The 56,834-nt window shown below is 71.4% G+C and carries 52 protein-coding genes and 6 pseudogenes (1 of these 58 only partly in view); 29 read left to right on the top strand and 29 right to left on the bottom strand.

Going from position 1 to position 56,834, the window contains the following annotated elements; all coding sequences use genetic code 11:
- Together ACQ614_RS00990 and ACQ614_RS00985 are read left to right on the top strand one after the other, a co-directional pair.
- Positions 1–848: the 3' portion of an MBL fold metallo-hydrolase gene (locus tag ACQ614_RS00990; protein WP_431676146.1), read on the top strand. It extends 4 nt beyond the left edge of the window; the window shows 848 of its 852 coding nt (coding positions 5–852); the start codon falls outside the window, past its left edge; the stop codon is at positions 846–848.
- A 124-nt stretch (positions 849–972) separates the two neighbouring features.
- Positions 973–2,064: an IS630 family transposase gene (locus ACQ614_RS00985; protein ID WP_431683799.1), complete on the top strand. Its 1,092-nt coding sequence runs from the start codon at positions 973–975 to the stop codon at positions 2,062–2,064.
- Between the two features lie 177 nt (positions 2,065–2,241).
- Here ACQ614_RS00985 and ACQ614_RS00980 read toward each other — a convergent pair whose 3' ends face one another.
- Positions 2,242–2,970 (bottom strand): TetR/AcrR family transcriptional regulator, encoded by a 729-nt coding sequence (locus ACQ614_RS00980; RefSeq protein ID WP_431676145.1) that lies wholly within the window; start codon positions 2,968–2,970, stop codon positions 2,242–2,244.
- An 89-nt stretch (positions 2,971–3,059) separates the two neighbouring features.
- Here ACQ614_RS00980 and ACQ614_RS00975 point away from each other — a divergent pair, with 89 nt between their 5' ends.
- The 5 genes and pseudogenes from ACQ614_RS00975 (at position 3,060) to ACQ614_RS00955 (ending at position 7,019) form a co-directional block, all read left to right on the top strand.
- A complete protein-coding gene (locus ACQ614_RS00975; RefSeq protein ID WP_431676143.1) occupies positions 3,060–3,920 on the top strand; it encodes an SDR family oxidoreductase in 861 nt (286 codons plus the stop codon).
- A gap of 150 nt (positions 3,921–4,070) precedes the next feature.
- Positions 4,071–4,328, top strand: a pseudogene (locus ACQ614_RS00970) (leucine zipper domain-containing protein); the annotation flags it as partial.
- A 148-nt stretch (positions 4,329–4,476) separates the two neighbouring features.
- A pseudogene (locus tag ACQ614_RS00965) lies at positions 4,477–4,767 on the top strand (hypothetical protein); the annotation flags it as partial.
- 1,236 nt (positions 4,768–6,003) lie between these two features.
- Entirely contained in the window at positions 6,004–6,729 is a 726-nt protein-coding gene (locus ACQ614_RS00960; RefSeq protein WP_431676142.1) for a hypothetical protein, read from the top strand.
- A gap of 53 nt (positions 6,730–6,782) precedes the next feature.
- The gene (locus ACQ614_RS00955; protein ID WP_431676140.1) at positions 6,783–7,019 is read left to right on the top strand and encodes a hypothetical protein; all 237 of its coding nucleotides are present in this window, start codon (positions 6,783–6,785) and stop codon (positions 7,017–7,019) included.
- A 579-nt stretch (positions 7,020–7,598) separates the two neighbouring features.
- Here ACQ614_RS00955 and ACQ614_RS00950 read toward each other — a convergent pair.
- Positions 7,599–8,162, bottom strand: coding sequence for a dihydrofolate reductase family protein (locus ACQ614_RS00950; protein WP_266608888.1), 564 nt, complete (start codon positions 8,160–8,162; stop codon positions 7,599–7,601).
- A 267-nt stretch (positions 8,163–8,429) separates the two neighbouring features.
- Between ACQ614_RS00950 and tpg the strand changes: the two genes are divergently transcribed.
- The 5 genes from tpg (at position 8,430) to ACQ614_RS00925 (ending at position 12,872) form a co-directional block, all read left to right on the top strand.
- Positions 8,430–9,053 carry a telomere-protecting terminal protein Tpg gene (gene tpg / locus ACQ614_RS00945; protein ID WP_431676138.1) on the top strand — a complete coding sequence of 208 codons (624 nt, stop codon included), beginning with the start codon at positions 8,430–8,432 and terminating at the stop codon, positions 9,051–9,053.
- 173 nt (positions 9,054–9,226) lie between these two features.
- Positions 9,227–9,445, top strand: a complete 219-nt coding sequence (locus ACQ614_RS00940) for a hypothetical protein (RefSeq protein WP_431676137.1) — start codon at positions 9,227–9,229, stop codon at positions 9,443–9,445.
- 318 nt (positions 9,446–9,763) lie between these two features.
- Positions 9,764–10,549 carry a DUF6042 family protein gene (locus ACQ614_RS00935; RefSeq protein WP_431676135.1) on the top strand — a complete coding sequence of 262 codons (786 nt, stop codon included), beginning with the start codon at positions 9,764–9,766 and terminating at the stop codon, positions 10,547–10,549.
- Between the two features lie 308 nt (positions 10,550–10,857).
- Positions 10,858–11,454, top strand: coding sequence for a hypothetical protein (locus ACQ614_RS00930; protein WP_431676134.1), 597 nt, complete (start codon positions 10,858–10,860; stop codon positions 11,452–11,454).
- A 995-nt stretch (positions 11,455–12,449) separates the two neighbouring features.
- Positions 12,450–12,872, top strand: a complete 423-nt coding sequence (locus ACQ614_RS00925; protein WP_431676133.1) for an STAS domain-containing protein — start codon at positions 12,450–12,452, stop codon at positions 12,870–12,872.
- A gap of 292 nt (positions 12,873–13,164) precedes the next feature.
- Here the strand turns inward: ACQ614_RS00925 and ACQ614_RS00920 are convergent, their stop codons facing one another.
- Positions 13,165–14,541, bottom strand: coding sequence for a tetratricopeptide repeat protein (locus ACQ614_RS00920; RefSeq protein WP_431676132.1), 1,377 nt, complete (start codon positions 14,539–14,541; stop codon positions 13,165–13,167).
- Positions 14,542–14,551: 10 nt separating this feature from the next.
- On the opposite strand from ACQ614_RS00920, the pseudogene ACQ614_RS00915 reads away from it, so the two are divergent.
- The 8 genes and pseudogenes from ACQ614_RS00915 to ACQ614_RS00880 form a co-directional block, all read left to right on the top strand.
- Positions 14,552–15,751, top strand: a pseudogene (locus tag ACQ614_RS00915) (Mu transposase domain-containing protein); the annotation flags it as partial.
- A pseudogene (gene istB, locus ACQ614_RS00910) lies at positions 15,751–16,489 on the top strand (IS21-like element helper ATPase IstB); the annotation flags it as partial. The pseudogenes ACQ614_RS00915 and istB, both read left to right, overlap by 1 nt.
- A gap of 417 nt (positions 16,490–16,906) precedes the next feature.
- Positions 16,907–17,686 carry a hypothetical protein gene (locus tag ACQ614_RS00905; RefSeq protein ID WP_431676130.1) on the top strand — a complete coding sequence of 260 codons (780 nt, stop codon included), beginning with the start codon at positions 16,907–16,909 and terminating at the stop codon, positions 17,684–17,686.
- Positions 17,687–17,770: 84 nt separating this feature from the next.
- Positions 17,771–18,310, top strand: a complete 540-nt coding sequence (locus tag ACQ614_RS00900; RefSeq protein ID WP_431676129.1) for an RCC1 domain-containing protein — start codon at positions 17,771–17,773, stop codon at positions 18,308–18,310.
- 110 nt (positions 18,311–18,420) lie between these two features.
- The gene (locus tag ACQ614_RS00895; RefSeq protein ID WP_431676127.1) at positions 18,421–18,942 is read left to right on the top strand and encodes a lytic polysaccharide monooxygenase; all 522 of its coding nucleotides are present in this window, start codon (positions 18,421–18,423) and stop codon (positions 18,940–18,942) included.
- Complete coding sequence (locus ACQ614_RS00890; protein ID WP_431684126.1) at positions 18,833–19,096, top strand: hypothetical protein; 264 nt, start codon at positions 18,833–18,835, stop codon at positions 19,094–19,096. The genes ACQ614_RS00895 and ACQ614_RS00890 overlap by 110 nt, the downstream gene beginning before the upstream one ends.
- The gene (locus ACQ614_RS00885; RefSeq protein WP_431676126.1) at positions 19,096–19,512 is read left to right on the top strand and encodes a GFA family protein; all 417 of its coding nucleotides are present in this window, start codon (positions 19,096–19,098) and stop codon (positions 19,510–19,512) included. Before ACQ614_RS00890 ends, ACQ614_RS00885 begins: the two co-directional genes overlap by 1 nt.
- Before the next feature lie 216 nt (positions 19,513–19,728).
- Entirely contained in the window at positions 19,729–20,292 is a 564-nt protein-coding gene (locus ACQ614_RS00880) for a GNAT family N-acetyltransferase (RefSeq protein WP_431676124.1), read from the top strand.
- Positions 20,293–20,719: 427 nt separating this feature from the next.
- Here ACQ614_RS00880 and yjfF read toward each other — a convergent pair whose 3' ends face one another.
- From yjfF to ACQ614_RS00850, 6 genes are all read right to left on the bottom strand, one after another.
- The gene (yjfF, locus tag ACQ614_RS00875; protein WP_431683798.1) at positions 20,720–21,670 is read right to left on the bottom strand and encodes a galactofuranose ABC transporter, permease protein YjfF; all 951 of its coding nucleotides are present in this window, start codon (positions 21,668–21,670) and stop codon (positions 20,720–20,722) included.
- On the bottom strand, positions 21,556–22,734 hold the full coding sequence (locus tag ACQ614_RS00870; protein ID WP_431676122.1) for an ABC transporter permease: 1,179 nt from the start codon (positions 22,732–22,734) through the stop codon (positions 21,556–21,558). The genes yjfF and ACQ614_RS00870 overlap by 115 nt, the downstream gene beginning before the upstream one ends.
- A complete protein-coding gene (locus tag ACQ614_RS00865) occupies positions 22,731–24,251 on the bottom strand; it encodes a sugar ABC transporter ATP-binding protein (protein WP_431676120.1) in 1,521 nt (506 codons plus the stop codon). The genes ACQ614_RS00870 and ACQ614_RS00865 overlap by 4 nt, the downstream gene beginning before the upstream one ends.
- 86 nt (positions 24,252–24,337) lie before the next feature.
- Positions 24,338–25,318 (bottom strand): ABC transporter substrate-binding protein, encoded by a 981-nt coding sequence (locus ACQ614_RS00860; RefSeq protein WP_431676119.1) that lies wholly within the window; start codon positions 25,316–25,318, stop codon positions 24,338–24,340.
- An 864-nt stretch (positions 25,319–26,182) separates the two neighbouring features.
- Positions 26,183–27,256 (bottom strand): LacI family DNA-binding transcriptional regulator, encoded by a 1,074-nt coding sequence (locus ACQ614_RS00855; RefSeq protein ID WP_431676118.1) that lies wholly within the window; start codon positions 27,254–27,256, stop codon positions 26,183–26,185.
- Positions 27,257–27,649: 393 nt separating this feature from the next.
- On the bottom strand, positions 27,650–27,817 hold the full coding sequence (locus tag ACQ614_RS00850; RefSeq protein ID WP_431676116.1) for a hypothetical protein: 168 nt from the start codon (positions 27,815–27,817) through the stop codon (positions 27,650–27,652).
- A gap of 422 nt (positions 27,818–28,239) precedes the next feature.
- On the opposite strand from ACQ614_RS00850, the gene ACQ614_RS00845 reads away from it, so the two are divergent.
- Positions 28,240–28,650 carry a hypothetical protein gene (locus ACQ614_RS00845; RefSeq protein ID WP_431676114.1) on the top strand — a complete coding sequence of 137 codons (411 nt, stop codon included), beginning with the start codon at positions 28,240–28,242 and terminating at the stop codon, positions 28,648–28,650.
- A gap of 19 nt (positions 28,651–28,669) precedes the next feature.
- Here the strand turns inward: ACQ614_RS00845 and ACQ614_RS00840 are convergent, their stop codons facing one another.
- On the bottom strand, positions 28,670–30,088 hold the full coding sequence (locus tag ACQ614_RS00840) for a non-reducing end alpha-L-arabinofuranosidase family hydrolase (protein WP_431676112.1): 1,419 nt from the start codon (positions 30,086–30,088) through the stop codon (positions 28,670–28,672).
- 108 nt (positions 30,089–30,196) lie between these two features.
- On the opposite strand from ACQ614_RS00840, the gene ACQ614_RS00835 reads away from it, so the two are divergent.
- On the top strand, positions 30,197–30,382 hold the full coding sequence (locus ACQ614_RS00835) for a hypothetical protein (RefSeq protein WP_431676110.1): 186 nt from the start codon (positions 30,197–30,199) through the stop codon (positions 30,380–30,382).
- Between the two features lie 312 nt (positions 30,383–30,694).
- On the opposite strand, the gene ACQ614_RS00830 is transcribed toward ACQ614_RS00835, so the two are convergent.
- The 6 genes from ACQ614_RS00830 to ACQ614_RS00805 form a co-directional block, all read right to left on the bottom strand.
- Complete coding sequence (locus ACQ614_RS00830) at positions 30,695–31,678, bottom strand: glycoside hydrolase family 11 protein (protein WP_431676109.1); 984 nt, start codon at positions 31,676–31,678, stop codon at positions 30,695–30,697.
- 510 nt (positions 31,679–32,188) lie between these two features.
- The gene (locus ACQ614_RS00825; RefSeq protein ID WP_431676108.1) at positions 32,189–33,616 is read right to left on the bottom strand and encodes a GH1 family beta-glucosidase; all 1,428 of its coding nucleotides are present in this window, start codon (positions 33,614–33,616) and stop codon (positions 32,189–32,191) included.
- Positions 33,617–33,671: 55 nt separating this feature from the next.
- Positions 33,672–34,586, bottom strand: coding sequence for a carbohydrate ABC transporter permease (locus tag ACQ614_RS00820; protein ID WP_431676107.1), 915 nt, complete (start codon positions 34,584–34,586; stop codon positions 33,672–33,674).
- Positions 34,587–34,602: 16 nt separating this feature from the next.
- Positions 34,603–35,604, bottom strand: a complete 1,002-nt coding sequence (locus tag ACQ614_RS00815; protein ID WP_431676106.1) for a carbohydrate ABC transporter permease — start codon at positions 35,602–35,604, stop codon at positions 34,603–34,605.
- Between the two features lie 153 nt (positions 35,605–35,757).
- Complete coding sequence (locus ACQ614_RS00810) at positions 35,758–37,059, bottom strand: extracellular solute-binding protein (protein ID WP_431676105.1); 1,302 nt, start codon at positions 37,057–37,059, stop codon at positions 35,758–35,760.
- A gap of 256 nt (positions 37,060–37,315) precedes the next feature.
- Positions 37,316–38,329 carry a LacI family DNA-binding transcriptional regulator gene (locus tag ACQ614_RS00805; protein WP_431676104.1) on the bottom strand — a complete coding sequence of 338 codons (1,014 nt, stop codon included), beginning with the start codon at positions 38,327–38,329 and terminating at the stop codon, positions 37,316–37,318.
- Positions 38,330–38,541: 212 nt separating this feature from the next.
- Between ACQ614_RS00805 and ACQ614_RS00800 the strand changes: the two genes are divergently transcribed.
- Both ACQ614_RS00800 and ACQ614_RS00795 read left to right on the top strand, forming a co-directional pair.
- On the top strand, positions 38,542–39,519 hold the full coding sequence (locus ACQ614_RS00800) for a glycoside hydrolase family 6 protein (protein WP_431676102.1): 978 nt from the start codon (positions 38,542–38,544) through the stop codon (positions 39,517–39,519).
- Positions 39,520–39,593: 74 nt separating this feature from the next.
- A complete protein-coding gene (locus ACQ614_RS00795; protein ID WP_431676101.1) occupies positions 39,594–40,895 on the top strand; it encodes a glycoside hydrolase family 6 protein in 1,302 nt (433 codons plus the stop codon).
- A gap of 641 nt (positions 40,896–41,536) precedes the next feature.
- Here ACQ614_RS00795 and ACQ614_RS00790 read toward each other — a convergent pair.
- The 3 genes and pseudogenes from ACQ614_RS00790 to ACQ614_RS00780 form a co-directional block, all read right to left on the bottom strand.
- Positions 41,537–41,749: pseudogene (locus ACQ614_RS00790) on the bottom strand (DUF6296 family protein); the annotation flags it as partial.
- Positions 41,750–41,833: 84 nt separating this feature from the next.
- On the bottom strand, positions 41,834–41,989 hold the full coding sequence (locus tag ACQ614_RS00785) for a hypothetical protein (RefSeq protein WP_431676100.1): 156 nt from the start codon (positions 41,987–41,989) through the stop codon (positions 41,834–41,836).
- A 229-nt stretch (positions 41,990–42,218) separates the two neighbouring features.
- Complete coding sequence (locus tag ACQ614_RS00780; protein WP_431676098.1) at positions 42,219–42,716, bottom strand: hypothetical protein; 498 nt, start codon at positions 42,714–42,716, stop codon at positions 42,219–42,221.
- 294 nt (positions 42,717–43,010) lie between these two features.
- Here ACQ614_RS00780 and ACQ614_RS00775 point away from each other — a divergent pair, with 294 nt between their 5' ends.
- Positions 43,011–43,166 (top strand): hypothetical protein, encoded by a 156-nt coding sequence (locus ACQ614_RS00775; RefSeq protein ID WP_431676097.1) that lies wholly within the window; start codon positions 43,011–43,013, stop codon positions 43,164–43,166.
- 380 nt (positions 43,167–43,546) lie between these two features.
- On the top strand, positions 43,547–43,954 hold the full coding sequence (locus ACQ614_RS00770; RefSeq protein WP_431676096.1) for a hypothetical protein: 408 nt from the start codon (positions 43,547–43,549) through the stop codon (positions 43,952–43,954).
- 98 nt (positions 43,955–44,052) lie between these two features.
- Here the strand turns inward: ACQ614_RS00770 and ACQ614_RS00765 are convergent, their stop codons facing one another.
- From ACQ614_RS00765 to ACQ614_RS00750, 4 genes and pseudogenes are all read right to left on the bottom strand, one after another.
- Positions 44,053–44,526 carry an Imm1 family immunity protein gene (locus ACQ614_RS00765; RefSeq protein WP_431676094.1) on the bottom strand — a complete coding sequence of 158 codons (474 nt, stop codon included), beginning with the start codon at positions 44,524–44,526 and terminating at the stop codon, positions 44,053–44,055.
- A 614-nt stretch (positions 44,527–45,140) separates the two neighbouring features.
- Entirely contained in the window at positions 45,141–45,677 is a 537-nt protein-coding gene (locus tag ACQ614_RS00760) for an Imm21 family immunity protein (RefSeq protein WP_431676093.1), read from the bottom strand.
- 357 nt (positions 45,678–46,034) lie between these two features.
- Positions 46,035–46,313 (bottom strand): annotated as a pseudogene (locus ACQ614_RS00755) (transposase); the annotation flags it as partial.
- Positions 46,314–46,645: 332 nt separating this feature from the next.
- The gene (locus ACQ614_RS00750) at positions 46,646–47,494 is read right to left on the bottom strand and encodes a helix-turn-helix transcriptional regulator (RefSeq protein ID WP_431676091.1); all 849 of its coding nucleotides are present in this window, start codon (positions 47,492–47,494) and stop codon (positions 46,646–46,648) included.
- A 140-nt stretch (positions 47,495–47,634) separates the two neighbouring features.
- Between ACQ614_RS00750 and ACQ614_RS00745 the strand changes: the two genes are divergently transcribed.
- A complete protein-coding gene (locus tag ACQ614_RS00745) occupies positions 47,635–48,414 on the top strand; it encodes an NAD(P)H-dependent oxidoreductase (protein WP_431676090.1) in 780 nt (259 codons plus the stop codon).
- A gap of 545 nt (positions 48,415–48,959) precedes the next feature.
- Here the strand turns inward: ACQ614_RS00745 and ACQ614_RS00740 are convergent.
- The 3 genes from ACQ614_RS00740 to ACQ614_RS00730 all read right to left on the bottom strand — a co-directional run bounded on the left by ACQ614_RS00740 (position 48,960) and on the right by ACQ614_RS00730 (position 50,565).
- A complete protein-coding gene (locus ACQ614_RS00740; protein WP_431676089.1) occupies positions 48,960–49,241 on the bottom strand; it encodes a hypothetical protein in 282 nt (93 codons plus the stop codon).
- The gene (locus ACQ614_RS00735) at positions 49,238–49,729 is read right to left on the bottom strand and encodes a hypothetical protein (protein WP_431676088.1); all 492 of its coding nucleotides are present in this window, start codon (positions 49,727–49,729) and stop codon (positions 49,238–49,240) included. The genes ACQ614_RS00740 and ACQ614_RS00735 overlap by 4 nt, the downstream gene beginning before the upstream one ends.
- A gap of 443 nt (positions 49,730–50,172) precedes the next feature.
- The gene (locus ACQ614_RS00730; protein WP_431676087.1) at positions 50,173–50,565 is read right to left on the bottom strand and encodes an excalibur calcium-binding domain-containing protein; all 393 of its coding nucleotides are present in this window, start codon (positions 50,563–50,565) and stop codon (positions 50,173–50,175) included.
- Between the two features lie 890 nt (positions 50,566–51,455).
- Here ACQ614_RS00730 and ACQ614_RS00725 point away from each other — a divergent pair.
- Positions 51,456–51,902, top strand: a complete 447-nt coding sequence (locus ACQ614_RS00725) for a hypothetical protein (protein ID WP_431676086.1) — start codon at positions 51,456–51,458, stop codon at positions 51,900–51,902.
- A gap of 91 nt (positions 51,903–51,993) precedes the next feature.
- On the opposite strand, the gene ACQ614_RS00720 is transcribed toward ACQ614_RS00725, so the two are convergent.
- Entirely contained in the window at positions 51,994–52,662 is a 669-nt protein-coding gene (locus ACQ614_RS00720) for a transglycosylase family protein (protein ID WP_431676085.1), read from the bottom strand.
- Between the two features lie 518 nt (positions 52,663–53,180).
- A complete protein-coding gene (locus ACQ614_RS00715) occupies positions 53,181–53,918 on the bottom strand; it encodes a peptidase inhibitor family I36 protein (protein ID WP_431676084.1) in 738 nt (245 codons plus the stop codon).
- A 466-nt stretch (positions 53,919–54,384) separates the two neighbouring features.
- Between ACQ614_RS00715 and ACQ614_RS00710 the strand changes: the two genes are divergently transcribed.
- A complete protein-coding gene (locus ACQ614_RS00710; protein ID WP_431676083.1) occupies positions 54,385–55,407 on the top strand; it encodes a hypothetical protein in 1,023 nt (340 codons plus the stop codon).
- Positions 55,408–56,137: 730 nt separating this feature from the next.
- Here ACQ614_RS00710 and ACQ614_RS00705 read toward each other — a convergent pair.
- On the bottom strand, positions 56,138–56,308 hold the full coding sequence (locus ACQ614_RS00705; protein ID WP_431676082.1) for a hypothetical protein: 171 nt from the start codon (positions 56,306–56,308) through the stop codon (positions 56,138–56,140).
- Positions 56,309–56,834: the final 526 nt, after the last annotated feature.

The raw sequence follows: 56,834 nt of genomic DNA, 5'->3' as shown, positions 1-56,834 counted from the left end.
CAACCATGGACACGTTCAACCTTCTGCAGCCGCACAAGATCGCCGAGGAGACGTTCGTCATCCCGTGGGCCCTTGACGCCCCGCCGGTCGGCCACTTCCCGATGAACTCGATGGTGATCCGGGGAGCCGAACCGGTCCTCGTGGACACCGGGGCGCCCGCGGTCCGCGCCCAGTGGCTGGAGGCCGCCTGGTCCGTCGTGGATCCCCTGGACGTACGGTGGATCTTCCTCACCCACGACGATCGCGACCACGCTGGCAACCTCCTGGCGGTCCTCGCGGAATGCCCTAACGCGACCCTGCTGACGACATGGTTCTCCATCGGCCGCATGGCCGAGGAGTGGGAGACTCCCATCAACCGGTGCCGCTTCATGACCGACGGCGACACGATCGACGCGGGCGATCGCACCCTGGTCGCCAAGCGACCGCCGTTGTACGACAACCCCACAACCCGCGCCCTCTTCGACCCGAAGACCAACGTCCTGTGGTCCGTCGACACCTTCGCCACGAACGTGCCGACCCCCATGCCCGAAACAGCAGCGCTGTCGCCAGACGAATTCCGCGACGGCCAGTTCTTCGGCGGACGTCTGATCTCCCCCTGGGCCACCCTGCTGGACACTCAAAAGTTCGGCACGGTCGTCACCGACTTCCAACACCTGAACGCCGAGGTCATCGCCGGCTGCCACTGCCCGGTCCTTCGCGGCCCCCAGATCCCCGAGGCCTACGACCTCCTCCGCCAGCTCCCCGAAATCCCACCGTGGACAGAGTTCACCCAGGCCGACCTGGACCAGTGGATGGCCGTTGCCGAGAGCTCGGTTCCGCCGGAGCAGCCGCGGCCGTCGGGGACGTGAGCGGCGCTGACCCACGGTGTTGGGATCTGCCGCATTTCGGCGCGCGTACGACCAGAAACCTGCCGTTCGGCTAGTGTCCTGAGTCTCTGATTCGATGAAGAAGTATGCTGCGTCCGTGGCGCGTATGGGACGACCGACGGTTGATGTGATTCTCACGGACGGCGAGCGCGAGACGTTGCAGCGTTGGGCGAGACGCCGGACCTCGTCCCAGGCCCTGGCGTTGCGCTGCCGGATCGTGCTTGCATGCGGGACCGGAGCTTCAAATACGCAGGTGGGGGCGGATCTTGGGGTCCACCCGGTGACGGTGGCCAAGTGGCGCAGGCGCTTTGCGGCCGCCCGCCTGGAGGGGCTGGTCGACGAGACGCGCCCGGGGGCGCTGCGGACCGTGACGGACGAGCGGGTCGAGGAGGTGATCGTCCGGACCCTGGAGTCCGCACCGCCGGGCGCCACGCACTGGTCGACCCGGTCGATGGCCGAGTCGGCCGGCCTGTCGCAGTCGACCGTTTCCCGCATCTGGCGCACGTTCGGTCTCAAGCCGCACCTCGTCGACACCTTCAAGCTGTCCACCGACCCGCAGTTCATCGACAAGGTCCGTGACATCGTCGGCCTCTACCTCGCCCCGCCCGAACACGCCCTGGTGCTGTGCGTGGACGAGAAATCCCAGATCCAGGCCCTCGACCGGTCGGCACCGGTACTGCCGATGATGCCCGGCATGCCCGAGCGCCGCACACACGACTACCTGCGCAACGGCACCACCACGCTGTTCGCCGCCCTGAACGTCTCCACCGGGGAAGTGATCGGGCAGATCCACCGCCGGCACCGCGCCGCGGAGTTCAAAAAGTTCCTTGTACGCATCGACAAGGAGGTGCCCCAGGAACTGGAGGTGCACCTGATCTGCGACAACTACGCCACCCACAAGACCCCGGCGATACAGCGATGGCTGGTGGCACACCCGCGCTTCCACATGCACTTCACCCCCACCTACTCGTCCTGGCTCAACCAGGTCGAGCGCTGGTTCGCCCTGCTGTCGGAACGGCGGATCCGGCGCGGCGTCCACAAGAACGTCCAGGCACTGGAGCGGGACATCCGCAGCTGGATCAAGCACTGGAACGAAGACCCGAAGCCCTTCATCTGGGTGAAGACCGCCGACGAGATCCTCGAACGCCTCGCCGGATATCTGAACCGAGTCAAAGACTCAGGACACGAGCTGTATTGACCATGAGCGTTGTTAACAGTGGGCGGCGGAGACGTGATCAAGGTTGGCGGCGCGTTATGGGCAAGGGGAAGCCGGCCGGAGCCGTGTGGTCGCCCGCTGTCTCATCTCGTGGAGGCTGCTTCATCGCACGATCTCTCCTCGTGAGGTTCAACCTGCACGAGGGCGCTTGACGCGCGATCAGGCGCGCGGAGCGCCGCCGTCCGCCGCCAGGCGCGTGAGCCACTCACGCAGCAGGCGCTGCTCCGCGTCGCTCAGGACATCGGAGTCGTCGGGGAGGGCGGCGCGCAGCGCGCGGGCCGCCGCGGCGGGACCGGACTCCGCGGCGGGAATCGCCGGCTCGGCGCGAGTGACGGCCGCGACCATGGACTCACGCAGGACGGTCAACAGCGCCGGATTGCGGCGGTCCGCGGGCGTGGAGTGCCAGGTGGTGACTGCGCCCTGGCCGGTTGCCCGGATGATCTGGGCGGCCAGCTCCTCGTCGACCCGCAGCCATCCCCCGGCCGCCAGCCGACGCACCCGCCCATGGAGGATCTCCAAGCCCGAGCGGTGTGCTGCGTCCGATCCCCGGCCGGTGGCCCGGTTCATCACCGCGAACAACTCGGGGCGGGAGACCCCGAACTCGACCACCACGTCCCAGCCGCGACGCAGCTCCTCCACCGGGTCCTGCGGGGCGGGGTCGAGCTGCGCGCGTTTTCTCTCCAGGAACTGCGCGTAGCCGTGCTCGGCGACGGCCTCAAGGAGCCCCTCCTTGTCGCCGAAGAGGCGGTAGATCGCCGGCGGCTGCATGCCGGCCGCGGCGGCGACCGCGCGGGTGCTCACCGCGTCGGGGCCGCCGTTCTCCAGCAGCTCGACGGCTGCCTCGACGATGCGGCGCCGAGGGTTGTCGGTTGAGTCGCGTGTAGCCATGAACCGATGGTACCGAAGATCTGTTTCCATCGGAATTTCCAGTGTTACTGTTGGAGTGATTCCACCGGAAGCAGCATCGGGAGAACCCAATGATCATCGTTACCGGAGCCACCGGAAAGCTCGGCCGCCGCACCGTCGAGCGCCTCCTGGAGCGCGTCCCCGCCGACCGCCTCGGCGTCAGCGTCCGCGACCCCCGCAAGGCCCAGGACCTCGCCGACCGCGGCGTCCGCGTCCGGCAGGGCAGTTTCGACGACCCCGACTCGCTCATGCACGCCTTCGAAGGGGCCGAGCAGCTGCTCCTCGTCTCCCTCGACCGCACGGGCGAGGAGTGCGTCAGCGGCCACGGTGCCGCCATCGACGCCGCCGTGAAGGCCAAGGTCGGCCGCATCCTCTACACCAGCCAGATGGGCGCTGCCCACGACTCCCGCTTCCAGGCCTGCCGGGACCACGCCAGGACCGAGGACCTGCTGCGCGCCACCGGCCTGCCCTGGACCGCGCTGCGCAACGGCTTCTACGCGGCCAGCGCCCTGCAGTTCCTGGAGTCCGCCCGCCACACCGGCGATATCGCCCTTCCCGCCGACGGCCCTGTCGCCTGGACCGGCCACGACGACCTCGCCGAGGCCACCACGGCGATCATCCTCGATGAGGGCCGCTTCGACGGGCCCACCCCACCGCTCACCGGCCCGGCGGCGCTCGACTTCGACACCGTCGCCGAGATCGCGTCGCAGACCACCGGACGGCCCTTCACCCGCACCGTCGTCCCCGACGACGCCTTCCGCGAGCAGATCCTGGCGCACGGCGTCCCAGCCCCGATCGCCGACCTGATACTGAGCATCTTCGGCGCGGCGCGAGATGGCGAGTTCACCACGGTCGACTCGACGTTGGCCGAGCTGATCGGACGGGAGCCCGCCACCTTCCGCACCCAGTTGGAGCATGCCTGGGCCGAATAGATCCAGCGGGGCGCGCAGACGGTCCCGGCCTGACTCGCCGCCCACAAAAGCTCGTTCTCTGTCGCCCGAGGCCGTCGATCGCCAGATCGGCGGCCTCGGGCACAAAACCCGGGCTCCGCATCAGATTCCGCACCACCCCAGAGGTTTGCCGTGCCCCACCCCCATGCCCGGCTGGCCATCCACGGCAGACGGCTCCTCGTCGAAACGGGTCCGCGTCGGCAGGGCCATCGCCCACGTTGCCGAAGAAATGGGCATCTCCCGCACCACGCCCACAAATGGGTCCGGTGCTGGCGAGCCGAAGGCGATCCGGGGTTGTATGACCGTTCCAGTCGAGCCCTGACGACACCGCACCGAACCCCTGCCGATGTCGAGAATCGCATCTGCGAGCTACGGCGTGACCGCAAGCTCGACCCTGCACGGATCGCCCCGATCCTGGGCATACCCAGCTCGACGGTCCACCGCGTCCTGACCCGCCACGGCCTGACCCGCCACGGCCTGAACCGCTGCGCTGGACCGACCTCGCCCCGGTACTGGAGGCCTGGTACCGCCGCAGCGCGGCCGCGGCTACCGGCCGGAGGTGATCGACCGGGTGTGGACCATGCTCAAGAACCTCGGCGCCTACGGCTTCGCCAAGGCCCACGCGGTCGCCTTCGCCCTGCCGGTGCTGCAGTCAGCCTGGCTCAAGGCCCACTGGCCGGCCGCCTTCTACGCCGGCCTGCTGGAGCACGACCCCGGCATGTACCCGAATCGCCTGGTGCTGGCCGACGCGCGGCGCCGCGACGTGCCCGTCCTGCCGGTCGACGTCCAGTACTCCGCCGCGACCTACCGCACGGAGCACCTGCCCGACGGTCGGCCGGTCCGTTCGGCGAGCCGGGTTGCGGCGGCACCGGGGCGGACCACAGATTTGGGCAGGGGGTTGAGTCGCCGGAGGGAAGGCCCCGTGAGTTCGCAGCCGCCGTCAGGACCGTCCGAGCCGTCAGGCCCGCCCACCGGCCCGCTATCGGGTCCCGGGGAGGGCGGGCCGCCGCCGTCCGGGCCCAGGCCGCCGTCCGGACCGGGCTCGTACCCGCCCGGGCCGCCGGAGCCGCCGACCACCGTGGGCGGCCGGCCTCCCGGGCCGCCCGAGGAGCCGCCGCGGACGGTGGTCGGCGGCTCCGACGGCGAGCCGGGTCCGCCCTGGTGGCGAAAGCCCCGCTACATCGCGCTGCTGGCCGGGCTCGCGGTGGCGGCCATCGCCATCGGCGTCGTGTTCGCCACCCAGGGGTCGGACGGCAACGTGGAGGTGCCGCCGACGGCCTCGTCCTCGCCGGCCTCCCCCGCGGGGTCCCCCGCCGAGTCCGAGGCCCCGACCCCGGCCCCGAGGCCCACCGGCCACACGACCCCGGCTCCGAAACCCACGGGCTACACGACCCCGACGCCAGCGCCCACCCGCTCCCCCTCACCGAGGACCTCCCCGCCGACCTCGCCGTCGCCCCGGGTGACCACCTCGAATCCCGGCGCCACGCCGAGTTACTGAGAGTGCTGTCCTCGGGGGCAGGTGTGACATCCCAGCCGCCACGGCGGGGAACCACGCGGTGGATGCGCTGTTGGTGGGGCGGCCGGTGTTGCCGCCGCCGGCGGAGCGGCACGGCTGCGGGAGGCTGCGGGAGTGACCCAGGCGGATGAGGCGCGGGCGCTGGAGTCGAGCGTGAAGGCGGTGAGGAACTGGGAGGTGGGGGCGAGTGAGCCCCGGCCGCCGCGTCGGCAGGCCTACCTGCGGTTCCTGGACGGCTGGGCCCGCCAGTACCCGGCGGTCGGTGTGCCTGCCTCGGCAGTTCCGGCTGCTGGTGTGCCTGCTCCCGTGCCTGCTTCCGGGGCTGTTCCTGCGGCGGTCCGCGCGGCTGTGCCCGTGCCTGTGCCCGTGCGCGCCGTGCCTGCTGCGCAGCCGTCTGCTGTGTCGGTGGCGGGGCCGGGTGTTGTCGCTGCGCCGGGTGGCCGGGGCCGCGGCGGTTGTGGATGAGCGGTTCCCGAATGGGCCGCTGGCGGTGCTGGACGGGGACGGGACGGCGTACTGCGTGGGCGGGTGGTGCTGGAGTTCCAGGCGATGTCGGTGCCTCAGATGGTGGAGTGGGCGCTGTGCAAGGAGGCGGGGCTGGGCGCGGCCCGGTTGAACCGCAACGGGCAGGAGCAGGACCCGCTGGTCGTGCTGACCGCGTCCGCGTGCGAGCGCCTGGGGGTGCCGCTGGACCTGGATGCCTTCGATGGCTGGCGGGCCCGCCGGCTGCCGGAGGACCACAAGGTGGTCAAGCAGGTCCTGCGCGCGAAGTGGAAGCTGACCCATGCCGGCTTCAACCCATGGGCGCGGGTCTACCGCCCGGCGCAGGGTTCCTGGCGCAACTGTGTGCAGTTGGCGGTGCTGCCGTGGGAGGCGCTGGACGCCCGCGACCGGGGCAAGGACTTCGCCACCCGGGCCGCGGACGGCGCCGTGGATGCGGCGGAGATCGCCCGTGTGCTCGGGGTGTACGCGGCGCGGGCGATCACCCCGTCCGGCGGGTCCGCGACCTGCGGCATGGCCCTGATGGAGGCGCTGCGCCCGCCGACCTGCGCGGTGCGCGACGAGGTGACGGGGGAGCGGGCGCGGGGCCACAACCCGGGCTCGCTCGGCCGGGAGCGGGTGGATCCGGCGCCGCCGGAGGCGGTCGTCGAGCACCCGGTTGCGCAGGGCTGGACGAAGGGCTTCGTGAACGAGGAGGCCTACTCCTGGGTCCGCGACGCCGCGCTCCTGAGCGACACGGAGTGCCTGCAGCCGTACGCGATCGGCTCGATCTGAACAGCGCGTTCCTCGCGGCGTCGTCGGGGCTTCGGGTCGGTCTTGATGCGCCTGTGCACGTCCTCGGGCCGGTCTTCGACAAGAAGACCCCCGGCTGCCGGCAGGTCGACCTCTCCCACATCGAGCTCGACCCGCGCCTGCCGTCCCCGTTCACCCCGGACGGCACCCGCCCGACCGGGCCCGGCCGGTACGAGATGCCGACCCTCGCCTACGCCGAAGAGCTCGGCCACGAGGTGCGGCCCGTGGAGGCGTTCGTCCACCGCGAGAGCGGTGCGTACCTGGATCCGTAGCACGACCGGCTGAAGGAGGCGATCGCCGCGACGATGGCGGACCTCGGCGCCACTCCCGGCCTGGACGAACACGGCTTCCTCGCGGCGATGGCGGCGGCCAAGCAGCTCGACCCCGCCTGGCCGCGGCGCTGTCGGCCATGAAGGCCACCGTCAAGGGCGGCATCGGCAAGCTCCGCGAACGTTCCCAGGGCCGCCACCACCGCGTCGCCTACCCGAGCCCCGGCCCGTCCTCGCTCGACCTGCTGCCCCGCACTCCGGACGGTGCCCGCTGCCCGGTACGTTCCGCCTCGGCCCCACCCCCGGCCTGGTCAAGCCGGAAGGCGTGCAGTCCATGCCCTGGGCGGTCGACCTCATGGAGCAGAGCCTCAACCCTCGCCCGCTACATCAAGGGCGGCGGCCCGTAGGGCCTCAAAAGCCTTGGCAGAATCTCACGGCAGTTGGCAGATGGATGGCAGAAATGCCACTGCCGTGGGACTTGCAGTTCAGGGCTTCACTCGTTTGGGTGGCTCGGGCGGTAGTCCGGGTCACCCAGGGGGTGTCACCCGCGGAGCACATGGCCCGTGACTCCCGGACGGGCGCTCAGCGCCTCGTCTCGTACCTGGTCAGGATCACGCCGCCGGGAAACGTCCGCGTCTCCACCAGGTTCAGGTTCACCCAGTTGTCCAGCGCGGTGAAGAACGGCGTGCCGCCGCCCACCAGGACCGGCGCGGTGGCCAGCACATACTCGTCAATCAGCCCGGCCCGCATGGCCGCCCCGGCGAGCGTCGCGCCGCCGATGTCCATCGGGCCGCCGTCCTCGGCCTTGAGCCGGGTGATCTCGGCGACCGCGTCGCCGGTGACCAGGCGGGTGTTCCAGTCGACCTTGTCGATCGTCGAGGAGAACACCACCTTCGACATGTCCCGCCAGCGGCGCGCGAACTCGATTTCCGCCGGGGTGGCGTTGGGCTGCTGGTCGCCGGTCGGCCAGTGGGAGCTCATCGTCTGCCACAGCTTGCGCCCGTACAGCGACAGGTCGGTCGCCTGCAACTGGTCGGACCAAAACTGGAACAGCTCGTCGCTCGGCACGCTCCAGCCGATGTCGTCGCCGGGCGCGGCGATGTAGCCGTCCAGGGTCAGGTTCATGCCGTAGATCAGTTTCCGCATGGCGCCAGCCTTCCATGAGTCGGTCTCACGCGTACGGACCGGCGCGGCGCGGGAAACTCATTGGTGCGCGATCTGATCTCACATGTAGTCCTCGTGCTCGGTGGCCCAGCCGCAGACTCATCGTTCCGCCGAGGAAATGGCATCGATCTGAGACTGATCTTGGGTGACATCGCGGTGAGACAACAGAGAACCAGCAGGTCACAGGAGATCGACGGGTCATCGGCGGCGAGACCCTGCAGGCGGCCACGACGCCGCCCGGGACGGCGAGTGACGACCGTGGACCACATCGACGACGCCCTCGCCCGCGCGACCCGGGACCACGTACGCCGGCCGATCCCCCCGACCACCTGCAGCCGCGTCAAGTACTTCCTGGGCCGCGCGGAGGCGGCCGACCGCCGGGCGATCCGCGGCACCGACCAGCACCCCGCCACGGCGGCCGAGCTCGCCCGCCGCGCCGCCGACCGGCTCGGCGTCGCCCCCCGCACCGTCGAGCGCTGGCGCGACAAGAAGACCAAACACCCCAAACCCGCCGCCGCCAAAGCCCTCGAAGACGCGGTGCGCCGCACCTGGCAGCCCGCCGTCCGCGCCCAGATCCGCCGCCGCGCCGCCGACGCCGGCCTGACCATCGAAACCCGCGCCACCTTCGGCTACACCGTCGGCGAGGACACCACCGACCAGGCCCGGCTGCGCCGCCTGACCCTGCAGGTGCCGCCGCAGCACGCCCGCCGCCTCCTCGACGCCCAGAACCGGGGCGCCGGCGAGGCCGAACTCCGACAGATCACCGCCGCACTTTTCCAGGAGCTCCATTTCCAGGACGGCGGACGCCGCGCCCGAGAACTCGAAGTCGAATTCCATGACATCGTCTACATGGACGTCGAGTTCCACATCTGACGGACGCATTCAGTGCCGAAATTCCGGCCGAATACGGCCCGTCCGCTGTGCCCGGCACGCGAGGTCGCCGTCGGTGGAACTTCACCCGAGTACGGTTCGAAGTCTCCCGGTGGTGGCTACCGCGGGTACTGCTCCCGGGAACCGGACACCTCGGGGGCTGGATGGAGAACGTCATGAACGCCGATCAGGGCGGCGGTGAGCCGCTCGTCCCCGATGCCGCCGACGCGCTGCGCGCCCTGGCGCAGGAGGAGCGGGGAAGGGCGGAGCAGCTGGCCGCGTTCCTGGAGGACGTCGCCGCCAACGGCCTGCCCGCCCCGGAGGAGTGCACGCCCTGGGAGTTGTTGCGTGAACGCCGCCTCGCGGAGCTGGCGACCGGGCAGCGTGTCGCCTGATATCCCCCGCCGTGCCGAGTCGCGTTCTCCGGCCTTGCCGCCCGCCAGCTCGAGAAGCTGACCGCCCATCAGGTCCACTGCCTGGACCGTGCCCTGGTCGCACTCTCGGTCCGCCCGACCTCGGCCGCCCCGACCTCGGCTGGCCGGCTGCGCGACTACCGCGACGACGTCGAAGGCGTCCGCGTGATCTACCACCTCACCGCGCTGCACACGATCGTCATCGTCGGCTACGTCGAGGTCTAGCCCGTACCCCGGCCCGGCCTCGGGTCGTTGGCCAGGTCGACCGCACGATCTCGCCGACCCGCAGGAGACCACCCCGTGCCGAGCACTGCCGCCGAGCACCCCTGGACCGACCAAGACCGCGCCGCCTGCCAGAGCGCCCTCGTCCGCGGGGGCTGGACGCGGGTTGTACCGCACGCCACATTCGTCGCCCTGATGTGCGCCGGACTCGCCGAGACGGCGCCGACCCGCGAGGAACTCGGCGCCGCGATCACCACCGAAGGCCTGGCCGGGCCCTGCTGGGATGGCCCCGACGAGGACAACGAGGACGGCGACGAGCAGTACCTGGCCGCCGCCCGCGCGGACGCCGCCCGCTACGCCGCACACTACGGTCTCGGCGCCCCGCAGACCGTGGACGACCTGATCACCCTCCTGGTCGCCGCCGGCGTCCTTGTCGAGAGCCCCGGCCCCGCCGGCCCCGTGCTGCGCCCGGTGCGGCCGATGCCGGGGCCCGGCGACGTCTTCCCGCTCGCCGACGCCGAGCGGCAGGTCCTGGCCGACCTCGAGCGCCGCCGCACCTACAGCTCCGGCGCATCTGCGATCATCGGCCTGTTCGAGCCGCGCGGCGCGCGCATCGTGGAGATCACGACCAGCCTGGACCGCCTCGCCCGCGCCATCGGCCGGGACGCCGAGCACGCCCGCCAGTGCGTCCTGCAACTGCTCGGGGACGGCGACTTCACCGCCACCGCCGACATCGCCGCCGTCGCCGGGCACAACGTCTTCAGGTTGCGCTGCGACTGGGAGGCGTTCGACGCGGGCCGTATCGGCGTCCAGGGCCGTACCGAGGACGGCCGGATCCGCGTCACCCTGCCCGCGGGCTGGTGACCGGGCCCGACGTTCCCGCCGGGACAATGCCCCGAACTTTTCCGCCGCCGCCACCGGTCGTTGCCGCGCGGGTGCGCCGCCCGCCCGCCGCCCGCCGACCGCGGGCCGGGTTCCGGTCGGCCGGGATTTGTCCGGATCGGTGGAGTGCCGGACTGCGGCGTGTGCTGACTGGTAGTCATGGACCCGGCGGCCTGTCCGGCCGCTCCGGGGGGCTGTGCAGGAGGGGTGGGTCAGTTTTGGGTGCACCGGTTCAGGCGCCGTCCAGGCGCAGGCGTCACGCGCGTCTGATCGCGACCGCAACGGAGTTGGTGGGAGAGTGCGCGCAGGCGGCCGCGGCCGTGTACGGGCCGATCGCGGACGCCCCGCCCGAGCAGGAGGGCGTGCGGGTGAGCCTGTGGCCGGTCGCCGCGCTCGCCGCGAGCGCCCCGGTCCGCCTGGATGCCGCGACGATCCGCGACGAGGAACGCTGGCCGACCCGGGCGGCCCGGGAAGGCGAGCAGGGCCGGACCACCTTCCGGCGCCGCTGCGCGCTGGCGGAGGCGGAGAGCGCCGTCCTCGACGCGCAGACCGGCGGGGACACCACGCCGGGGGCGGTGCCGTTGCCGACGGCCGGGCAGGCGGCTGCCATGGGCCTGGTCGGTGCGGGCGCCGAGGTCCTCGAAGCGCTGGAAGACCCCGAGGAGGCGCTTGCCCTGCTGGCCGGGCTGACCGCGACGGGCGAGTACACCGCCGCGGAGGTTCTCGACGAGGCCACCCACACCGCCCTGGTGGCCGCCCTGTCGGTCCTGCAGGACGCTGCCCGCCAGAGGGAGCCGAGTACGGCGGCGGAGCGCTGCCTGCACGCCGCCCGCCGGCTCGCCCTGGTGGTGTCCGTGGCGAGCCTCGATCCCGCGCCGGACCGGTAGCCGAAACCCCGGCAGGTCCCCGGCGGTGCCGCGGGCGTCCCGGGGTGCTGGCCGGGCGGCGCCCCTGCACCCGCCGACAGGGGCGGCGTCCGGCTGCGCCCCGTGTGCACCGCTGGCCCGCTGTACCCCGGGGCCCGCCCGGGCCAGGGGTCGCGCAGCCGCTTGCTCGGGGCGGCCGGCCCCGCATACTCGGCCGCCCGCTGGCGACTGCGGTTGGCCTCTTGCCCGGTGCTCGCCGGGCAGGCACCGCGGGCGCCTGGCGGCTGGCCTGTTCGGGTGGCTCGGGGGTTGGGGGAGAGGGGCGGGTGGGCAGGGGAGTGGGGGTGACGACGACTTCCTCGCACCGGCGCTTCCGCCGGCGCAGGTCCCGTACCGGGCCGCCCCACCCGGCCCCTGCCCGAACCGCCAGCGACCGCGTTGCCGGACCGCACGGCGCCGCGGCCCCATCCCGGGCCTGCCTCCCCGGCCGGCACCGGCACCGGCGGCGGTCACACGGCCGATAGCGGCCTCCGCTCCGGCCGGGTCTGCGACGCGGCCCGGGTGCTGCCGGGCGTGGATCAGCCGGCAGACGCCGCCCGGCGGCATGGTGGTCCGCACGGCCTGGCATCAGGCCGACTGCAGGGTGTTCTCCCCGCGCTGAGCCTCCGTCCGCCTGGGCGAGATGGGGGCGCGTCGGCGCCTTTCCTGAGCGGGTGGGGGTTAGCGTCGTTGGTGTCGGTCGCTGGCGCGGCTTCGACCCCTGTGGCGCCGCGTTCCGGCCGCTCCCCCTGCGGCCGGAGCGCGGCGCGTCGGCACCCTACCGGCCCGACCTGGGACCGGGCCGGCCCCGACACCTCGCCCGCGCGGTGCCGCCCGGACGGCAGGGCCCGCGACACCCTGCCCCGTCCCCGGTAGACGCCGCTGGCGGTGCCCGGCCGTCCCGGCGGCGTCCCCGTCCCACCTGGCGCAGGCTGGATCGAAAGCACCCGGCACAGGCAGGCGGGAGGTGAGCGTAGATGCCCTCTGGCCATGAGCCCGCCCCGCCCGGCACGGCACCGGCATCCGAACCGCTCGGCGTGCGGACCCTGGCCGAGGGGGCCCTGTCGCTTCGGCTCGCGGCCGGCCGCCGGGTGACGCTCCTGGTGGTGTCCGGCACCCTGGACGCGCGCTGCGCCCCGGAGCTGCCGGACGCGTTGCTGGCGACGGCCCGGGCCTGCTCGGACGGCCTGGCACTCGACCTGCGCGGCGTCGAGGTGTGCGACGCGGCGGGGGTGGCCGCGCTCGGGAGGGCCTGCGAGCACGCCCGCCGGGCGGGTCGTCCGATCGGACTGGCGGCCTCCACCCCGGACCTGGACCGGCTGATGGTCCTCACCGACAGCCTCCACCTGGTGGCCGACCACCTCGACGCCGGGCCCGACCCAGCCGAGCGGCCCACTTGACCCCGGACCCGGCACCGACCGGGAGGGACACACGGGGCCCGGCCGCCGGGTCGCCCCACGACAGCCCCCGCCGGTCTGCCACAGGGCAAGAGCAGTGCCTGTGCTGCGCCTGCCCGCGTCCGGCGCTGACAGGGCGTTGGAGAAATGAGAGTGGCCCCCGGGCAGGCAATGGCATGAACCCGGGGGCCGTGCCGGTCTTCTCATCCCGGGCCCGTCCTCGCCTTTCCTGAGGCGGCCGTCCGCCCAGTCGGCGGCTGCGCGGCGGCAGACCGAGCGTGCTTCTGCAGGGCGGTCAGATGGGTGGTTCGAGGGCGGGGTCGCGGTGAGCGGCTTCGCTGCGCCGTTGTGCCTTTTTGCGCTGGGCGGACACGGTGGGGAAGACGGCGACGGCTTCGGCGGGCCGGCCGTGCTCGATCAGGAGTTCCGCGAGCTCCGAGGTTGCCCTGAGGGCGGGGGAGGAGCGGAGCAGGTCGACGGCGTCGTCCACGCGGCCGGTTTGGGCCAGTAGAAAGGCGATCGGGATGTCCCAGTCGCCGGGTTCTCCCGGCAGCGCTGCGGCCTCCGCGAGGGCCTCTTGGCAGCGTCCGGCCTCGCCCAGCAGCCACAGCCGTGTGGGCCGGACCCACCACGCGTGCTCCCGGACGTACTCCTCGCTGCACCCCTCCAGGAGTTCCAGCGCCCGCTCGGGCCGTTCGTCCTCGACGAGCAGGCGCACGATCCAGTCCAGGTGGTTCCCGCAGTCGTAGTACTCGAACGTGGGCCGTCCCACCTCGACGGCCTCGTCGATCCGGCCCTGTCGGCCCAGAAGGCCGATGAGGGTGGCGCGGTGGCCGCCGTGGCCGGTGGTGTCGATGAACCCGCGCAGTACGGCCTCGGCCTCCTGCGCCCGCCCGCGCTCCTCGAGCGCCTTGGCGTAGTGCTCCAGGGCAACGGCAGCCTGGTCGCCGGTGCCCAGGGCCCGCAGTTCCTCGATCCGCCCGTGCCGGGCGAGGAGTTCCGCGTAGAAGGCCACCGTGTTCTGCACCAGGTGCCGGTCCGCGGCCACGTCGGCGCCGAGGATCCGGATCGCCTCCTCAGCGCGTCCGGCGCGCTCCAGGACCTGGGCCTGGAGGTCCAGCGCCTTCCACAGATCGCTGCACTGCCAACGGCGTTCGCCCGTGGCCTGCCTGACCCGCTCGGCCAGCGGGGTGATCAGTCCCAGGACGCGTTCGTCGCGCCCCTGCCCCTCGGTCATCTCGACCAGGGTCTCCAGCAGCCACCAGTCCTCGAGATGGGGTGTGAGCACCTCGATCGCCTCGTCCACCCGTCCGGCCTCGGCCAGCATCAGGGCGTAGTCCCGCCAGTCGCGGCCCTCCCGGGCCGCCTCGCCCGGGTGGAGCAGTGCCAACGCCTCCTCGGTCCGTCCCTGCCGGAGGAGGATCTCGGCGGCCACCCGCACCGCGGGCCGCCAACCGGTCGCGGCGAACGGCTCGATGAGGGCCCACGCCCGCTCGAGCTCCCCGGCCCCGCACAGCGCGCGTACCGCCGCCTCGGCACAGAACCACTCCTCGCGCTCGGCCGCCGCCCTTATTACGAGATCCAGCCGCCCGAGACCGACAAGACGGTCCACCAGCCGCGGTGGGATCCCGCCGTAGTGCGTCACCTGCCACACAAGATCATCAACGTTCACGTCCGGAGCAGTCTATCGGCCGTGGGTGACCGAGCCGGGCCTGTGGCTGCAGTACGACTTCGGTGACGGGCCGGTGATCAAGGGCAGGAAGACCACGCTGTGGTGCGCGTGGCTGGCCTGGTCGCGGTTCCGGGTGGTCATCCCCATCTGGGACAAGACGCTGCCGACGGTCACCGCATGTCTGGACGCGACGTTACGCAGGATCGGCGGGGTCCCGGCGTTCGTGCTGACCGACAACGAGAAGACGGTCACCACCGGCCACATCGCCGGGATCGCGGTCCGCAATCCGGAGATCGTCGAGGTTGCCCGGCACTACGGCACCACGATCCGCACCTGCGTCCCGGCGGACCCGGAGAGCAAGGGCGGCTCCGAGGCGACGGTGCGGATCGCCAAGGCCGACCTGGTGCCCAGGGAGGTGAACCTGCGCGAGGAGTACCGCACCTTCGGCGAGCTGGAGGCGGCCTGCCGGGCGTTCTGCGAGGAGGTCAACTCCCGCCCTCACCGGGAGACCCGGCGCAAACCGGCCGAGCGTCTCGCGGAGGAACGCGAGCGGCTGCACCCGCTGCCCAGGCAGCCGTTCACCGCGGCGTTCGGCACCACCCGCCGGGTCAACTGGGACGCCACGATCTCGGTCGAGGCGGTGCGCTACTCGGTCCCGCACGAGCTGATCGACACCCGGGTCTGGGCCCGCTTCCACGGCGAGGAACTGATCGTCACCGCCGTCGACGAGCACGGATCGGCCCGCGAGGTCGCCCGCCACCGCACCGGCACCCCCGGCTCGCCGGTCCTCGACGACGCGCACTACCCACCGCGCGAGGACAAGAACGGCGACCGCACCCCGAAGGCCACCACCGCCGAAGAGGCCGCCTTCCTGATGCTCGGCCCGGGCGCCGCGGCCTGGCTGGTGGAGGCCGCCACCGCCGGCACCCGCCGGATCAAGACCAAGATGGCCGAGGCCGTCGCCCTGGCCAAGCTCTACTCCGCGGCCGAGGTCGACCGGGCGCTCGGCACCGCCGCGGTCACCGGCCGGTTCTCCGACAAGGACCTGCTGTCCATCCTCGACTACCAGGTCGGCCTCACCAGCACCGAGCCCGTCCGTCGCGGCGAGGAGCACTCCCTGCAGCCCGGCACCTCCGCCTGGTCCTCCTTCGGCCTGCCCGCCCAACACACTCCCGACCTGCACGACCATGACGAAAGCGACCCGATCTGATGGCCACCCCGCTCCGCACCGTTCCCGGATCCAACGGCGACCCGCTTGCCGAGGCCCTCGAGCTGACGCGTCGGCTCAAGCTGCCGCACATCCGCCGGTCGTTGACCGACATCATTCCCACCGCCAAGGCTCAACGCTGGGACCCCGCCGAGGTGGTGAGGGTTCTCCTGGCCGAGGAGGCGGCCGGCCGAGACCGGGCGAACCTGCACACCCGCCGCAAACGGGCCGGTTTCCCGACCGGCAAGACCTTCGGTGACTGGGACGAGACCGCCTCCGCGATCCCGCGCCCGACGCAGGACGCGCTGAAGTCCCTGGAATGGGTCGGGCGGCCGGAGAACCTCTGTCTGCGGGCCGTCCGGCACGGGCAAGAGCCACTTCACCGAGGCCCTCGGCCAGGCCGCGGTCGAGTCCGGCATGACGGTCGCCTGGTTCACCATCGAGGACCTCGGCGCCCTGGTCCGCCGGCACCGCGCGGACGACTCGATCGCCCGGGCCCTGGCGAGGATCGTCCGCTCGGACCTGATCATCGTCGATGACATCGGCCTGCTGCCGGTCTCGCCGGACGCCGCCGAGGGCTTCTACCGGCTGGTCGACGCCGCCTACGAACGCCGCTCGGTTGCCGTCTCCAGCAACCTCCACCCCTCCGGGTTCGACGAGATCATGCCCAAGACCCTGGCCACCGCGACCGTCGACCGGCTCATGCACCACGCCCACATCGTCGTCACCCAGGGTGACTCGTGCCCGTCACCAACGACGGCAGCGGCATGTTCGCGCTTCCCGACCGGCTCACCCGCGCTCTCGCCACCGTCGGCGCCGACGAACTCGACGACCTCGCCGCGCAGTGGGCGGAGCGGCTGCGTCGCGAGGACGGCGACGAGATGACCGACGACGACCTTCCCGCCCTCCTCCACGCGGTCGCCCGGCTCGCCACGACCGCTCAGGAGACGGGCGGGAGCGTCTACTGCTGGTTCTACTGACCGGCACCGGACCGGCACCGGACCGGCATCGGACCGGCATCGGACCAGGACGGCACCGGGGCGGCACCGGGGGCGGCTGCCGCCGGCCGGAGTGTTCCCGGGCGGGGCGGCGGCCTGTTCTGACATACCGTGAAGGGGGTCCGGGGAGCTTCCCGGGCCGGGGGGAAGGGATGAGTTCGTGCTGGAGACCGAGCTGCGCCCGGGGGCGGCGCGCGAGTGTGCCGTGCCGGGGCCGGGGAAAGACGGCCGCTCCGAGGCCAGGGAGTTGCCGAAGGCGGTGGGGCAGATGCTGGCCCTGGTCGGCTGGGTCGGCGGGGGCCGGCAGGTGACCACGACCGGGCAGCTGCTGCGCGCGGATGCGCGGGAGCTGGTCGATCTGCTGGGCACCGGTGGTGCCGAGGCGGGTGCCGGGTCGGCTGCGCCGCTGCGCGGGGTGCAGGTGTTGTTGGCGTGGGCGCACCTTGCCGGCCTGGTGCGCACGGATGGTCCGTGGCTCGGGCCGGGCCGGGCTGCCGCGCGGATGCGGGAGGATCCCGGCGCGCTGCGGGATGTGCTGTTCGCGGCGGTGCCGCGGCTCGAGGACTCCCGCTGCGGCTGGCAGTCCGTGCGCCTCCACCTGGAGGGCTCGGTGGACTTCAGCGCGGGCCTTGTCCCCCTGTGGCGGCGCCTCGGCGCGGGTCCGTCGACCGAAGAGGAGGCTGCCCGGGTGGTCTGGGACGAGCTGACGGGCCGCCACCACGTCGAGGAGCGCCAGCCGGCAGGCCTGACCTCCTGGAAGGTCGTGGTGGCCCGGGACGTGGCCAGGGCGCTCGCCCAGTACGAGGCCGTGGGTGCGGTCCGGGTCGAGGACGGCCGCATCGCTCTGACCGGTTACGGGCGTGAACGGCAGCACGGTGGCGCGCCACAGGTGAGCCGACAGGACGTCAGGGCAGGCGGAGGGTCTATCCCGGGAGGATGAGGTCGAGGTCGCCGCCGATGGTTTCCTGGTTGGCCTCGTAGAGGGCGGGCCGGCCGCCGGCTGCGCTCGGTACTCGCGGCCGGCGTGGCCGCCCTGACCGTACTCGGCCTGGCTGCCGTGCCCGCAGGCACGGCGCACGCCCAGGAGAAACGGCTGAAGGCCTGGGGCAACAACCGTGCCGGCCAGCTCGGCGACGGCACCTGGACCGACTTCCGCACGACGGCCACCACCGTGCTCGGGCTGACCAGCGCCGAGGTGGTGAAGATCGCCGCCGGGGGAGGCGGGCCGGCCACCGGCCACGGACTGGCCTTGCTGACCGACCGTACGGTGCAGTCCTGGGGCGCCAACGGGTCGGGCAGCTCGGCGACGGCATCACCGATTACCGGGATCACCCCCGTTCCCGTCCAGGGTCTGAACGGCATCCAGCTGGTGGCAGGCGGCCGGGAGCACACCGTGGTCCTGCTCGGCGACAACACGGTCCGCTCCTGGGGCAACAACGGCTCCGGCCGGCTCGGTAACGGCACCACCACCGACAGCAGCAGCCCGGTGACCACGCTCACCGCACTGACCGGCGTCGACGAGATCGCCGACCCGGTGGGCGGTGACTTCAGTCTGGCCAACTGAGCCAGGGTTCGACGGGCCGGCGGCCCGGCCCGGCAGATCGCAACCGGCGGCCGCCTACCCGTGCCGCAGGGCCGCCGTCGCAAGGAAGGCCGAAGGCGCCCGTACTCTGGGTGCTGGAGTACAAAGCCGAGCACGCCAACCTCTGGCCGAGAGGCCCTGGGCCGGGCCAGGACACCTTGGTGTTCACCGGCGGCCCCGACACCGGCTTCCACTACCGTGACACCGACCAGCCCAGGCACAGGCAGATCGCCAGCGCCGGTCGGTTGCAGACCGCGTTCCTGGACGAGACGGGCCACGACTGGAAGAAGCGCCAGGTCACCGCCGGCCAGAACCTGGACATCACCTGGGCCTTCTCGGCGCCGCACAAAACCCGCAGCTTCAACTCGACCGGTGTTCTCGCCGGGTGCTGTTCCTCGGGCCGTGGCCCCGATGCGTGGTTTGCGCGGTGCGACGCCGTCTCCGGTCGGGTCGGCTGTCCGGCGCTGGGTGGCGTCCCACGGCTCCGACAGGAGGTGCCGGCCGTTGGCAGTCGGCATCCCCGCAGTGCACCCCCCACAGGCCCTCGCCGGGGCCGTTCACGCCCACCTCGACGACGGCCGCGAGGCCGTTCAGGTCGAGGGCCTCAGCGTTGAGGCCGCCCACATCGTGGGCCTCGCGCGGTTCATCAGGAAGAGCGGCATCTACCACCTCGACCTGCCGCAGGCCGTTGAGGGCTTCCTGCAGATCTTCAACGGGATGGCACACTGGTGGGCCCAACTGGCCTACCAATCAAGGAAGATGGTCTGATGAACGCCACTCCTGGCCTCCGGGTCCGCACTGGCGGCTGCCTGTGCGGGAAGCTCCGGTTCACCGCCGCCGGCGAACCGGACTACCCGCACACCTGCAGCTGCCTCCACTGCCAGAAACTCGGCGGCGGGCCGATGATGTCGTGGGTGTCCTTCCCGCTGGACGGACTCGCCTGGAGCGACGACGTCGAGCCGGTCTGGTTCGACACCTTCCCGGGCGAGACCAAGCGCGGGCGCTGCCCTGAGTGCGGCAGCCAGGTGTGCGCCCTGGACTACGGCGGCGACTCCATCGCCGTCAACCTCAGCGCCCTGGACCAGGCGGAAGACCTCGTTCCCGTCAACCAGTCCTTCCGCCAGGACGCGGTTGCCTGGCTGCCCCAGGTCCCGGACACCCGACACAGCGCCACCGCGGGCTGACCACACGCGGGCCGGGCGCACCGGCCGCCACCCGGTCCCACTTCCTGGTCCGTGCTGGAGCCGTCTCCACCCGCACACCACGATTCACAGCTCGGGCCTGCAGCTCCTGGTGGCGGGCGAGTGCCTCCCTCCTGATCCTGCGACGTCATGGCAATGTCCCGGAGTTGCCGAGGAAAGCCGTTGGGCTGTTCGACCTGCTTCAGGCATGATCGACTCGTGGACACCTACCTGGAGACCGAGCGCCTGGCCCTGCGCCGCTTCACTGCCGATGACGCAGACCTGCTGATCGAGCTGGACAGCGACCCGGTGGTGATGCGCTACCTGACCGGCGGCAATCCGACCGCGCCGGAGCTCGTCCGCGAGCGCCACCTGCCGAACATCCTCGCCGGCTACGAGAGGTGGGGCGGCGACCTCGGACTGTTCGCCGCGCACGAGAAGGACGGCGGCGCGTTCATCGGCTGGTTCATCCTGCGTCCCGAGCCGGAGGGTCCGCTGGACGAAGTCGAACTCGGCTACCGGCTGCGGCAGGCGGCTTGGGGCAAGGGTTATGCCACCGAGGGCTCGCGGGCCTTGCTGGGCAAGGCGTTCACGGAGCTCGGTGTGCGTATGGTCTGGGCCGAGACGATGTCCGTGAACCACGGTTCGCGCAACATCATGGAGAAGCTCGACATGACGCTCGCGGACACCATCCCCACTCCCTCCGACATGGAGATGATCGAGGGCTCCGAGCACGGAGGCGTACGGTACGAGATCACCAAGGAGCAGTGGAAGCAGCAGTAGCCACGGTGCGAACGACCGCTCTGCATCCACGCCCACCGGAACCGCTAGGTGGACGGCAGGAGTCGTACCAGGTTGAACCCGGGGCCCGCCACGGACTGTTGGTTACCGTCAACGACACCCCTTGCTGGGCGACCAGCGATTGGGCCGGCAACGGTAGCGGCGGCGTCGGCGCGCCGGCCCTACCCTGGCAGCAGCCTCGCTCTGCCACCAGGACACCCGGACCGGTCTCGCCACAATCCTGCTCTGGGGTCAACCCCCGAAGTTGTTCGAGCATTGACCCCTACGGCCTGCCCGTGGCTCCATCGCCTACGAGATCGCGCTCAACACGACATCAACTACCCTGGCCGAAGCCGCATAGCCCTTGTCCAACATCCGGGTCAAGGCCCGCCCGTGCCGAGGCATGGGCTCGGCACGGGCAACTCGGTCTCTAGGTGTGTCGTCGTGCGGTGATGAGGCGCTGGAGCACGATGAAGAGGAACAGCAGGGCGCCGATGACGATCCTGGTCCACCAGGAGCTGAGGGTGCCCTGGAAACTGATGACCGTTTGGATGAGTCCGAGGACGGCGACGCCGAGGACGGTGCCGACGAGGTAGCCGGAGCCGCCGGTAAGGAGGGTGCCGCCGATGACGACGGCGGCGATGGCGTCCAGCTCCAGGCCGACGGCGTGCAGGCCGTAGCCGGAGAGCATGTAGAACGTCAGCAGGACGCCGCCGAGGGCGGAGCAGAAGCCGCTGATCGCGTAGACGGTGATCCTGGTGCGGGCCACCGGCAGGCCCATCAGCAGTGCGGACTGCTCACTGCCGCCCAGCGCGTACACGTTGCGGCCGAACCGGGTGTGATGCAGGACCAGGAAGGCCGCGGCGGCGACCAGCACGGCGATGACGGCGCTGGGGGAGAGGAACGTGCCGCCGGGCAACGGGATGCGGGTCTGCGCCATCGCGGTGTACGACGGGTCGGTGATGGAGACGGACTCGACGCTGATCGTGTAGCACAGGCCGCGGGCCAGGAACATGCCGGCGAGCGTGACGATGAACGGCTGGATCTCGAAGGTGTGGACGACCCAGCCCATGGCCCATCCCAGCCCCGTGCCGATGGCCAGCACCAGCGGAATGACGACCAGGATCGGCCAGTGGTGCTTCTCCACCAGCCAGGCCGAGACCATGGTGGAGAGGGCGACGACCGCGCCGACCGACAGGTCGATGCCGCCGGTGAGGATCACGAAGGTCATGCCGACGGCGACGACCAGCAGGAAGGCGTTGTCGATCAGCAGGTTGAGCAGGACCTGGCCGGAGAAGAAGCCTTCGTACTGCACCGAGCCGACACTGAACATCGCGACGAGCAGGACAGAGGTGACCAGCAGCGGGACCTGTCCGCGCAGTTTGGCGGTGAGAGTGGTGTTCGTGCGCCCACCTTCAAATCGGCAGATGCAGGCTTCGGCTGCTGACCGCCCGGAGCAGTGGTGCGCCGGCGGGTGGCCTTGGCGCGGAACTGAGGCGACTGGATCAGGCACACGGTGATCACCACGGCGGCCTTGAAGACGAGGGTGGTCTCCGGCGGGATGCCGATGGTGTAGATGGTGGTGGACAGGGTCTGGATGACCAGTGCGCCGAGCACGGTGCCGCCGATCGAGAACCGTCCGCCGTTGAGCGAGGTGCCGCCGATGACGACGGCCAGGATGGCGTCGAGTTCGATCCACAGGCCGGCGTTGTTGCCGTCGGCGGCGGAGACGTTGGAGCTGATCATCAGGCCGGCGACGGCTGCGCACACGGCGCTGGCCACGTAGACCAGGGTGGTCAGGCGGTGGGCGCGGATGCCGACCAGGCGGCTGGCGACCGGGTTGCCGCCGACCGACTCCAGCAGCAGGCCCAGGGCGGTGGAGCGGGTGAGCAGCAGGGTGAGGCCCACCACCGCGCCGGCCAGCAGGACGGAGAACGGGACGGTGAGCCAGTAGCCGCCGCCGATGAGCCGGTAGGGGTCGCTGGTGATGGTGATGATCTGGCCGTCGGTGATCAGCTGGGCGACGCCGCGGCCGGCGACCATGAGGATGAGTGTGGCGACGATCGGTTGCACGCCGATGCGGGAGACCAACAGGCCGTTGACCGCACCGAGGACGAGCGCGACGGCCAGGGCCAGTGCCACGGCGACCAGGACGGTGGAGACGCTGCCCGGGTCGGATGCCTCGCTGATGTACAGACACGCCAGAGCGCCGGCAATCGCAACGGTGGAGCCGACCGACAGGTCGATGCCGCCGGTGGCGATGACCAGCGTCATGCCCAGGGAGACGAGGATCAGCGGCGCGCCGAAATGCAGGATGTCGATCAGGCTGCCGTAGAGGTGTCCCTCCTTCGTGTGGACGGCGAAGAAGTCCGGGGTGAAGAGCAGGTTGGCCAGCAGCATGGCGACGAGGACCGCCGCGGGCCAGAAGAGCCGGTGCTTGGTCATCGCCGGGCTCCGCTCGCGATGGTTTCCATGAGGTGCTCCGGGGTGAGCGAGCCGTCGTTGGCCAGCTGCGCGACCACACGGTGGTCGCGCAGCACGCCGATCTTGTGGCTGAGGCGCAGGACCTCCTCCAGTTCGGCGGAGATGAACAGCACGGACATGCCCTTCTCTGCGAGGCCGGCGACCAGCTTCTGGATCTCGGCCTTCGCGCCGATGTCGATCCCGCGGGTCGGCTCGTCGAGGATGAGCAGCTTGGGGTCGGTGATCAGCCACCGGGCGAGCAGCACCTTCTGCTGGTTGCCCCCGGAGAGGTTGCGCACCAGGGCCTCGGGGTCGCCGGGCCGGATGTCCAGTGCCCGGATCCAGCGCAGGGCGAAGTCGTCCTGGGCGGTGCGCGACAGGGGGCGGAGCCAACCGCGGGACGCCTGGAGGGCGAGGACGATGTTCTCGCGGACGGTGAGCTCACCGACGAGGCCCTCGGCCTTGCGGTTCTCCGAACAGAAGGCGATCCCGTGACCGATGGCCGCGCGCGGCCCGCGCAGCGCAGTGGCGTGGCCATTGACTCGCACGGTGCCGCTGTCGGCCTGGTCGGCGCCGAACAGCAGCCGCGCGGCCTCGGTACGGCCGGAGCCGAGCAGCCCCGCCAGGCCCACGACCTCGCCGGGCCGCACGGTCAGGTCGTAGGGCTCGATTGCGCCGCGGCGGCCGAGCTTCTCGGCGACCAGGAAGGGGGAACTGTATTCCGGTTCGGCCGTCTCGCGGTGGCTCTCGGCCGCCAGGCTCGTGAGCTCGGCGAGTTCCGAGCCGATCATGCGAGAGACCAGCTGGACCTGGCTGAGGTCCCGGGTGAGGTACTCGCCCTCGAGCCGGCCGTTGCGCAGGATCGTCATGCGGTCGCAGATCTCGTAGACCTGGTCGAGGAAGTGCGAGACGAACAGGATCGCAACGCCCCGTTCGCGCAGCCTGCGCATGACGGTGAACAGCTGGACGACCTCGTCGCGGTCGAGGCTGGAGGTCGGCTCGTCCAGGACGAGCACCTTGGCCTCGACATCGACCGCCCGGGCGATGGCCACCAGCTGCTGAATGGCGATGGAGAAGCTGTCCAGCCGGGCGGTGACGTCGATGTCCAGGTCGAGTCCGGCGACCGAGGCCTCGGCGCGACGGCGCAGCTCGGACCAGTGGATCAGGCCGCGTCGGCGGGGCTCACGGCCGATGAAGAGGTTCTCGGCCACCGACAGGTTGGGGCAGAGGTTGACCTCCTGATAGACCGTCGAGATGCCGGCCTGCTGCGCCTGGAGGGGGCCGGTGATCCGCAGTGGCCGGCCGGCCATGGTGACCTGTCCGCCGTCCGCCGGGTGCACGCCGGTGAGGACCTTGATGAGGGTGGACTTGCCTGCGCCGTTCTCACCCATCAGCGCGTGCACTTCTCCCGGGAAGAGCCGGAAGTCGACGCCGTCGAGCGCCAGCACGCCGGGGAACTCCTTGCGGAGTCCGCGTACTTCCAGGACCGGTTGCTGCATCGGTCCTCCTTTCGTGGTCGGTCGGGACCGGGGCGCCCGCGCCGTCGGGGGATCCGGTGGTGCGGGCGCCCGGTGCTCCGGCCGGATCAGTACTGGCGGGTCGGCAGCGCGGCGGTGGCCTGCTCGGGGGTGAAGGTGCCCTCGACGGTCTTGATCCGGTGCTCGACGCTCTCGCCGTTCTTGACCTTCTTCGCCAGCTCCATCAGCTGATCGCCGAGGAGGGGGTTGCACTCCACATCGAAGTTGATCTTGCCTTGGGACATGGCGGTGAAGGCGTCCTTGACGCCGTCGACGGAGACGATCTTGATGTCGGTGCCGGGCTTCTTGCCGGCCTCCTCGATCGCCTGGATCGCGCCGAGGGCCATGTCGTCGTTGTGGGCGTAGAGGACGTCGATCTTCGGCTGGGCCTTCAGGAAGGCCTGCATGACCTCCTTGCCCCTGGCCCGGGTGAAGTCGCCGGTCTGCGAGGCGACGACCTTGAACTTCGGGTCGCCCTTGATCGCGTCGGCGAAGCCGGACTTGCGGTCGTTGGCCGGGGCGGAGCCGGTGGTGCCCTCCAGCTGGACGACGTTCACCTCTCCCGGCTTGGCCTGGTACTCCTTGACCAGCCAGTCGCCGGCCTTCTTGCCCTCCTCGACGAAGTCCGAGCCGAGGAAGGTGGCGTAGAGGGAGGTGTCCTCGGAGTCGATCGCGCGGTCGGTGAGGATCACCGGGATGTGCGCGGCCTTCGCCTCCTTCAGGACGGTGTCCCAGCCGGACTCGACCACCGGGGAGAAGGCGATGACGTCGACCTTCTGCTGGATGAACGAGCGGATCGCCTTGATCTGGTTCTCCTGCTTCTGCTGGGCGTCGGAGAACTTGAGGGTGATGCCGGCCTTCTTCGCCGCCTCCTGGACGGACTTGGTGTTCGCGGTGCGCCACCCGCTCTCGGCGCCGACCTGGGCGAAGCCGAGGACGAGCTTGCCGTCCGACTTCTTGCCGTCCGACGAGCCGCCGGCGGAGGAACAGGCGGACAGGCCGACGATCATGGCGCCGGCGAGGACGGCGGCAGCGGCTCTCTTGGACATCGGGGTCTTCCTCTCGGTGTTTCTCCCGGCCCTGACGCCGCAGGGCGGCCGGTGCATGCCGGGAGGTGGGGTGCGCCGGGTGGCCTGGTGGGCCGGCCACAGGTAGATCTGATGAATCGTCAGAAGGGTGGAAGATCAATGGGCTTGCTGCAGGCAGCCGGTGGTGTCCCGTGGTGAGGCGTTGACGCCGCGCCTCTGCCCGACAAGATTGTTAGCGCTAACAAGTGGCTCGTGCAAGAGCAGTGCACTGCTTTATTTGAATCTTGACCGCCAGCGGTTCCGGATCGCGGGAGGGGGGAGCCGGTCCGGCGGGTGCGTCGGTCTTGGCGGGCAGTTCTGTCGGGCGCCCCGGCCTGGCCGGCTTGGGCTGCCCGCAGTCGGCGGGCTGTGCGAGCGGCCGTGGAGCCCGGAGGGCCCGGCGGTAGAGCCCCTTCCCGGCCGGCCGGGCGGGTGTGCGAACCGGCTCCGTGGTGGCCCACCGTGAGGCGGTGCGGAGCTGCTGAGAACGTGCGACGGGGCCACTGGACTCGGCTGCCCCGGCACGGCCTGGAGGGGGATGAGCCGCCTTTGGGATCGCGCTGATCGGTGCACTCCGGGAGTGCGGACGATGCTGGGCGCTGAGCGCGTGAGCGGTGGGTCGGGCCGCCCGTGCCGCGTGCGGGCACAGTCGGGCCCGGGGCGCGACGCGGACCGCTGCGGCCTCGGGGCCGGGTGTGTTGCATGACGGGCTGTAGGACCGGAACGCGCTGCCGGTGGGCGTTGCAAGCCAAAAGAGCCCCTTGTGGGGCTGGACCCGGCCCGGTGGGCCGGGCTTGCTGCACCCCTGCTCTTCCGGCCGGGGCAGCAAGGCATGATCGAAGGGCGTTATCTCCGTACGGCGGAAGCCTTCGGCCAGGTGGTCCGTCCGATTGCGGCCGCATCCCGCGCTGGTGCAGGACCTGACGAGCTGCGAACCACCAGGTCGGGCGCGATCAGGACCTGATGGCCGCTGTGGGCCACCCCGGACAGTTCTTCCACCAGCAACCCCAGGGCCCGACGTCCGAGGGTCTCGAAATCCTGCCGGACGGTGGTGAGCGGCGGAACGAGATAGGCCGATTCCGGGATGTGGTCGAATCCGACCACGCTGATGTCGGCCGGAACCGATCGGCCGCCCTCGTGGAGGGCGCGGAGCACTCCGAGGGCCATGTGATCGTTCGCGCAGAAGGCCGCTGTCACGCGAGGATCGGCGGCGATCCGCAGCCCGGCTTCGTATCCGGAGCGGGCGCTCCAGTCCCCGCTGAACGTCTGCGCCGCTTCCGCTTGCGCTTCCGACAACGCGCGACGCCAGCCCTGCTCCCGTTCCTGGCTCTCCAGCCACCCCTTGGGGCCGGCGACGTGGTGGACGGTGCGATGACCGAGACCGAGCAGATAACGGGTGGCTTCCAAGGCTCCTGACACGTTGTCGACCGCCACCCGGGGGACCGCCGAGGGGGTGCCGGTGCCCACCATAACCACAGGAACGGGGCTGACGACATTGGCCACCCCACCTGCGGAAGAGGTCTGCGGCGCAATGATGGCGACACCGTCGACGCCCTGGTCCCGAAGTCGGTCGACAGCCTCCTGCACCGAACGCGGATCCAGTGATCGCAGGGAGGCCACGCTGACGAAGTAGCCCGCGCTGCGGGCGGCCTGCTCGAGCCCGTCCAACATGGAGGCCGGCCCGTAGAGGGTGCTGGCGAAGCTGACCACACCAAGGGTCTGGGAGCGCCGCGTCACCAGGGCGCGGGCCATCGAGTTGGGCCGGTAGTCCAGCTTGCGGATCGCGGCGATGACTTTCGCCCGAGTGGCCTGCGTGACGTTCGGCGAACCGTTCAGCACGCGGGAGACGGTCTGGTGCGACACTCCCGCAAGTCTGGCCACATCGGCCATCACCGGCTGACGGGGACCCGACTTCGGCATGCCAGCTCCAATCGCGGCATTCCGCCGGGTGTTCGGGTGAGGCCGCAAGGAATTCGTAGGGACGCGTAGAAATAATTGTGCACGTTAACATGCTGAGGTTGCCCCAGCCCGCTCTCGGTCCTGACTCCGTGCCCTAGCCGGCCGCGGTTCGCGCAGGGGCGCCTTCCCGCGGTTCCGGGAGCTCGCCGACAGCCTTCGGAGGCTACACGTGTTGAGGTCTTTGCGGCTGCAGCGCACTGGAGTTGACGGCAGTGAACGTACCGGTACATGCGCAGCAGTGCCGGCCCCGCCACGCGGCCGTGCCGGCCGACATCCGCCGGGAGTGGTCGTCCGGCACCGCCTGACCGCCTTGATGCGTCAGATGTACTGACATGTAACTGTGAGCGCTAATGCTCAGTTGAGATCGCGGCCGGCCGCCGTCCATGCGGGGTTGCCCGAGCACCCCCGGGGCGAGCCGCCGCAGATCAGCAATGCGAGCCATTCGCCGGCCCGGCGTACTGCCAGGCCCGTCGAACGCGCGGCGGCGGCATCCACCCGGTTCGGCCACATCGTGGAGGACATCGACCACTTGGTCGAGGGCGGGCTCAGCGCCAACATGGTGCGCGCAACAGCACGGTGAAGGAGGGCAACGCCGACCCGCCCTTCTCCTGGTCCCTGGTCGCTTCCGGCGGCACCGGCGGCACCGCCACCGACACCACGAACCCGCTGAACTCCGCCAACCCGCCTCGCTGCGACCGGACATCGCCGCCAACGGGACGGGCCGGCGCGTGAGCGTCGCCAACGCCGGCTTTACGGCATGGGGATCAAGCCGAACACCAGCTGCCCCGTCGAGTTCCGGGCCAGGGCCACCGCCGGCTACAGCGGCCCCTGACCGTAACGCTCGAGAGCACCACCGGCACGATCCACGCCACCGCATCGGCCACGGGCCTGACCACCGGCTGGAAGAAGTACACCACCACCCTCACCGCCGGTGCGTCGGCCCCGTGTCCGCCGCGAACCGGCTCGTCGTCTCCGCGAACGGGACCGGATCCGGCCAGTCGGTCCGGCTCTCCGTGGTGCGATGCCTTGCGCCGACGTTCGCGGAAAGCGGCGGCATCAGGAAGGATCCGGAGCAGCTGCTCGCCGACACCGAACCGGGATTCTTCCGGGTCCCCGGCGGCAACTACCTCGAAGGCAGCGTGCCCGCCAACCCGACGGCGACCACGACCGGTGTGTCCAGCCAGGTGGACAGACCCGCTTGGCTGCGCCACGTGCACCCGGTGTCGAGTGAAGTGGGGAACCCCGGCCGGCGTGCGGCTGGGGTTCCCCCGAGGTGGTGGGTGTCGGTCAGCGGGCGGAGTGGCCCGTGCCGTGAACCGCTCGTTCACGTGCCGGCATGGCGCACCCGATCGTGATCACCGTGGGTGGGGCGGGTCAGCGCTGCAGGGTGAGGACGCCCGGCCGCCACGGCAGTTGGTCGTAGGGGCCGCTCGCGGTGGGGGACTTGCCCTGGTAGAGGAACTGCAGGTTGCAGGGGTCGATGGTCATGGTCTGGTCGGGGTTGCTGCGGACCAGGTCGCCGTGGCTGATGTCGTTGGTCCAGGTGGCACCGCTGTTGGCCTTGCCAGCGAAGGGGTTGCTCTCGCTGGCGGCCTGCGGGGTCCAGGAGCCGTTCAGGCTGGTGGCGGTGAAGGAGCGGAAGTAGCGCCCGTTCGCACCCTGCGCCTCAACGATCATGAGGTACTGGTTCTGGTCCTTGACCTTGTAGACCTGCGGCGCTTCGAACAGGTTGTTCGTCGTGTCGCTCATGACCGTCGTGTAGGACGAGCCGAAGCTGCCCGGGAAGTTCCCGATCGGCATGCTGGCCCGGTAGATCTTGCCGTTGTCACCGGCGAAGAACAGGTACATGTTCTGGCCGTCGGCGATCAGGGTCTGGTCGATCGGGCCGGTGCTGGACTTCGGGATGCTGCCGGTGAACAGCGGCTGGGGTGCGGACCAGCCGTTGGGGTTGGTGGGGTCGCTGGAGGTGCGGTAGATGAACGGCCACTGACCCCACTGGTACGCCAGCACCCAGATGTTCTTGGGCGCGAAGTAGAACAGCGTGGGCGCCACCGCGGCCTGGTTCATCCCGCTCTGCCCGGCCGACGCCATGTCCGACCAGTTCGTGAACGGGCTGAACATCATCGACCCGTACGACGATCCCGACACGTTCGACGCGTAGACCACGTGCTTGCCGTTGTACACCACGTTGGTGAAGTCCTTCACCGAAGCCCACCCGTTCGCCGGCTGGGCCAGCGCACCGGTGGAGGACCACCGGTAGGTCGACGGAAGGGCGCACGTGCCGCCCGTCGGCGGGGGCGTCGACGGGCTCGACGACAGGCCGGTCCACTGCTGGTTGCTGCGGCCGTTGCACGTCCAGATCTCCACGGCCGTGCCGTTGGCCGTGCCGGCGCCCGTGACGTCCAGGCACAGCCCGGACTCGACGCCGACGATCGTGCCGTCGGAGTTCACCCGCCACTGCTGGTTTGCCGCGCCGCTGCAGGTCCAGATCTGCACCCGGGTGCCGGCCGTGGTGGCGTGGCCCGGAACATCCAGGCACTTGTTGCCGTACACGGTCAGCTGGTTGCCGGACGTCAACGTCCACAGCTGGTTGGCGCCGCCCGAGCAGTCATAGATCTGCAGGGCCGCGCCGTCGCTCTGGCTGGCGTTCTGTACATCGAGACACCGACTGGAACCGACGCCGCGCAAGGCTGCGCTGGTGGCCGCCTGAGCCGGGTTGGCGGACAGCAGCGCCGCCAACGCCGCCACGGCCGCGACCACGGCGGTGAGCATCACGGACAGATGTCTGCGCATGGGGAACCTCCTTTGTGAACGGATGGACTGTCAAACAGCGTCTTTGGCGTTAACACTCGTGCGCTGCCATCGGCGCGCGCTCGGTGGCTCGGCTCACCGGAAGTTCCAGTGCTGGCGGCGTCGCCGTCGGAGTCCCGGATCTGGACGGGTGTGCCGTTGCCGTTTCTGTCCGGCGGGCTCGTCGAGAACGCGTCCGACGGCCGCGTCGGAGAGCATGTGAACGGTGCCGGAGGCGATGCCGCCGCCAAGGTGCCGTCGCTGTTGCCGCCCGGGGCGGTGAGCGCCGCGCTGTAGGCGGGCTTCTTGTTGCCGCTGAGTAGCGGCTGCTCCAGGCTGCTGCCGCACCCGGCGTGGTCACCCCGGCGGCATGGCCGCGGGGCCCTCGGTGACGGCCGTGGCCGAGCTGACGACCATGCGTGCGGCCGCCGTCAGGGCCTCGCGGAGACGAGGCTTCCTTTTGGCCTACGGCATGACGGATCGTTCTCCTTGTGGGTGGGGGATGCCAGGCCGGGCGCGTTCTGTTAGCGCTAACAATTTACCGCGCCCGCCGGGCAGTGGGGGGAGAGAATTTCAGGGATTGCCGCGTGGAACCGGACGCCTACGGGCTCAGCTCGCGCTGCAGGAGAGCGTCGGCCAAGTGGTGCTGCCGTTCTTCATGATGGTCATGCCCCAGTTGTTGCCCGCGCCGTTGGGGGTGGCGACCAGCGTCTGGGCGTCGGGGTAGGACGCGTTGATGTTCCAGGTCGCGCTGATCTTCTCCGGGGAGGGGATCTTCACGATCACCTTCCAGGTGTTTGATCCGGTGACCGAGACGTTCAGGTTGTAGCGGTCGCTCCACGAGGCGCCGGCGGAGAGCGTCGTGGTGCAGCTGCCACCTCCACCGCCGGTGCCGCCGCCGGTGGAGGAGCCCAGCGTGATGTTGGAGCTGCCGCTGCTCTGGTAGCCCTCGGTGGCCATGATCTCGTAGTTCATGGTGCCGAGGTTCATGCCGTACCTGGCCCACGCGTCGAAGTGGTTTCCGACGGTGATGGTCCCGCCGGTCCGCTTGGTCTGCCGGACGCTCCAGTACTGGTTGAAGGTCTTGATTCCCTCGATGGAAGGGGCGTTGTACCGCGTCGTCTCATAGATGTCGTAGGTGCCGCCGTCACTGGTGACGGTGCCCTTGTACGTGCCGGCGGGCTTGTAGGAACCGTAGTTCTCGACGATGTAGTACTCGACGAGCGGGTTGGTGCTCCAGCCGTAGAGCGACAGGTAGGCGTTGCCGTTGGTGCTCCAAGTACCCGAGTAGCTCACCGGGTTGCGGGACCCGGTGCTCCAGCCCTTGCCGGCGACGAAGTTGCCGGCGTTGGTCCACGAGGTGCTGTAGTTGCCGCCGCCGTTCAGGGACATCGAGGCCGCGCCGGTGCCCTCGGTCCAGAACGAGTAGAAGTATCCGCCGTCGGTGCCGGTCCGGTTCGTGGTGACGGTCGCGGCATCGGCGGTGCCGGGCAGGATCAGGACGGTCGAGAAGGCCAGTGCGAGGACGCGCGCCTTGTCGACGAGTCGCCAGGGGCGACCGGCCTTGCGGCTCTTGGGGTGGGGGAGGTCCACGAGAGTGATCCGTCCTGCTGGTGGGTGGGTGGTGGGTGCAGCCCTGAGCCACCGACGACTGCGAGGGGTGGGACGGCGTCGCGCGGCGGTGTACAGAGTCGATCTGACAGCAGCATCGCTGTGTCCGAAGCCAGTTGGCGAATGCAGCCCGGATCCAGGGCCGTTCGGACTTGTCGACGGCGACAGTGTTGGCCTGTACCCGACAGGATGTCAACACTTTCGACCAAGAGAGCGATAGATTCGCTCCCGCCTCAAGTCCACCATCCTCAGAAAGAGACTGGCCAGACGTGTGACGGCCGACGCGTGCCTGAAAAACTCGACCTGCCCCTCGCTCGATTTCCCCGCGATCTTCTCGGGCTTGCCGAAATCTGCAGCAACAAGTGTTCGAAAGTTTCGCCCACTGCACCGGCGGCCGCTCGCGGTGCTGCCGGCAGTCCACCCGGCTGCTGCCCGGCGCCTGCGGCCGGGCGACAGCCGGTGGGTGAAATGGGATCCCGCGGAGACAGGCGGTCAGGCCAGTCTGCCCCGGCGGATCACCTGCGAGTACCAGCAGGCGCTGGACTTGGGCGTGCGGACCAGCGTGTCGTAGTCCACGTGCACCATGCCGAAGCGCTTGCCGTAGCCGTAGGCCCACTCGAAGTTGTCCATCAGTGACCACAGGTAGTAGCCGCGGACGTCGGCGCCGGCGTCGATCGCGTCGGCGATCGCGCTCAGGTGCCCCTCGATGTACCGGATCCGCTCCGGGTCGTGGACGCTGCCGTCGGCGCCGACCACGTCCTCGAACGCGGCGCCGTTCTCGGTGACCAGCAGCGGCAGGCCGAACTCGCGGTGGAGGGCGGTCAGCGAGTCGGACAGCCCGGTCGGGTCGATCGGCCACCCCATCGCGGTGAGGTCCTCGTTGGCGTGGTGGAAGGCGACGTCCTCGGCGCCCGGCCAGGGGCTGTGCGGGCTGTCGCCGTGGCCGTCGTGCCGGGGGAGGTCCTTGGCGTTCTCGGCGGAGGAGACCACGGTGGGGTTGTAGTAGTTGAGGCCGAGCAGGTCGATCGGGCGGGAGATTTCGGCGAGGTCGCCGTCGTGGACGAGTTCGTCCCACTTGACGATGTGCGCGGTGTCGCCGAGGAGGTCGTCGTCGTAGCGGCCCTTGAACATCGGGCCGGTGAAGATCCGGTTGCCGACGGCCTCGATCCGGCGGGCGGCCTCGAGGTCGTCGGGGTGCTGGCTGAGCGGGCGGATCGCGTGCAGGTTGAGCGAGACGGCCAGCTGGGCAGAGGCGGGCAGCGCGGCGCGCAGCGCGCCGACGGCCAGGCCGTGGCCGAGGTTGAGGTGGTGGGCGGCCTTGAGCGCGTCGGCGGGGTCGGTGCGGCCGGGGGCGTGCACGCCGGAGCCGTAGCCGAGGAAGGCGCTGCACCAGGGCTCGTTGAGGGTGGTCCAGGTGCCGACACGGTCGCCGAGCGCCTCGGCCGCCAGCGCGGCGTACTCGGCGAAGCGGTACGCGGTGTCGCGGTGGGGCCAGCCGCCGGCGGACTCCAGCTCCTGGGGGAGGTCCCAGTGGTAGAGGGTGGCGACGGGGGTGATGCCGTGGGCGAGCAGTTCGTCGACCAGATCGCGGTAGAAGTCCAGGCCGCGCTCGACGGCGGGACCGCACCCGGTGGGCTGGATCCGCGGCCAGGCGAGCGAGAAGCGGTAGGAGGTGAGGCCGAGCTCGCCCATCATCCGGACGTCCTCGCGGAACCGGTGGTAGTGATCGACCGCGATGTCGCCGGTGTCACCGCCGACCACCTTGCCGGGGGTGTGGCTGAAGGTGTCCCAGATCGAGGCGGTGCGGCCGTGCTCGGTGACGGCGCCCTCGATCTGGTACGCGGCGGTGGCCGCGCCGAACGCGAAGTCCGCAGGGAACGCGCGGTGGGCGGAACGGTTGGGCGGGGATGCCATGGTCATGGCGTTCGTGCTCCAAAAGGTGTGGTGAGGTGTGCGGGGCAGGACTGGCGGTCGGTCAGCCCTTCAGCGCGCCCTGGGTGATGCCGCCGACGATCTGCCGGCCGAAGACGGTGAACACCAGCAGCAGGGGCAGAGTGCCGACGAGCGCACCGGCGGTGATGACCGACCAGTCGGTGGACCAGCCGGTGCCCAGTCCGGCCAGAGCGACCTGAACGGTGGGGTTGGTGGCGCCGTTCATCGCGATGATCGGCCACAGGAAGTCGTTCCAGGACTGTACGAAGGCGAGCATCCCCAGCACCGCCATCGCGGGCCGGGCGACCGGGACGACGACGTGCCAGACGACCCGCAGCGAGTTCGCGCCGTCGACCCGGGCGGCTTCCAGCAGTTCGGTGGGCAGGGCCTGGGTGAGGTACTGGCGCATGAAGAACACGCCGAAGGCGGTCACCAGGGTGGGCAGGATCAGGGCGCCGAGCTGGTTGCCCAGTCCCAGGTGCTTCATCAGGATGAACAGCGGGACGATGCTGACCTGGGCGGGCACCGCCATGGTGGCGACCACCAGGGCGAGCAGCGCGCCGCGGCCGGGGAAGCGGAGCTTGGCGAACGCGAACCCGGCCAGCACGGAGAATGCCACGGTGCTGAGCGCGACGGTGCCGGCGACCAGTGTCGAGTTGAGCAGCGCGACGCCCATGCCGCGCGCCCCGGCGTTGTGCCAGACGTAGCCGACGTTGTGGAACAGGTTCCCGCCGGGCAGCAGCGGCGGCGGCGTGGAGATCACCCGGTGGCTGTCGGTGGAGGCCGCCACCAGCGTCCAGTACAGCGGGAACAGCGAGGCGAGTGCGACCAGCACCAGCGTCGCCAGCGCGAGCGGTCCGGCCCGGTGCTGGCCGCCCGCGCCCGGCGCGCGCAGCCGAAGCCGGCGCCCGGCGCGGAGGCGGTGGGCGGGGGAGTCGGGGGCGGGGACGGTGGTCATGTGCATTCCTTCCCGCTCACTTGGCGGAGCGCAGGCGGCGGGCGATCAGGGTGTTGGCCAGGCCGACCAGCAGGAGCAGGCCGAACATGATCCAGGCGATGGCGGAGGCGCGGCCGAGCATGCTGCTGTGGAAGCCCTGGTCGTACATGAGGATGCCGAGGGTCTCGTACTGGTGGTCCGCGCCGCCCTGATGACCGCTCTGGCCGCCGAACAGGTAGGGCTCGCCGAAGAGTTGGGTGGCCCCGATGGAGGAGACCACGACGGTGAACAGGATGGTGGGGCGCAGTTCGGGGATGGTGACGTTGCGGAACTGCTGCCAACGACCGGCGCCGTCGATGGCGGCGGCCTCGTACAGTTCGCGGGGGATCGCCTGCATCGCGGCGAGGTAGATCAGCGCGTTGTAGCCGGTCCACCGCCAGATGACGATCACCGAGACGGCGATCTGCGAGCTCCACGGGCCGGCCTCCCAGCGGACCGGGCCCGCCCCCACCAGGCCGAGCAGCCAGTTGGCCATGCCGCCCTCGGGGCTGAAGATCAGCGCGAACACCAGGGTCGCGGCGGCCACCGAGGTCGCGTACGGCGCGAGCAGCGCGGTGCGGAAGAAACCGCGCACCGGGAGCTCGTAGTTGAGCAGGTGCGCGAGGCCGAGTGCGGCCAGCAGCTGCGGGACGGTGGACAGCACGCCGAGGGTGACGGTGTTGCCCAGGGCGTTCCAGAAGAAGTGGCTCGGCGGGCCGAACAGCAGGTCCGAGTAGTTCTGCAGCCCCACCCAGTCTGCCCGGTCCACGTTGTAGAGGCTGACCCGGTGCAGTGACAGCCAGCCGGTGTAGAGCAGCGGGAAGAGGCCGAAGGCGGCGAACACCAGGAAGAAGGGCGCGACGAAAAGGTAGGGCGAGACGAGGTGGTCCCAGCGGTGGAGCCGGCTGCGCAGGCTCGTCGGCTCCCGGCGGCGGGCCTGCGGGGTGGTGGGCGGTGGACCGGCCGGGTCGCTCCGGTTCGTGCGGGTGGGGGTGGCCACAGGGTTCCTCCGTGCCGTGTCGACCGCTGGGTGGGTCGACGCGTCGTTCGTGAAAGGGGCGTGGGGCGGGCAGCCGGTCCGGGCTGCTCACGGCGGCGCCCCGCCGTACGGGCCTCGGGCGGGCGGGGCCCGTACGGCGCGGCGCGCTCTCGGCTACTGGACGGTGCTCGCCACCTGCTTGAGGGTGGCGGCCCAGGCCTCGTCGGCGCTCTTGTGGTTCTGCTCCATCAACAGCACGCCGTTGCTGAAGGCCCCGTGCAGGTCGCCGTGGTGCGGGCCGGTCTCGGCCGGCGTGATGGCCTTCGCGGCGGTGGAGAAGATCTGGCCGGTGGGGGCCTTCGGGCCGATGTAGGGGTTGGTGAAGTCGGTGACGCCGGGCAGCGTGTACGCCTTCTGGTTGGCCGGGATGTTGCCGACCTTCCGGAAGACCTTGGCCTGCTGCTCGGGTGCGGTCAGCCAGACGGCCAGCGCCTGGGCCTGCGAGACGTGCTTGCCGGAGGCCGGCACCGCGAGGAAGGAGCCGCCCCAGTTGCCGGCGGCGGGGGCCTGCGCGATGTTCCACTTGCCGGCGTTGCCGGGGCCGGAGAACTTCTCGATGTTGGCCTGCTGCCAGGACGGGCAGACGGTGGTGGCGAACGTGGAGTTGGAGAAGGCCGTCTGCCAGGGGGTGTCGAACTCCTTGAGGCCCTGGGTGATCCCGGCCCGGACCGTCTCGGCGGCCAGCTCCCAGCCCTTCCGGACACCGGCGGAGTCCTGGTAGGCGATCTTGCCCTTCCGGTAGTACTGCTCGGGGCTGGAGGAGACCACGCCGTTGTACAGGCCGGAGGCGGTGTCCATGAAGAAGGTGCCCTTGGGCGCCTTGGCCTGGTACTGGCGGCCCGCCTCCACGTACTTCGCCCAGTCGCCCGCCCACAGGGCGCTGACCTGGGCGGGGTCGGTGGGCAGGCCGGCGGCGGCGAAGAGGTCCTGGCGGTAGCAGATCGCCATCGGGCCGACGTCCGTGCCGAGGCCGATGGTCCTGCCATCGGAGGTGGTCGCCTGCTGCCACTTCCACGGCAGGTAGGCGTCCTTGTCGACACCCGCGGCCTTCGACATGTCGCTGAACGCGCTGCTGAGCTGGTCGGAGGTGGCCAGGGCGATCCGGCTCACCTCCAGCGCCTGGATGTCGTCGAGCCCGCCGCCCGACAGCCGGGTCTGCAGGGCGGTCCAGTAGTCGCCCTCCTGGGTGGTGGTGTTCTCCGTGATGGTGACGTTCGGGTGGGCCTTCATGTACTCGTCGAAGAGCCCGGCCTCCTTGTAGCCGAAGGTGCCGAAGTCGCCCACGCTGAGCGTGATCTTCGCGTTCGGGTCGTCCGAGCCGGACCCGGTGGAGGAGCAGCCGGTCGCCAGCAGTGCGGTGACGGCGGCGGCGGAGACGAGGGCGGCGGTTCTGCGGGAACGGCGGTGCGGGGACATGGATCCTCCGGGTTGGTGGGGTGGGAAGTGCGCGGGGCACGAGGGGAGGGGCCGCCCGGAGGGACGTAGCCGGGAAGGGCTGCGGAGCGCGACGGATGGGAGCGCTCCCAGGCGGTGGAGTGAACCCTGCTCCGGCGGTGGGCGGCTGTCAAGAGGCGATCTTGGCGGATCGTCGGTGGCGTTCCGCCAGGTCGGGGGCAGGGCTGACCGCCGCGCCGCAGGCCGGTGCGGGCGCGGTCGACGGGCCGGCGGTCGGTCAGGTGGAGTCGCGTTGGACCAGCGTGGTGGGCAGGATCAGCGGACTCGGCCGCTCGCCCGCCATCAGTGCGAGCAGCATGCGGGTCATCTCCCGGCCGATGTTCCGTATCGGCTGGTGGACCGTGGTCAGCGGCGGCTCGGTGATCTCGGACACCGCCAGGCCGTCGAAGCCGATCACGGCGACGTCCGCGGGAACGGCCCGGCCCGCGCGGCTGAGCACCCGCAGCGCTCCGGCCGCCATGTTGTCGTTGGCGGCGAACACCGCGTCCAGGTCCGGATGGCGGGCCAGCAGCGCCTCCATCGCGGCCATCCCGCTGCGCTCGGTGAAGTCGCCGGCCTCCTCGGCCCGGTATGGAAGGCCCGCCAGGGTCAGCGCCTCCAGGTAGCCGCGCCGACGGGCCCGGCCGACGTCGGTGTCCAGCGGTCCGGTGAGGGTGGCGATCCGGGTGCGTCCGCGGGACATCAGGTGCTCCGTCGCCTGCCGGGCGCCGAGCACGTTGTCCACGTCCACGTAGTACGGGACCTGCCCGTGCAGCGGCTTTCCGCCGAACACGGCGGGCACGCCGGCGGCCAGGGCCAGCGAGGTGAGCGGATCGTCCCCGCGCAGGGACATCAGCATCACCCCGTCCACCGCGCGCGTCCGCAGCAGCTGCTTGACCCGGATCTGCCCCCGGGCGGAGGTGGCCAGACACAGCACCAGGTGCAGGTCGGTCTCCTCCAGCACGGTCGAGGCGCCCGCGATGACCTGCCCGTAGAACGGGTCGGCCAGCACCGCCGGATCCTCTCCGGAGATGATCAGGGCCACCGCTCCGGCCTGCTGCGTCGCCAGCGCGCGGGCCGTCGGATTCGGGACGTACCCGAGCTCCTTGATCGCGCGCAGCACGGCCTCGCGTTTGTCGCGGCTCACGTTCGGGGCGTTGTTGAGCGCCCTGGACGCCGCCGTGCGGGACACGCCGGCGCGCTCGGCGACCTCGTCCAGGGTCGGCCTTCGGCGCGTCGGTTGCTCCGTCATGGGTGGTTCACCTCGGTTGTGATGCCGGTGCACAGCGTACCGCGCCACCCATCCGAAACGGACTGGAAGCGCTTCCAGTTTGGGGACTGTACAGCGGTCGGGCGCCAGTGGAAAGTCAGGCCAAAGTCTTGACATGGCATCGAGAGGCCCTCAATCATCTGGCAACTGGAAGCGCTTCCACTCCCGCCCCCACCCACAGCGAAGGAAGCCACATGCGCCGCTCGCGCCGCAGCACGGCCCTGCTCATCGCACCAGCGCTGACCGCCCTCCTGTCCGCGGTCAACCCGGGGACCGCGTACGCCGCCGACCCCACCGGCATGACCAGCGGCTTCTACGTCGACCCCAACTCCAGCGCCCAGCAGTGGGTCAACTCCCACCGCGGGGACGGCCGGGCCCCCGCCATCCAGGCGTCGATCGCCAACGTGCCGGCGGCCCGCTGGTTCGGGAACTGGAGCGGCACCATCGGCACCGCGACCGGCGCGTACGTCGGCGCGGCCGCGGTCGGCGGGAAGCTGCCGATCCTGGTGGCGTACAACATCCCCAACCGGGACATCTGCGCCGGACAGTCCGGCGGCGGAGCGGGCTCCGCCGCCGACTACAACGCCTGGATCGCCGCCTTCGCCAGCGGCATCGGCAACCGGCCCGCCCTGGTCGTCCTCGAACCGGACGCGCTCGGGCACGAGAGCTGCATGACGCCGGCCCAGATCTCCGAGCGCAACACCATGCTGCGCAACGCCATCGCCCAGTTCACCGCCAAGGCCCCGAACACCTGGGTCTACCTGGACGCCGGAAACCCCGGCTGGCTGAGCGCCACCACCATGGCCAAGCTCCTGGCCGATGCGGGAGTGGGCGGAGCCCACGGGTTCTCGCTGAACGTGTCGAACTTCTACACCACCGGCCAGAACACCACCTACGGCAACGCCGTCAACGCGGCGCTGAAGTCCTCGTACGGGTACACCAAGTCGTACGTGGTCGACACCAGCCGCAACGGCAACGGGTCCGACGGCACCTGGTGCAACCCGCCGGGGCGCCGGATCGGCACGCCCACCACCCGCACCGGCGGCGGCCCCGAGATGCTGCTGTGGGTGAAGTCGCCAGGCGAGTCCGACGGCAACTGCGGCACCGGCGCCGGATCGACCGCCGGGCAGTTCCTGCCCGAGGTCGCCTACAAGCTGATCTACGGCTACTGACGCCGGACCAACACTCCGCACCCGCTCGGGGTCGGGCCGCCGTGCCGGCCCGAGCGGCCCAGAAGAGGAAACCGATGAGACCCCGCATCCCCCGCCCGTTGGTCCCGGTCGCGCTGGCCGCACTGTTGACCGGGCTCGCCGTACCGGGCCAGGCCCAGGCGCAGGACCGGCCCGCCACCGGCCACACGCTGCCCGCCGACACCCGCTTCTACGTCGACCCCGACAGCGACGCCGCCAAGCAGGCCGTCCGCTACATGCTGGAGCACGACCTCGCGGGCGCCACCGCCATGGCCAAGCTCGCCAGCTGGCCGGAAGCCGACTGGTTCACCGGCGGCACCCCCGCCGAGGTGGAGGTCCGGGCCCGCACCCTGGTCCGCCACGCGGCCCGCACCAGCACCGTCCCGGTCATCGTCGCCTACAACGTCCCGCTGCGGGACTGCTCGCAGTACTCCAGCGGAGGAGCACAGTCCGACGCCGAGTACCGGGCCTGGATCTCGGCACTGGCCCGCGGCATCGGCAAGAACAAGGCCGTGATCGTCCTCGAACCGGACGCCCTCGCCAACCTGCCCTCCGACTGCTCCCCGGACACCGACCCCACCGGCGCGCTCACGGCCGGGCGGATCGCCGACCTGCGCCACGGAATCGACGCACTGGAGCAGCAGCCCAACACCGTCGTCTACCTCGACGCCGGCAACAGCCACTGGCAGAGCGTCGGCAACGCCGCGAAACGCCTGCTCGACGCGGGCGTCGAGCAGGCCCAGGGCTTCTCGCTGAACGTCTCCAACTTCTTCGCCACCGGCCCGTCCGACCGTTACGGCACCTGGGTGTCCAACTGCCTGTGGTTCGCAACCAAGGGCCCGGAGTACGCGCGCGGCCACACCGACTGGTGCGCGAGCCAGTACTACTCCCCGGCCGCCCCCAACGACGGGCAACCGGGGAACTCGGTCAACGCCGACGACCCCGGCACCTGGCACTGGACCGACCAGTGGTTCCAGCAGAACGTCGGCACCCCGCCGACGAACGAGCTCACTCACTTCGTCGTCGACACCGGCCGCAACGGGCAGGGCGCCTGGACCCCGCCGCCCGGCAAGTACGCCGGCGACCCGCAGACCTGGTGCAACCCGCCCGGGCGCGGCATCGGTGACCGACCGACCGCCGCCACCGGCACCCCGCTGGTCGACGCCTACCTGTGGATCAAGACCGTCGGCCAGTCCGACGGCGAGTGCAACCGCAACATCCCCGGCGGCACCGTCGATCCGGAGTACGGCATCGTCGATCCGGCGGCCGGCGCCTGGTGGCCCGAGCAGGCCATGACCCTGGTACGCAACGCCAACCCCCCGCTGACCTTCGGCCCGTTCGCCCGACCGCGCGGCTGACCGGGGACCGGGCTCCGAGGTTTCGTCGGCCGTCGGCGGCGACCTTTCGGGACCGGGTGGAGGGGCCGGCCTGTCCGGCGCACGCTGGAACCGTGGGCACGAACTGCTCACCGCGTCGCTCTGCGCCACGTCGGCGAACATGCCGCCGAGCTGGGCCGCGACTGATGCGCCTTCAGGAGACAGCCGATGCCCTGGTGCTGGTGCTGGTGCTGCGGCAGACGGGGCGCTTTCGCGCTCTGCCGGCAGGCCGCGTCCGGGAAGCCTCTCCTGGGTGGTGACCGGTTTGGTCATCAACCGCGTTGTTGCCGGCATGGCCCAGGGCTCGAACGGGTATGTCAAAGGTCGGGCCCGGCCGGCACTCCCCCACGGAATACACAGCCGGGCCCAGGCGAGGCACCAGGGCCGCCCCGATGCTCCCCCCACGGAGGCAGAGGCGGCCTTCGTCTTGCCCATCGCCGCTACGCACAGTACATGACAAGTCTACTCATCGCTACCGTGCAACCGGCTGGACGTTCGGGGCGCCCCTCACCCGCTCTCTCTGGTCGGCATCGGCTTCTGACCGGCCGGCGCAGAGGGCCCGCTCCGGTACCAGCCGGGTGGGCCCTCGGCATCGGGAACAACGGGGTGTCGATGATGGGCTACTACCGCGCTCTCTTCGATTCTCCGCCTGTCCGGCGCCGCGGGCCCGGCAGCGGCACGGCGTGCAGACACGTGTGCCGGCCCTGCCCGGCCGGCACTGCCGACAGTCGGGCCACCTCTCCGGTGATCTCCACCCGGAAGGTACCGGCTGCGTCCGCGTACACCGGCGCTCCCTTCCCCGTCACCTCGCCGGTGGCGTGGACGATGACCACTTCCGGCGGGTGTGCCGGCCGGGTGTGCCGGCCGGGTGTGCCGGCAGGGTCACCGCGTGGCGCGAGGGGATGTCCATGGTGATCGCCTCACGCCGTGGGCCGGGCGCCGCCGCCCAGGGTGTTGAGGCCGAGCGCCATGGCTTCCAACAGCTCCTGCCGCGCCGCCCGGTAGGACGCCAGGACGCTCAACAGCCCGGGCGCAGCGGCGCCGTTCGGAACGGGACGGGGGTCGTCGGCGGTCACCCGGCCACGATGGCGCACCCGGCCGCGCCTGGCCGGTGGCACCCGGGCCTGGCCGGGCAACTTCACCGGCTCCCCGCCACGGCTCGAGATCACGCCGCAGCGCCGGAGCCCCGGTGCGAAGGTTGCCCGGCCTGTGGTCGGCACTGTCCCGTGTCAGGTGATCTTGACCGTTTACCAAACGATTTTGACTGGAGCTTCCGCGTTGCTGGCTGGGCGAGGGACCCGGCCGTCAGGACAGCGGACGGGCCAGCAGCTGGGCGGCCAAGTCGTGCAGTTCGGCCACCAGCTCCTTCGTCAGCCCGCCGCAGTGCTCCTGTTGGTCCTCCGCGAGATACAGCCATCCGCGGACCGGCCACAGCGGGGAGCCGGGGTCGTCGGCGGGGCACAGCTCGAAGCCGATCCGCTCGGCCGCCACCAACGGATCGAGGCGGCCGTCCAGCAGGTCCCGCAGGCAGTACCGGGCCAGCTCCCAGTCACGGGCCTCGGGGGTGGCGGGCAGCCGTAGTGCCGGCCAGAGTTCCTGCTCCAGCTCGGCCAGCAGTCGGCGCGCCTCCAGAGCGTCCCACTCGGGCAGCACGCCGAGCTCCCACAGGCTCGGGGTGTCCGCCCCGCCGGCCAGTGCCGTCCGGGCAGCCTCCACCGCCGCGGCGACCGTCTCCGGATAGCCGCCGGTCCCGCGCTCCAGCAGCACCCGGCGCAGCGGTTCCAGTGCCTGGTCCAGCTCCATGGCGCGAGCGTAGCCGCCTACTCCGGCCTGGAGCGACGCGTTTTGATCCGGCGGCAGCCGGCTCACTCCGCCAGCACGGCATCGCCGCTGCGCCGACCCCGCTCGCGGACCAGGCGGTGTCTGCGGCGTTCGCCGCGCCCGCGACGCCCGGCGCTTTCACCCCTGCCGACGTGGTGGCGGGTACGCGCCCTGCCGCGCCGCTGCGCCCGCGTCCGGCTGCGCCCGCGCCCGGCTGCGCCCGCGCCCGTCCGTTCGTCGTCGCGGCGTCCGGCCCGCCGGGCGGCGCCGGCGGCGGTGGACCCGCGGTTCCCGAACGGGCCGCTGGCGGTCCTGGACGGCGACGGGACGGCGTACTGCGCGGGCGGGGTGGTTTTGCAGTGCCCGGCGGCGACGGTGCCGGAGCTGGTCGAGTGGGCGCTGCGCGAGGCGGGCCTGGGCGCCCCCGGCTGATTCGTAAGTCGATGGCGTCCAAGGTCAACAAAGCTCTACCGCCATCGATTTACAAGATCACTGGGTGTCGCCGGCAGGCGACCGGACTACTGAACCGCAACGGGCAGGAGCAGGACCTGCTGGTCGCGCTGACCACCTCGGCGTGCGAGCGCCTCGGCCGGGCGGCGGAGCCTCGTTTCGCTGCCGCGCACCGCGTCGGAGGAGGCTGCCGGAACACGTGCGCGCCTTCCCGGCCCGGGCGGCGGTCGGTCGTATGGTCGTTCGGGCGAGGCGGTGTCCGCCCCGTCCCCGTGGTGCCCGGCCCGGCCGTCCTCCCCCCTGGCGGCCGGGCCGTGTCGTGGCCGCCGTCCCGGGCCGGCGCGACTCTCTACGCTGTTCGAGTGCGCTACCTGACTGAATCCTCCGCCGTCGGCGCCCTGTACCGAGGTCGGTCCATCGAACAGTTCCTCGGTCCCGCAGGTGAGCCCGATGCCCCTGGCATCCGCTGGGTCGAGGTCACACCGACCCCATCCGGCTGCAAGGTCGTCCTCCACACCTCCGCAGACATCGGCGGCGAACACTTCTACGACCTCGTGGAGTTCCCACCGCTCGGCCCCGAGGACGAGGACCACGAGTTCGGCCAGGAGATCACGACCTCCGCGGACGCACTGGACGCGCTGACCATCGCCGAGGCCCGCACCGGGGCCGTCCGTGACCGCTGGGTCAACTGCGGCGTCGCCCAGGACGAATACCGCGACTTCGTGCGAGCCGGCCGACCACCATATGTGTCACCTGACCAGCACAGCTGACATGAGTCGATGGCCTGGATCGTTCTCCACCCTGTGTTACCCGGTCGACCTTCTGAGATGAGCCACTAGCGGTGGGCGGGCCCGGGCCGGGGCGCGGCTCAGTCCTCGGGGATGCCTCCCCTGCCGTTGTCGTTGCGGTATCCGTTGAACTCGCCGGTGACCCAGTCGATGGAGGTCGGGCGTTCGCCGGTGCCGCCGAGGCAATACTCGTGGACCGCCGCAGTGATCAACGAGATGGGCAGGACGCTGGAGGGGTCGTAGCGGGCGCCTGTGCAGAAGTCCGAGACCAACGCGGGTTCGGTGCCCGATGGGTGGGGGTTGTCGGAGAGCCAGCCCCAGTCGTAGATCCCGCCCTTGTGGCCGATGTTCATCCACAGCAGGGCTCCGTAGTCGGCGGCTTCGTCGACCGTCGCACGGAGGTAGGCGCTGTGATGCCCGGCCCCCGGTTCGTAGAAGCAGAACACTGCCTGGCTCCCAGCTGCGGCGCGGAGGGCTTTGGCAACCATGGCCTCGATGTCCTCCGTGTCGGCAGGGAACCTGGCCTCTCCGCCGGACCAGATCTCCAGAATCATGACCGGCCACTCCTTCCGGAGGCCCCAGGAAAGCACCGCGCGACGGCGGACGTGCTGACGTGCACTTGAACATCCGTTCCAGCGAGCCCGGCACCGCCGATGGCGGGGCGGGGTGTGATGAGGTGTCGGGTCGCTGGCGATTCTTGCGCGGCCCACCGACAAGCACCTGGCAGGCGCGTTTTCGCGGATCCCCATCAGCACAGATCCCGGCAGCGCGAAAACGGGAGTTCGACAGCGGGCTGCCGTGGCTGGACTCGGCCGGCACCAGCCGCCAGACCGAGACCGAGACGAGACAGCACCGTTGCGGGCGAGGGCGGTGTGCGAGGCGATGGACGTAGAGATCGCGCCCAACAACGCCAACAACGTCCGTCTGAAGCTCAAGCGGCTGGTCGAGCGCGGGATCCTGGCCGAGACCGAGCAGGGGTTGTTCACCCGGCCCCGGCCGTAGTCGCCCCGCGAGCCCGCGAACAGGCTGCTCGCCCCAACCGAAAGGGCAAAACGGGCGTCACCTCACGCACCGCCCTCTGAAGCGCGGGGTTGACTTGGAGGAGTCTCGCGGGCCGTTCGGCCGTACGGGGCGGAGGTTGCTCGGGTGTCGTCGGGCCGTGAAGTCGTTACTCGTCGTCGAGCTGTGCGAGTTGTACGAGCGTGAGACAGGTCTGCGGGTTCGGTGTGACGTGTGCTGATCGGACGGCGTAGTGCCCGGCCGGGATGTCGATGGCCAGCCGGTCGTCATGGTCGGATTCGGTGCCGGGCCGGGGGGTGCCGGGACGGCCGGAGTCGAACAGGACCAGTGGTCCCTGGATCCTCCAGACCGTCTCTGCTTCCCATGTGGCGGTGCGGAGTGCCAGTTCGATGGTGTCGAGGACGGCGTCCTCCGATTCGCCGCTGTGCCAGCGGACGAAGACGCCGTACTCGGGCAGGTACGTCGTCAGGTCAGGGTCGCGCAGCACCAGGGCGCCCGCCGGCCCCACGGGGATGACACCCACGTGATCGTCGACCTCGCAAGCCCTACCGTAGTCGTCGTCCGTGGATGTGCTTTCGAAGTCACACCCGTGCCAAGACTGCAGGACGGCCTGCGGCATCGCGATGAGCGGCCCGCCGCCTGAGGAAACCCACTCGAACATTCCGGGATCGGCAATTCTGACCATGCGCGCAACCTACCGGCACCCGGTGACAGCAACTCCGCGCCCCCACCGCCACCGCCGGCATCGACGACGAGGACGGCCCCCAGCGGTCAGCGAGCTTCGAGGTATGGGCCGACGCCCGCTTCACCTGCTGCGGTTCCACAGCAGCGGGATAGATGGCCGGAGGCGACCGTACGTCACCTCCGGCCATCTGCCGGCCAACCCACTATTCGGGCTGATAACCGTAGTTGACGATCAGTAGCAGGTCGTCGATGTCGGCCACCTCAGGCCGGCTGGCAGGGACAGCACCTCGATGGTCCACAGTCCGCTGACGCTCTTGCCTTTTACTTTCACGGTGCCCGGCTTGGTACCGGCAACCACCCGGTCCCGCGCCTGCCGGCGCAGCAGGTCGTGGATGGTCTGGTCGGTGCCGTCGTCGCGCCACTTGCAGAAGTAGTACTTCACCGCGCCGACGGGCGGCAGGTCGTGGGGGAGGTAGCCCCACCGACAGCCGGTGCGGGACCGGTACAGCAGGGCGTTGGCGATCTCCCGCATGTCGTAGCTGCCCTGGTGGCCGCTGACCGAGCGGTGCCGAGCCTTCCAGGCGGTGACCACGGGCTCGATCAGGGCCCAGCGTTCGTCGGATAAGGGAGCTAACAGAAAGGCTTACGGAGGCCATGCCTCTGCGCCTGGTGGCTCGTTGTGCCGTTCGTGGGGAAGGTGAAGGGTCCGCCGGGGCTGGTGTCGGATGACCTGTGGGGGCGTATCGAGCCGCTGCTGCCGGTGCGGGTGCGGCGTGCGCTTCATCGTCCACGACGACGGCCACGACGGCCCCCACCACCAGGCGGCCTGACCCCGTCCATCCTGCCTCGGTCGGGCGACGGGCGAGACGTGCCAGCGGCTGGTTCCGACGGACTCAGCCGGTGTGCTTCTGCCGCGGACGGGCGGGCGCAGTGTGGCGGGGGCAGGGGTGTGTCGCGAGCGTCGCTGGGTTACGGGCGGACCTGGGTGTTCACTGTGGGCTGCGGGTCACCGGTGTCCGTGCCCAGGCCTGCGAGAAGGCGCAGCCCGTCCTCGGTGGGGCTGCCTGGGGCCGCGGACAGCACGAGCAGCTCCGTGCCCGATTCGTCCGGCAGCGCGAAGTTCTCATGGTGCAGTTCCAGCAGTCCGACCAGCGGGTGCCGGTACGCCTTGCGTCCGTGGGTGCGGGCGCGTACGTCCGCGCGGGCCCAGAGGCGGCGGAAGCGCTCGCTGCCCATCGCCAACTCGCCGACGAGCGAGGCCAGTCGGGGGTCCTCGGGGTACTTGCCGGCGGCCAGGCGCAGGTGCCCGACCACGTCGAGGGTGCACGTCTCCCAGTCCGCGTAGAGGCCGCCCTCGGCCTCCTCGAGGAAGATGTGCCGGGCGATGTTCAGACCCGGCATCGGTCGGCCGAAAAGGAGCCCGGCGAGGCGGTTCCCGGCGAGCACGTCCATGCGGTGATTCATGATCAGCGCGGGTGCGCCGGCGACCAGGCCGAGGACGCGCAGCAGCTCCGGCCGGACCCGCCCGCCCGGCGTTTTCGTACGGCCGCGGCGCTGCCGGGCGAGCCGGTGCAGGTGCCCGCGTTCGGTCTCGTCGAGGCCGAGGACGCCGGCGAGCGCGTCGAGGACCTGCTCGGAGGGCTGGGTCGCACGGCCCTGCTCCAGACGTACGTAGTAGTCGACGCTGACTCCGGACAGGTGCGCGACCTCTTCGCGGCGCAGCCCTTCGACCCGGCGGCGGCTGTCGACGGGGATACCGGCGGCCGCCGGGTCGACCCGGGAACGCCGGGTCCGCAGGAAGCCTGCAAGATCGTCCATGCCCCTCAGTATGGACTCGGCGCCGGCCGTGGAGGGTGGTCCTGCCGTTACCAGGAAGTCCCGTCCGACGGAAGAGGAGCCCCTGAACGCCGCGCGCCGCGGCGTCCAGGATCGAAGGCATCCGATCCGAAGGAGTTCCCGTGAAGACGCTGATCGTCTATGCCCACCCGGAGCCGAAGTCGCTCAACGGCTCGCTGAAGGACCTCGCGGTGTCCACGTTGGAGACCGCCGGGCACGAGGTGCGGGTGAGCGATCTGTACACGATGAACTGGAAGGCGGTCGTGGACGCCGCGGACTACGGCCCCGGCGCCTCGAGCCCGCTGAAGGTCGCCCTCGACTCGGGCAGGGCCTTCGATGCCGGGACGCTCACCCCGGACGTCCTCGCCGAGCAGAAGAAGCTGCTGTGGGCCGACACGATCATCTTCCAGTTCCCGCTGTGGTGGTACACGATGCCCGCGATCCTCAAGGGCTGGGTGGACCGGGTGTTCACCTACCGCTTCGCGTACGGCGTCGGCGAGCACAGCGACACCAAGTACGGCGAGCGTTTCGGCGAAGGCACCCTCGCAGGCAGGAGGGCCCTGCTGTCGGTGACCGCCGGCGGACCCGAGTCGCATTACGCCGCCCGCGGGATCAACGGTCCCATCGACGATCTGCTGTTCCCGATCCACCACGGCATCCTGTACTACCCAGGCATCGAGGTGCTGCCGCCGTTCGTGGTGTACGGCACCGACCGGATAACCGACGAGGACTACCCGGAGGTCGCCAAGGCCTGGCAGCAGCGCCTGCTCACCCTGGAGTCGACCGAGCCGATCGCCTTCCGGCGGCAGAACTTCGGCGACTACGAGATCCCCTCGCTGCACCTGAAGGAGGGACTGGAGCCCGCAGGCCGCACGGGATTCGGACTGCACGTGCGCGACTGACCGCCGACGAAGGACGGGACGGGGTGCTGACCCGAGGGCCGTGGCCGACGTCTATGACGCCAACACCGACCCGGACGACAACGCCAAGGACGGCCCCGTCACCAGCCGGCAGATCTGACCCCCGCCCCCAGGAAGCGGACTACCAGCCCCCAGCCGCCGCACCGGCCGGGGCCGGCACGCGCAAACGGCTGACAACAACAACCCGCCGCGCACCCTTCCACCTCCCGGCACTGTGCAAGCCGTACCGTCACGACCGTGGGACGACATGCTGCCGCTCCCGCTCCTTGGATGCCGGCCCGGCCGCCCCGCCCCTACTCGGGCGCGGCCGGGCCGCGCTGCGCCGCCGGGTGAACCGCGCGGCGTGGTGGGGTTGAGAGGGGCGGGCGGGTTGCACCCATGGCATGACGAAGCACCAAGGACTTCGAAACGGCGACCGGCGGGGGCGTCGGCTTGCAGGGTGAGGTGGCGCAGGCCTTCGAGGAGTTGGAAGTGGGCGCCTCGGCGCCCGATCGGCAGGCCCAGGCCTGGCGCAGCAGCCTGACCGGCTACCTGTGGGCGCTCGGCCGCTCGCAGACCGCTTCGGCCTGGCTGCTGGGGCTGGTCAGTTCGGTGCAGTGGCGCCGCCGCCATGCTCGACGGCGTCGTCGTACTGGATCTCGAGGGCGGCTTGGCCGTCCTGCTGGGTGGTGCGCAGGGTCGCCGGTGATGACCCCGACTTTCTCGGTCATGCCGCCGCCGGGCCCGGCCGGGATGCCCTTGGTGACGAGCGGCCCCTCGGCCTCGGCGGTGCCGCCGGTGTCCGTGTTGTTGTTCTTGCCGGTGGTCATCGGGGTGCCTCCGTGATGCAGGTGTCGAGCATCTGGTTCAGGGCTGTCTTCTCGTCGGTGGTGGCGGTGAGCCGGTAGGCGGTTTTCACGTCGGTCCAGGCGCGGGCGTAGGCGTACCAGATCTGCCGGCTCGGGGGCTCCCAGGCTTCGGGGCCCTGGTCGCCCTTGGGCCGGTTGGAGGAGGCGGAGACGGCGAGCAGCTGGGGGTGGGTGAGGTCGTTGGCGAAGGCCTTGCGCTGTTCGGTGGTCCACCGGCCGGCGCCGGAGCGCCAGGCGTTGGCGAGCGGGACGAGGCGGTCGGCGTCCGCCTTGGCGGAGCCGGTGATGGTGGCGTTGTCGTAGACGCTGAACCAGGTGCCGGCCGCCGCCCGGCATCCGGTGTCGGCGCGCACGCCCACGCCGTCGCGGGCGAGGACCTTCTCTCGGGTGTCGCAGGAGTTGCCCTGGGAGGCCCAGTGGGGGAACTTCTCCCGGCTGTAGCCGGCCATCGAGCCCGCCGCGCCACCGGCAGGGCGGCGAGTTCGCTGCGGGCGAGGGCGGCGGGGGAGGGCTGCGGGCCCGGCCAGGCGCCGCCGGCCCGCGCCGGGCCGGACGCCGTGGCGGGGACGGACGGATTGACGTTGCCGGCCGTCACCCCACCCGGAGCTGGAGAGACGGTGCCGGCGCAGGCTCTGCCCGCCACGGAGAGTACGGCGAGCGCCGCGAGCCGGGCGGTCCGGGGCGCGGTACGGGAGGCTGCCAGGCGCCACTGATACCCGCCCTGGGCCCGATCATCGGCGGCGCAACGCCGGGAGCGGACCGGACAAATGGCCTGGACCGGGTGTAGAACCAGGCCAGGCCCGTGGCGGTGGTCGCTTCGACGGATCAGTCGGCAGGTGCGCGGCTGATTCTGCCGGAGACCAAGAGCCGCCTGACTATGCGGAGAAGGCGGTCAGCCTGTTTCGCAGGCCACTCCGTCGCCGTCGCGGTCCAGATGGGGCGCGTAGCCGGGATCGCCCAGGTGGAGGGGGACGACGCCCGCGGCGCGTGCTTCGGAGCAGTTCTTGTAGTACACCGCAGGGCCGGTCGTTTCCGGCACGGGTGTGGTCGCCTGCGGCTGACCACCGGAGGGCTGAGGTTGTCCAGCGGCGGTCGGGGCCTCGGTCACGGTCACCGTGGCAGTGACCGTCGCCGTGGTGGATAAGGCAGAGGAGGTCGCTGTCACGGTGGCGGTCGCCTGCGAAGAGGAAGGACTGGTCGGGCTGCTTGCCCCGCTGTCTTTGCCCGAAAGGCCGATGCCCATACCGAGCAGCAAAATCGCTGTGCCACCCACGACCTCGGCCACTGTCCGGCGCCGGTTCCTGCCTCCGTCGGGGCGCGTAGCAGCTGGTGACTGCCATGCCGGCCTCGGGTTTTGAGCCATGACGCCTCCCGGGAGACACGTTCCACCCAAGGGCTGGGACTTCACTTCCCAGGATGCTTCTCCCCGCGCCATCTCACCTGGCACTCGCTGCTGCGGCCGGGCCCGCGACCCCGAGCCCCAGGCAAGCCGCCGCGCGTGCCCGGGTCGGCCTGGGTTGCTCCGTCCGGGTGTCGGCGGGTTCGGCGAAGTACCGGGGTGGGCAGAGCTGCGGCATGACGACACCCTCGACCAAGCGCCGACACCGTCGCCGCCACCCGTTCGCACCTGCCGCGTCCACGACCACGACCGCTGCTCCGGTCGGCGCCGAGCCGCCGCCGGCCGTCGGGCCGGGTGACGGCGGCGGGTGCTGTCGGACCTGGTCGAGCGAGCGCATCTCCCGCGGCATGGTCGTCCAGACCATCTGGCACGAGCCTGCCTGCCGGGGCTGGAGCCGGCCGTGACCGCGGTACGGGCCGCGGGCGGCGGTTGAGCCCGGCGCCACGGTAGTGACGCACTTTGCCCGGGGCCGGTACGCGTTCGCGGTGAGGGGGGCTGTCGTAGACCGGGGGTATGGCGAGGAGAAGACGTCGTGGCATCCCGGCGAGATCGTTCCGGCGAGCGGGATCTATGCGTGCGACTGCGGTGCGGGGCACCACTGGGGCGCGGATGTGAAGGGGCACCGTTTTCCGCCGTTTTCGGCCTGCTGCGAGGGCGGGACTTGGTCGTTGGGGACCGAGGCACACCCGGATTCCTGACTCTGCACGCCGGTCCGGAGGGTGCCAGGATCGGCGTGTGTGTCTGCGGGGTCGGCTCGTCGGTCAGGGGTGACGGCAGTGGGTGAGGAGCCGGTGCTGTGGGCGTTGGTGGTGCGGGAGACGGACGACGGCGGCATGGTGGCGGAGATCGTCGTCGAGGTCGACGCCGGCCACTGGGGCGGGCTTGCGACGGATGCGTGGGAGAGCGGGTTCATGGCCGTGGGCGGGGCGCCGGTTTCGACGGGGACGGTGCAGGTCCGTGGCGGCCGGTTCGTGCGGCTGGTGCTGGTCGGCGGCCGGGAGGTGTGGGAGCCGAGGCCTGCGATGGAGGTACCGGGGGCGTGGTTGTCGGCCGCGGCAAGGTCCGGTGGTGTGCTGGTGACCGTGGTGGCACCCGGCACGTGGCCGCCCGATCTCGCCGGTGTGGCACCCGGCCGCCGGGCCCAGGAGTTCGCTGAGTGGTTGGACGAGGTGCGGGCGAGCGGGGCGGTGCTGCAGGGCGTGGCGGATCTCGACCTGGAGTGAGCCTCGAAAACGGTGCCGCCTCGGCCGGCAGGCCCTCGCACGACCCGGAACCGGGCGCGGCTCGGCTTGCGTAGGCGGGCGGATCCGGGCGTCAGGGGAGTCGGAGGGTCTGTCCGGCCAGGATGAGGTCGGGGTTGTCGCCGATGGTGTCCTGGTTGGCGGCGTAGAGGGCGGGCCAGCCGCCGGGGACCTGCAGGGTCTGGGCGATGGCGTCGAGGGTGTCGCCGTCCTGCACCACGACGGTGGCGGCGTCCGCGGGGTCGGGGGCCGTGTTTGGTTCGGTGGTGGCCGTGGCCTCGCCCGCGGTCGGCTTCGGGGCGGCGGGATGCTCAGTGGCGGGCCTGGGCGCGGGGACGGTGTGGTGGCCGGTGCGGGCTCCGCAGGCGGGCCACGGGGCAAGTCCCCGGCGGGCGGCGAGGTGTTGGGCGACGGCGATCTGCTGCTCGCGGCTGGCGAGGTCGGCGCGCGGGGCGTAGGCGGTGCCGCCGTTGGCGCGCCACGTTCGCTGGTCGAACTGCAGGCCGCCGTAGTAGCCGTTGCCGGTGTCGGCGTGCCAGCGGCCGCCGCTCTCGCACGCCGCGACCCTGTCCCAGTCGATGCCCTGCCCGGCGGCCGGCGCCGCGTTCGCCGCGCTCGCAGCGGCGGCGACGGCGACAGCCCGCTCCGGGGCGGCGCTTGCGGGGGCGGTGGCGGCGGCCCACAGGCCGGCGGCGCAGACGAGGGCGAGGAGTAGCTGCAGGATCCGGTGGGCGATGGACACGGCGGAACACTCCCCGAGAGGGTCGGCGATCGGGCGGCCGGCGCCCCGGGGCACCGCCCTTCCACCGTTGACACACCCCACTGCGCCAGCCCGGTCGACATCCCGCAGGGGTCACCCGCCCGGCCGCGCCCGGCCACCCGGCTGCACCATGCCCGTTCATGGCCGCCGCCCGCGTCTGCCGCAGCGCCGCTCACACCACTGCAACCGCCGAACCCCTGCCGGCCGCAGCCCGCCCGCCGTCCGACGCTGCGCCCCGGGCCTGCGGCACAGATGCGACCTCGTCGGTTGGTCGGTGCGAGTGTGCAGCGGCTCGGCGCGCTGGCGGGGCAGCCGGTGTGACGATGCGGGAGACGCGAGCGCATGGTGCGATGCAGGGGAGCACGATCCCCGGCCGCGCATGGCGGCCCGCCCTTGGCCGCCGCAGACGCCGGCCTTCGCATCGGGGGTGGGCGGGATGACACGCGGGCCGCCCCCGTGGGGGAGCGGCCCGCGGCCGGGTGGTGCGGTGGTGTCTGCGTTCAGCCCAGTTGCTGGGCGTTCAGGCTGGTGAGGTGTTCCTGGGCGGGGCTTTCCTTCGCGTAGAGGACCTGGATGTCGATGGCGAGGTCGGTGCCGGGGTCGATGGTGTGTCCGCCGCCCGCGGGGGAGCCGACCAGGACGCTGCCCTCGGTGCCGTCGCGCAGGATCTGGCCCCAGAAGACGTCGGTGAACCCCTTATAGAGGGAGGTCTCGTCGGGCAGGTCGCCGAAGCCGAGCGCCCATTTCACGACGCGTGTCTCGGCGGCGCGCACCGTGATCCGGTAGGAGTAGATCCACTTCTGGGTCTCCCAGTCCTGCCACTTGCTCAGGAAGGCCTGCTCGACGATCAGGTTCCCCAGGAAGGGGGCTGCCAGCGCGGAGCGGGCCTGGTCGTTCCAGCTGCCGTTCGGACTGTCGGCCATGGCGATCCGCGCGAGGTTCGCGATCGAGGACCTGCGGTCCACGGGCAGCGAATGCCCCTGCTGGTCGGCGGCCGAGAAGAGCGCGTTGTCCTTGTCGGTGCGGTTGACGACGCTGCTCACCCCGTCGGCGCTGTGGTCGAAGCCGTACACGGAGAAGTCGTTGACGGACGTGCCCACCGGGATGGCCAGGATCTTGTCGCCGGCCCCCGGGGTCTGGCCGATGTTGAAGTTGACGGCGCGGTAGAGGCAGAAGCTTCCTTCCGGGCACGCTTCCTCGCCCTGGCCGTAGATCAGCTGCGCTTGCTCGTTGCTCACCGTGTCTGCCTTCCTGTTGACGACGTGAGGGGCCCGGGAGGGAGGCGGCGTCCCGCTGAAGTCCCGCGGGCCGTGGAGTGTCGGTCGCCGGCCGGGCCGGTGCCTGGCGGCCCGAGGCGCGGCCGCGGAGACCTTTGGATACGCTGAGTGATGTTAGCACTACCATTCGCAGTCGAACGGTTTGGCTCGCGTGCCTTCACCGGGGAGTCTCGCGGCAGGCCCGCGGCTGGACGTCACCGGCCGGGATGTCGAACAGCTCAAAGGCGCGCGGGCCCTCCACGCGAAGCTCCAGCCGGCGCGGGACCGCCACCAGGCGTTACCTGCTGCGCTCCGCGGGGCGCTGGCCACCGAGCCACCGACCGGGGTGCTCCTGCACCTCCTGGCGCTGCCGGCCCCGCGGCTGCCGTGCCCCGTGTTCCGGCAACTGCCCGGCATACTGCCGTCCTGACCCATCGAGGAGGGTGAGGTGTGGGTGGTGACGGTCGGCCAGGACCGGGACCAGGCCTCGGATGTGCAACCGTCGCGCCGTCCGCTGCGCAGCCGGGTGCGCCACGGGCAGGCGTCGTGCGCGGACTACGGCTGCACCCGAGCCACATGCCGCCAGGCGGCGCTGCGCGCCCGCCGCCGCCGCGACACGGACCGCGCCCAGGGCCTGGCGGCCCGCGTCGACGCCGCCCCGGCCGCGCTGCGGGCCGCTGTCCTGGTGCGCCGCGGCATGTCGGCCCAGGACATCGCGGATGCCGCCGGGATCGCTGTCACCCTGGTGCGCCGCCTGCTGCGCCCTCCCGGGCGGCGTCCGGTCCGGATCGCGCGCAGCACCGCGGAGGCGGTCCTCGGCATCCCGCTGCCACGGCAGGGCCAACCCCCGGGCCCCGGCCGGGGCCTGACCGGCGCCCACCGCGCGGCTGCGGTGCTGGCGGAGCTGGCAGAGCTGGCGGCCGAGGCTGGACCGCAGATCTACCTCGCCGCCTGCCTGGACACGAGCACCGCGACCGTCGCCGCCGTCCGCGGCGGCGTGCGCCGCCGCATCTCGATCGCCCTCGACCAGCGCATCCACCACCTGCAGCGGCACCTGGCGGACACCACCCCCACTGCCCAGGGCATCCGGGCCTCGGACGCGGCCGCACCCGCGCCTGGGCACGACGCGGATAGGGCAAGGCCCCCGCGGGCGGGCCCGGTCGGCGTCCGGGACTTCGCCCCGGCCGACCTGCCGTGCTGCCCCGTCCGGGTGGGGCCGGGGTTGGGCGGCCGCGGCGTGTGGGACACGCGGGAGATGACGAGCCCTTCCGCGGAGCGCCCACGGCGCCGCCGACCAACCACACGCACCGCTGCGCCCGACTCCCCGGCCCCGGCAGCACAGGCGTCCGGTCCGCCGACGGCCGTGTTCTGCTGCCGGACCTGGAGCACGGAGCGCCTGCTGCCGGGCGGGGCCGTGGTGGCCACGACCTGGCACGAACCGGCGTGCCCGGCCGCCAGGAGGCGCCGGTGACCGGCCACGCCCCGGCCGGGGCCGACGACGCCGGTACCTGGGCGGCGGCACCCACCCGCCGTCTGCCCGGCGACATCACGGCCAGGATCCGGGCGGCCCGGGAAGCCGGGGTCTAGGAACGCCACATCCGCCTGATCCTCGCCGAGGCCTTCACCACACCCGCCACCGCCAGGGCCGGGGTGACAAGGGCCGGACGGACGCGTGAAAGCCCCCGCGCCGGCCACACCGACACCCCTCCGCAGCGCCACTCGCCGCTGCCCGCCGCTGCGCCCTGCCGGGATGCGGGCGGCGCCGGCCGACGAGCCCGCACAACGGCCTGGTGGGCCGGGCGGTGCCGGTTTGCAGCAGCGCGGCATGCCGGGGGCGGGCGGCTGGTGTGACGATGCGGGAGATGCGGACGGGTCGTGCCGGGGCAGGGAGAAGGGACCGGATGGTGGGAGTGGCGGGTGTCCTGGAGCACTCCCGGTCGTTGGACGGGGCGACAAACGTCCCCGACCCCCTGCGGGGACGCTCCGGCTGCGCCCCGCGCCCCGGTCCGGCCGCATCCCCCCGGTGTCCGCCGGCCCGGTGCGCCGCGCAGCCGCGGCGGGTGGCCCGGGGGACCGCACACACCCCGGGCCGCCCCCGACCCTCGTCCCTCGAGCCGCCGCAGCCCGGCGCGGTCGGGGGTTGCGCCGCCGTCCGCGGCCTGCCGGTCGCGGGGCCCGAATCTGCTGCGCCCCTCACCCTGTCAGCGGTCGACCGGGACTGTCTGGTTGTCGTCGCCGAACGGGATCCCGACCTGCCGCCTGGTGCCGCTGAACGGCGGGTTCGTGTTCGGCGCGAGCCCCACCATGCCGTCCGCGGTGCGCCCGTCCAGGAACCGGTTGCCCGGCACGTCGCCCTGGCAGACCAGCGTCACGACACCCTCCGGGCCGCCGTGCATCTCCCAGCGGGTCCCGCTGAACGGTTCACCGGTGTGCGGCGCGAGACCGACCGTCCCGTTCCCCCGTCCGCCCGTCCAGCAGGCGCGGACCGGAGACCGTCCCGAGGCAGGGGAGCACGACATCCATGGCCAACTCCTCCCTTCACCACCACCTGGTGGCATCTGCACCAAGGGGGCACGGCAGGAGAGGCAGCATGCCCCTACTCCCAATCTGAGCACGCCAGTTGAGACGGGCAAACGCGCTGACAGACAGCAGCCACCGGCGGTTACCAGGCGCTGCCCCGGGCAGGACCACCTCACACGGCACAGCGCTCACATCGCTGAGGACGCCCACTGTCGGCCGAGCCGCTGATGCCGGGGTTCTCCTGGCAGCCAGGACGTCCGGCCCGGCTCGGCAGCTCGGGCAGCGCTTCGCTCTCCGAACATCCGGAGCCCGTACCATCCGTCCGGATCGCGTGGACCGGTATGACAGCGGCTCACCCGCGCCGCGGCGCAGGGGCCC

Origin of the sequence: Kitasatospora dryopteridis (genome assembly GCF_050749075.1) — a bacterium.
In the GTDB taxonomy this organism is placed as follows: Bacteria; Actinomycetota; Actinomycetes; order Streptomycetales; family Streptomycetaceae; genus Kitasatospora.
Note: the sequence above shows the minus strand (reverse complement) of the source record. Positions and strands in the feature narration are given on the sequence as shown.

Coding starts and splice junctions, on each gene's coding strand:
- ACQ614_RS00800 (WP_431676102.1), top strand. CDS start 38,542: ATGCGCCGCTCGCGCCGCAGCACGGCCCTGCTCATCGCACCAGCGCTG.
- ACQ614_RS00980 (WP_431676145.1), bottom strand. CDS start 2,970: ATGGCTACACGCGACTCAACCGACAACCCTCGGCGCCGCATCGTCGAG.
- ACQ614_RS00885 (WP_431676126.1), top strand. CDS start 19,096: ATGAACGCCACTCCTGGCCTCCGGGTCCGCACTGGCGGCTGCCTGTGC.
- ACQ614_RS00740 (WP_431676089.1), bottom strand. CDS start 49,241: ATGACCACCGGCAAGAACAACAACACGGACACCGGCGGCACCGCCGAG.
- ACQ614_RS00975 (WP_431676143.1), top strand. CDS start 3,060: ATGATCATCGTTACCGGAGCCACCGGAAAGCTCGGCCGCCGCACCGTC.
- ACQ614_RS00925 (WP_431676133.1), top strand. CDS start 12,450: ATGCCCTCTGGCCATGAGCCCGCCCCGCCCGGCACGGCACCGGCATCC.
- ACQ614_RS00795 (WP_431676101.1), top strand. CDS start 39,594: ATGAGACCCCGCATCCCCCGCCCGTTGGTCCCGGTCGCGCTGGCCGCA.
- ACQ614_RS00765 (WP_431676094.1), bottom strand. CDS start 44,526: ATGATTCTGGAGATCTGGTCCGGCGGAGAGGCCAGGTTCCCTGCCGAC.
- ACQ614_RS00940 (WP_431676137.1), top strand. CDS start 9,227: ATGAACGCCGATCAGGGCGGCGGTGAGCCGCTCGTCCCCGATGCCGCC.
- ACQ614_RS00810 (WP_431676105.1), bottom strand. CDS start 37,059: ATGTCCCCGCACCGCCGTTCCCGCAGAACCGCCGCCCTCGTCTCCGCC.
- ACQ614_RS00820 (WP_431676107.1), bottom strand. CDS start 34,586: ATGACCACCGTCCCCGCCCCCGACTCCCCCGCCCACCGCCTCCGCGCC.
- ACQ614_RS00865 (WP_431676120.1), bottom strand. CDS start 24,251: ATGCAGCAACCGGTCCTGGAAGTACGCGGACTCCGCAAGGAGTTCCCC.
- ACQ614_RS00750 (WP_431676091.1), bottom strand. CDS start 47,494: ATGGACGATCTTGCAGGCTTCCTGCGGACCCGGCGTTCCCGGGTCGAC.
- ACQ614_RS00735 (WP_431676088.1), bottom strand. CDS start 49,729: ATGGCCGGCTACAGCCGGGAGAAGTTCCCCCACTGGGCCTCCCAGGGC.
- ACQ614_RS00780 (WP_431676098.1), bottom strand. CDS start 42,716: ATGGAGCTGGACCAGGCACTGGAACCGCTGCGCCGGGTGCTGCTGGAG.
- ACQ614_RS00850 (WP_431676116.1), bottom strand. CDS start 27,817: ATGTCCTCCACGATGTGGCCGAACCGGGTGGATGCCGCCGCCGCGCGT.
- ACQ614_RS00825 (WP_431676108.1), bottom strand. CDS start 33,616: ATGACCATGGCATCCCCGCCCAACCGTTCCGCCCACCGCGCGTTCCCT.
- ACQ614_RS00960 (WP_431676142.1), top strand. CDS start 6,004: ATGTCGGTGCCTCAGATGGTGGAGTGGGCGCTGTGCAAGGAGGCGGGG.
- ACQ614_RS00805 (WP_431676104.1), bottom strand. CDS start 38,329: ATGACGGAGCAACCGACGCGCCGAAGGCCGACCCTGGACGAGGTCGCC.
- ACQ614_RS00855 (WP_431676118.1), bottom strand. CDS start 27,256: ATGCCGAAGTCGGGTCCCCGTCAGCCGGTGATGGCCGATGTGGCCAGA.
- ACQ614_RS00860 (WP_431676119.1), bottom strand. CDS start 25,318: ATGTCCAAGAGAGCCGCTGCCGCCGTCCTCGCCGGCGCCATGATCGTC.
- ACQ614_RS00950 (WP_266608888.1), bottom strand. CDS start 8,162: ATGCGGAAACTGATCTACGGCATGAACCTGACCCTGGACGGCTACATC.
- ACQ614_RS00840 (WP_431676112.1), bottom strand. CDS start 30,088: ATGCGCAGACATCTGTCCGTGATGCTCACCGCCGTGGTCGCGGCCGTG.
- ACQ614_RS00760 (WP_431676093.1), bottom strand. CDS start 45,677: ATGGTCAGAATTGCCGATCCCGGAATGTTCGAGTGGGTTTCCTCAGGC.
- ACQ614_RS00870 (WP_431676122.1), bottom strand. CDS start 22,734: ATGACCAAGCACCGGCTCTTCTGGCCCGCGGCGGTCCTCGTCGCCATG.
- ACQ614_RS00985 (WP_431683799.1), top strand. CDS start 973: ATGGGACGACCGACGGTTGATGTGATTCTCACGGACGGCGAGCGCGAG.